This window comes from Pseudodesulfovibrio sp. (assembly GCF_028692895.1).
Taxonomy (GTDB): domain Bacteria; phylum Desulfobacterota; class Desulfovibrionia; order Desulfovibrionales; family Desulfovibrionaceae; genus Pseudodesulfovibrio.
Genome location: NZ_JAQUWN010000001.1, coordinates 57,542 through 101,143, shown reverse-complemented (window position 1 = coordinate 101,143; position 43,602 = coordinate 57,542). Strand labels below are relative to the sequence as shown.

At 66.7% G+C, this 43,602-nt stretch carries 44 protein-coding genes (1 of these 44 running past the window's edge); 20 read left to right on the top strand and 24 right to left on the bottom strand.

Features of this window, described 5'->3' with window-relative positions:
* Positions 1–567, bottom strand: a 567-nt coding sequence (locus tag PHP91_RS00465; protein ID WP_300135470.1) for a PilZ domain-containing protein, incomplete at its 3' end; no start/stop codon positions are given.
* 317 nt (positions 568–884) lie between these two features.
* Here PHP91_RS00465 and corA point away from each other — a divergent pair.
* On the top strand, positions 885–1,934 hold the full coding sequence (corA, locus tag PHP91_RS00460; RefSeq protein WP_300135468.1) for a magnesium/cobalt transporter CorA: 1,050 nt from the start codon (positions 885–887) through the stop codon (positions 1,932–1,934).
* Between the two features lie 74 nt (positions 1,935–2,008).
* Here corA and PHP91_RS00455 read toward each other — a convergent pair whose 3' ends face one another.
* The 5 genes from PHP91_RS00455 to PHP91_RS00435 form a co-directional block, all read right to left on the bottom strand.
* Positions 2,009–3,067: an HD domain-containing phosphohydrolase gene (locus tag PHP91_RS00455; RefSeq protein WP_300135466.1), complete on the bottom strand. Its 1,059-nt coding sequence runs from the start codon at positions 3,065–3,067 to the stop codon at positions 2,009–2,011.
* Positions 3,067–5,496, bottom strand: coding sequence for a PAS domain S-box protein (locus PHP91_RS00450; RefSeq protein WP_300135464.1), 2,430 nt, complete (start codon positions 5,494–5,496; stop codon positions 3,067–3,069). The genes PHP91_RS00455 and PHP91_RS00450 overlap by 1 nt, the downstream gene beginning before the upstream one ends.
* 293 nt (positions 5,497–5,789) lie before the next feature.
* A complete protein-coding gene (locus tag PHP91_RS00445; protein ID WP_300135462.1) occupies positions 5,790–8,000 on the bottom strand; it encodes a tetrathionate reductase family octaheme c-type cytochrome in 2,211 nt (736 codons plus the stop codon).
* Positions 7,997–9,160 (bottom strand): NrfD/PsrC family molybdoenzyme membrane anchor subunit, encoded by a 1,164-nt coding sequence (gene nrfD, locus PHP91_RS00440; RefSeq protein WP_300135460.1) that lies wholly within the window; start codon positions 9,158–9,160, stop codon positions 7,997–7,999. The genes PHP91_RS00445 and nrfD overlap by 4 nt, the downstream gene beginning before the upstream one ends.
* The gene (locus PHP91_RS00435) at positions 9,150–10,064 is read right to left on the bottom strand and encodes a 4Fe-4S dicluster domain-containing protein (RefSeq protein ID WP_300135458.1); all 915 of its coding nucleotides are present in this window, start codon (positions 10,062–10,064) and stop codon (positions 9,150–9,152) included. The genes nrfD and PHP91_RS00435 overlap by 11 nt, the downstream gene beginning before the upstream one ends.
* A 111-nt stretch (positions 10,065–10,175) precedes the next feature.
* Here PHP91_RS00435 and PHP91_RS00430 point away from each other — a divergent pair, with 111 nt between their 5' ends.
* Positions 10,176–10,847, top strand: a complete 672-nt coding sequence (locus PHP91_RS00430; protein ID WP_300135456.1) for a Crp/Fnr family transcriptional regulator — start codon at positions 10,176–10,178, stop codon at positions 10,845–10,847.
* A 46-nt stretch (positions 10,848–10,893) separates the two neighbouring features.
* Here the strand turns inward: PHP91_RS00430 and PHP91_RS00425 are convergent, their stop codons facing one another.
* Positions 10,894–11,553 carry a Crp/Fnr family transcriptional regulator gene (locus PHP91_RS00425; protein ID WP_300135454.1) on the bottom strand — a complete coding sequence of 220 codons (660 nt, stop codon included), beginning with the start codon at positions 11,551–11,553 and terminating at the stop codon, positions 10,894–10,896.
* A gap of 101 nt (positions 11,554–11,654) precedes the next feature.
* On the opposite strand from PHP91_RS00425, the gene PHP91_RS00420 reads away from it, so the two are divergent.
* Positions 11,655–11,876, top strand: a complete 222-nt coding sequence (locus PHP91_RS00420) for a hypothetical protein (RefSeq protein ID WP_300135452.1) — start codon at positions 11,655–11,657, stop codon at positions 11,874–11,876.
* Between the two features lie 21 nt (positions 11,877–11,897).
* Positions 11,898–12,881, top strand: a complete 984-nt coding sequence (locus PHP91_RS00415) for a bile acid:sodium symporter (protein ID WP_300135451.1) — start codon at positions 11,898–11,900, stop codon at positions 12,879–12,881.
* A 76-nt stretch (positions 12,882–12,957) separates the two neighbouring features.
* Here the strand turns inward: PHP91_RS00415 and PHP91_RS00410 are convergent, their stop codons facing one another.
* Entirely contained in the window at positions 12,958–13,548 is a 591-nt protein-coding gene (locus PHP91_RS00410; RefSeq protein ID WP_300135449.1) for a LysE family transporter, read from the bottom strand.
* A 125-nt stretch (positions 13,549–13,673) separates the two neighbouring features.
* Between PHP91_RS00410 and PHP91_RS00405 the strand changes: the two genes are divergently transcribed.
* From PHP91_RS00405 to PHP91_RS00370, 8 genes are all read left to right on the top strand, one after another.
* Positions 13,674–15,038, top strand: a complete 1,365-nt coding sequence (locus PHP91_RS00405) for a PLP-dependent aminotransferase family protein (protein WP_300135447.1) — start codon at positions 13,674–13,676, stop codon at positions 15,036–15,038.
* Positions 15,039–15,104: 66 nt separating this feature from the next.
* On the top strand, positions 15,105–16,211 hold the full coding sequence (locus PHP91_RS00400; protein ID WP_300135446.1) for a PLP-dependent aminotransferase family protein: 1,107 nt from the start codon (positions 15,105–15,107) through the stop codon (positions 16,209–16,211).
* Between the two features lie 140 nt (positions 16,212–16,351).
* Complete coding sequence (gene ilvN, locus PHP91_RS00395; protein ID WP_300135444.1) at positions 16,352–16,831, top strand: acetolactate synthase small subunit; 480 nt, start codon at positions 16,352–16,354, stop codon at positions 16,829–16,831.
* A 1-nt stretch (position 16,832) separates the two neighbouring features.
* Positions 16,833–17,771: a phosphate acyltransferase gene (locus tag PHP91_RS00390; protein WP_300135442.1), complete on the top strand. Its 939-nt coding sequence runs from the start codon at positions 16,833–16,835 to the stop codon at positions 17,769–17,771.
* On the top strand, positions 17,768–18,868 hold the full coding sequence (buk, locus tag PHP91_RS00385) for a butyrate kinase (RefSeq protein WP_300135440.1): 1,101 nt from the start codon (positions 17,768–17,770) through the stop codon (positions 18,866–18,868). The genes PHP91_RS00390 and buk overlap by 4 nt, the downstream gene beginning before the upstream one ends.
* A gap of 123 nt (positions 18,869–18,991) precedes the next feature.
* Positions 18,992–19,870, top strand: a complete 879-nt coding sequence (locus tag PHP91_RS00380; protein ID WP_300135438.1) for a protein-glutamate O-methyltransferase CheR — start codon at positions 18,992–18,994, stop codon at positions 19,868–19,870.
* Between the two features lie 108 nt (positions 19,871–19,978).
* A complete protein-coding gene (locus PHP91_RS00375; protein WP_300135436.1) occupies positions 19,979–21,157 on the top strand; it encodes an HDOD domain-containing protein in 1,179 nt (392 codons plus the stop codon).
* 65 nt (positions 21,158–21,222) lie between these two features.
* Positions 21,223–21,933 (top strand): hypothetical protein, encoded by a 711-nt coding sequence (locus PHP91_RS00370; protein ID WP_300135434.1) that lies wholly within the window; start codon positions 21,223–21,225, stop codon positions 21,931–21,933.
* A gap of 162 nt (positions 21,934–22,095) precedes the next feature.
* Here the strand turns inward: PHP91_RS00370 and PHP91_RS00365 are convergent, their stop codons facing one another.
* From PHP91_RS00365 to PHP91_RS00315, 11 genes are all read right to left on the bottom strand, one after another.
* Positions 22,096–23,067, bottom strand: coding sequence for a bile acid:sodium symporter (locus PHP91_RS00365; protein WP_300135432.1), 972 nt, complete (start codon positions 23,065–23,067; stop codon positions 22,096–22,098).
* A gap of 194 nt (positions 23,068–23,261) precedes the next feature.
* The gene (locus PHP91_RS00360; RefSeq protein ID WP_300135430.1) at positions 23,262–23,600 is read right to left on the bottom strand and encodes a P-II family nitrogen regulator; all 339 of its coding nucleotides are present in this window, start codon (positions 23,598–23,600) and stop codon (positions 23,262–23,264) included.
* A 9-nt stretch (positions 23,601–23,609) separates the two neighbouring features.
* Positions 23,610–23,966: a hypothetical protein gene (locus PHP91_RS00355; protein ID WP_300135428.1), complete on the bottom strand. Its 357-nt coding sequence runs from the start codon at positions 23,964–23,966 to the stop codon at positions 23,610–23,612.
* Positions 23,967–24,257: 291 nt separating this feature from the next.
* On the bottom strand, positions 24,258–24,470 hold the full coding sequence (locus PHP91_RS00350) for a hypothetical protein (protein WP_300135426.1): 213 nt from the start codon (positions 24,468–24,470) through the stop codon (positions 24,258–24,260).
* 101 nt (positions 24,471–24,571) lie between these two features.
* Positions 24,572–25,219, bottom strand: coding sequence for a hypothetical protein (locus PHP91_RS00345; protein WP_300135424.1), 648 nt, complete (start codon positions 25,217–25,219; stop codon positions 24,572–24,574).
* Positions 25,220–25,237: 18 nt separating this feature from the next.
* On the bottom strand, positions 25,238–26,044 hold the full coding sequence (locus PHP91_RS00340) for a YgcG family protein (protein ID WP_300135422.1): 807 nt from the start codon (positions 26,042–26,044) through the stop codon (positions 25,238–25,240).
* 1 nt (position 26,045) lies between these two features.
* Positions 26,046–26,642 carry a LemA family protein gene (locus PHP91_RS00335; RefSeq protein ID WP_300135420.1) on the bottom strand — a complete coding sequence of 199 codons (597 nt, stop codon included), beginning with the start codon at positions 26,640–26,642 and terminating at the stop codon, positions 26,046–26,048.
* 94 nt (positions 26,643–26,736) lie between these two features.
* Positions 26,737–27,198, bottom strand: coding sequence for a hypothetical protein (locus PHP91_RS00330; protein WP_300135419.1), 462 nt, complete (start codon positions 27,196–27,198; stop codon positions 26,737–26,739).
* 160 nt (positions 27,199–27,358) lie between these two features.
* Positions 27,359–27,976 (bottom strand): YigZ family protein, encoded by a 618-nt coding sequence (locus tag PHP91_RS00325; RefSeq protein WP_300135417.1) that lies wholly within the window; start codon positions 27,974–27,976, stop codon positions 27,359–27,361.
* A gap of 46 nt (positions 27,977–28,022) precedes the next feature.
* Entirely contained in the window at positions 28,023–28,838 is an 816-nt protein-coding gene (locus PHP91_RS00320; protein ID WP_300135415.1) for an HD domain-containing protein, read from the bottom strand.
* A gap of 15 nt (positions 28,839–28,853) precedes the next feature.
* Positions 28,854–29,288, bottom strand: a complete 435-nt coding sequence (locus tag PHP91_RS00315) for a cereblon family protein (protein ID WP_300135413.1) — start codon at positions 29,286–29,288, stop codon at positions 28,854–28,856.
* Positions 29,289–29,374: 86 nt separating this feature from the next.
* On the opposite strand from PHP91_RS00315, the gene PHP91_RS00310 reads away from it, so the two are divergent.
* On the top strand, positions 29,375–29,674 hold the full coding sequence (locus PHP91_RS00310) for a hypothetical protein (RefSeq protein ID WP_300135411.1): 300 nt from the start codon (positions 29,375–29,377) through the stop codon (positions 29,672–29,674).
* Positions 29,675–29,795: 121 nt separating this feature from the next.
* On the opposite strand, the gene PHP91_RS00305 is transcribed toward PHP91_RS00310, so the two are convergent.
* Positions 29,796–30,407 (bottom strand): LysE/ArgO family amino acid transporter, encoded by a 612-nt coding sequence (locus PHP91_RS00305; protein WP_300135409.1) that lies wholly within the window; start codon positions 30,405–30,407, stop codon positions 29,796–29,798.
* 301 nt (positions 30,408–30,708) lie between these two features.
* Here PHP91_RS00305 and PHP91_RS00300 point away from each other — a divergent pair, with 301 nt between their 5' ends.
* The 7 genes from PHP91_RS00300 (at position 30,709) to PHP91_RS00270 (ending at position 37,696) form a co-directional block, all read left to right on the top strand.
* Complete coding sequence (locus tag PHP91_RS00300; protein WP_300135407.1) at positions 30,709–31,596, top strand: LysR family transcriptional regulator ArgP; 888 nt, start codon at positions 30,709–30,711, stop codon at positions 31,594–31,596.
* 73 nt (positions 31,597–31,669) lie between these two features.
* The gene (locus tag PHP91_RS00295; RefSeq protein ID WP_300135405.1) at positions 31,670–32,311 is read left to right on the top strand and encodes a DUF2959 domain-containing protein; all 642 of its coding nucleotides are present in this window, start codon (positions 31,670–31,672) and stop codon (positions 32,309–32,311) included.
* A 771-nt stretch (positions 32,312–33,082) separates the two neighbouring features.
* The gene (locus PHP91_RS00290) at positions 33,083–34,507 is read left to right on the top strand and encodes a DASS family sodium-coupled anion symporter (RefSeq protein WP_300135403.1); all 1,425 of its coding nucleotides are present in this window, start codon (positions 33,083–33,085) and stop codon (positions 34,505–34,507) included.
* 9 nt (positions 34,508–34,516) lie between these two features.
* Positions 34,517–35,452, top strand: a complete 936-nt coding sequence (locus tag PHP91_RS00285; protein WP_300135401.1) for a universal stress protein — start codon at positions 34,517–34,519, stop codon at positions 35,450–35,452.
* 262 nt (positions 35,453–35,714) lie between these two features.
* Positions 35,715–37,139: a DNA integrity scanning protein DisA nucleotide-binding domain protein gene (locus PHP91_RS00280; protein WP_300135399.1), complete on the top strand. Its 1,425-nt coding sequence runs from the start codon at positions 35,715–35,717 to the stop codon at positions 37,137–37,139.
* Positions 37,140–37,162: 23 nt separating this feature from the next.
* Positions 37,163–37,387, top strand: a complete 225-nt coding sequence (locus tag PHP91_RS00275) for a competence protein ComEC (RefSeq protein ID WP_300135397.1) — start codon at positions 37,163–37,165, stop codon at positions 37,385–37,387.
* A gap of 174 nt (positions 37,388–37,561) precedes the next feature.
* A complete protein-coding gene (locus PHP91_RS00270; protein ID WP_300135395.1) occupies positions 37,562–37,696 on the top strand; it encodes a hypothetical protein in 135 nt (44 codons plus the stop codon).
* Here the strand turns inward: PHP91_RS00270 and PHP91_RS00265 are convergent.
* The 4 genes from PHP91_RS00265 to PHP91_RS00250 form a co-directional block, all read right to left on the bottom strand.
* Complete coding sequence (locus tag PHP91_RS00265; protein ID WP_300135393.1) at positions 37,673–38,767, bottom strand: hypothetical protein; 1,095 nt, start codon at positions 38,765–38,767, stop codon at positions 37,673–37,675. The two genes, PHP91_RS00270 and PHP91_RS00265, sit on opposite strands and share 24 nt — an antisense overlap.
* A 64-nt stretch (positions 38,768–38,831) precedes the next feature.
* Positions 38,832–39,893: a GGDEF domain-containing protein gene (locus PHP91_RS00260; protein ID WP_300135391.1), complete on the bottom strand. Its 1,062-nt coding sequence runs from the start codon at positions 39,891–39,893 to the stop codon at positions 38,832–38,834.
* 76 nt (positions 39,894–39,969) lie between these two features.
* On the bottom strand, positions 39,970–40,893 hold the full coding sequence (locus PHP91_RS00255; RefSeq protein ID WP_300135517.1) for an HD domain-containing phosphohydrolase: 924 nt from the start codon (positions 40,891–40,893) through the stop codon (positions 39,970–39,972).
* 213 nt (positions 40,894–41,106) lie between these two features.
* Positions 41,107–43,602 carry the 3' portion of a PAS domain S-box protein gene (locus PHP91_RS00250; RefSeq protein WP_300135389.1) on the bottom strand. The gene runs 1,173 nt beyond the window's last position, so only the last 2,496 of its 3,669 coding nucleotides appear in the window; its start codon lies off the right edge, out of view; it ends in the stop codon at positions 41,107–41,109.

The following is a 43,602-nucleotide window of genomic DNA, read 5'->3' as shown; positions in this document are numbered from 1 at the left end:
GGCCACGTCCACCAGCCCGCCCGAGACCACGGCCCGCGTGCTCCGCGCCCTGGCGAAGTTGTTGAACAGGATGAACCCGAAGACCGAGAAGATGACGCAGCCGACCAGCAGGTAGATCAGGGCCCGGCCCAGAAAGGAGCACTTGAACTGGCGGCGCTCGCTCAGGCTCAGGGGCACGTCGGTCTCCACCGGCGTGGTGGAGGCCTCCACCCGGGCGATCATGCCGTCGATGTCGTCCAGCTTCCCCTCGATGCTCGCCTTGATGTAGGTGGAGAGCAGGGCCTTGCTTCGGTCCGGCAGAGAGTCGAAGGAAAAACCGACGCTCTCCTCGCCCTGGCGGCGCACCCGGGCCACGGCGTCAAAGGAGATTTCCATCTCCTGCAGGGGCAGGATGAAGGTGACCCGGCCGGACCACCCCTCCGGGATCATCCCCTTGGGAATGGCCGCCTTGAACCCCTGCATGGACCAGTCGAGCACGCCGAAGAGGCGGCCCTTGACGTTGACCTTGGCGGGCAGGGAGATGCGGGGCGACTTGCGTTGCGATTTTTCTTCGAGGCGTATGGGCATATGGTCAAAGAATACCGCAGGCAAAGGCGAAAGACAATGATTACCAGTGCCGTGTACCCCCTCGCGAAACAAGGGCTGGCGCTCGGCCAGGCTCACGCCCGACTCGGGCGGCCGGTCCACGGACCGGGGTGACGATGCCGCCCCGGCGGGTCACGGCCAGGGCCGGGGCGCTCTCCAGGCCTTGCGCATACAGGGGTTGGACAGCCGCTCGATCACGAGGTTCTCCGGCGCTTGCATGGACAGGGAGCCTGTCACCGGTGTAGGAAGGTGGCGATGGCGAACCTTTTTTTGCATCCGACACGACCGAGGAGGCGGGCATGTTCGACTTTCTGCGCTGGAACCTGCTGAAGCTGGACGCCGCCCCCGGCACCCTGATCTATGCGGGGGAGGCGCGCGACTTCGCGCCCTCCATCACCCACTGCGCCTACGACGCGAAGTCGCTGGACGAGCACCGGGAGACAAGCGCAGGGTTCGCGCCCGATCCCGCCCGCATGAACCTGCTGGTGGTCACCGGCGTGCACCAGCCGGAGCTCATCAAGGAACTGGCCGCCAACCTGGACCTGCCGCTCCTCTACACCGAGGACGTGCTCAACACCGGCCAGCGCCCCACCCTGGCCTGGGCCGACCAGCACACCGGGTTCGTGGTCATGCGCCACCTGATGGTTGTGGACGGCCAGGTGGTCAACGAGCAGGTCTCCATGCTCTGGCGCGAGGGGCTGGTGGCGGTCTTCCTGGAGCGGGAGAGCGGGCTGCTGGACGGCGTGCTCGAACGCATCCGCCAGGGACGGGGCCGCATCCGCAAGGCCGACGCCACCTACCTGATGGCCGCCGTCCTGGACGCCCTCGTGGACAGCCACACCCTGGCCCTGGCCGCCATCGGTGATCTGGCCCAGGACCTGGAGAACCGGCTGACCGCAACCCTCTCCGACGCGCTCCTGGGCGAGCTCTACGAGCTCAAGCGCGAGACCATCCTGGCCCGCAACGCCCTGATGCCCGAACGCGACATCTTCAAGGGGCTGCTGCGCGACGACGCCGAGGTGCCGGACGACGTCCTGCCCTACATCCAGGACACGGCGGGCCACCACGAGCAGACCCTGGAGGGCGTGGTCTCCCTGCACGACATCCTCAAGTCCATGATCGACTACCAGATCTCGCTCATCGGCATCCGGACCAACAAGGTCATGCAACTGCTCACCGTGACAGCCACCATCTTCATTCCCCTGACCTTCATCGCCGGGGTCTACGGCATGAACTTCCGGCACATGCCCGAGCTTGGCTGGCGCTACGGCTACCACGCCGTCCTGGGCCTGATGCTCGCGGTGGGCGTGGGCATGTTGTTGTATTTCAAGCGCAAGAAGTATCTGTAATACGCGCCGTATGCAAAAAAAGACGCCCCCGGCCGCCGGCGGCCGGGGGCGTCCGTTCGTCCGGGACAGGGAAATCAGTCCGAGTACTGGCTCCGGATCGCCAGGATCTCGTCCAGGCGCTTCAGGAACACGTCGTAGACGGCGGGGTCGAAATGGGTGCCCCGGCCCTCGGCCATGATGCCCAGGGACTTCTCCACGGAGAAGGCCTCCTTGTACGGCCGCTTGCTGGTCAGGGCGTCGAAGACGTCGGCCACGGCGCAAATGCGGCCCGCCAGGGGAATGTCCTCCCCGCTAAGGCCCGAGGGATAGCCGGTGCCGTCCCACTTCTCGTGGTGGCACAGGGCGATGATCGCGCCCATGTTCACGTAGTCGGAGTCGCCCGCGCCCAGGATTTCCGCGCCGATCTCGGTGTGGGTCTTCATGATCTCCCACTCGTCCGGGTCGAGCTTGCCGGGCTTGAGCAGGATGTGGTCCGGGATGCCGATCTTGCCGAGATCGTGCATGGGGCTGCTCTTGAGGAGGAGCTCCACCTCGTCATCGTCCAGCCCGAGGCCCTGGGCGATGACCGCACAGTAATTGCTCATGCGCTGGATGTGCGCCCCGGTCTCCTCGTCCTTGTACTCGGCCGCGGCGGCCAGGTAGACGATGGTGTCCTGGTGGGACTTCTTCATCCGCTTGAGGGCCAGGCGCAGCTCCTGGGTCCGCTGCTCCACCATCTGGTTCAGCTCGGACTCGAAGCGCAGGATTTCGTCCTGCTTGGCCTTGAGCCGGAGCATGGAGCCGACGCGCACCTGGAGCTCCAGGGCGTCCACGGGCTTGGTGATGAAGTCGTTGGCCCCGGCCTCCACGGCCCGCAGGCGGTCGTTTTTCTCGGAAAGGGTAGTGACCATTATCACGGGGATGTTCTGGGTCTCGGCGTTTCGCCGGATGGCCCGGACGAACTCGAAGCCGTCCATCTCGGGCATCATCACGTCCGAGAGGACCAGGTCGATGGTCCGGTCGAGCATCTCAAGGGCGAGGACCGCGTTCTCCGCGCTGATAACCTCGTGGCCCATGAGGTTCAGGTGGCGCTTCAGCAGCAGGAGGTTATACGGCTCGTCGTCGACAATCAGTATCTTGGCTGGATCGCTCATCATTTCTCCGGACCGACGCAACTGTCGCTGGGGATGACGACGTGGAGGACCGTGGCGTTCTCCGCGTCCGATGTCTCCATGCGCACGGAGTAGCCCATGGCGTCGGCCAGCATCTTGGCGGAATAGGTTCCCAGGCCGGTGCCCGACTTCTTGCCGTAGGTCTTGTATTTCTGGAAGAAGCTCTTGCGGATGGGAGGGGGCACCACGCCGGTGTTGCGGATGGATATATGACATCCGTCGGCGCAGTCAACCTTGACGGAGATGTCCCCGCCCGGAGGCGAGGCCTCGATGGCGTTGGAGAGCAGGTTGGAGAGCAGGGAGTAGATCAGGCTGTCCTCGGACTGGATCCAGTAGGTCTGGTCCTCGCGCACGGGTTCGCCGTCAAAGGTCACGATCAGCCGCTGCCGCTTGGCGCTGAGCTTGGACTGGAACTCCACCATCAGCTCCAGCAGGCAGGCGGCCAGGTCCACCCTGCGGGGATAGTATTCGTACTGGCCGGTCTCCATCTTGAAGAAGTCCAGGGAGAGGTCGATCAGGCGCAGCATCTTCCGGGCCGCGCGGGTGATGGCCCGGGTAAGCTCCAACTGGTCCTCGGTCAGGTTGCCCTCCATCTCGATGAGGACGGGGAAGCCGATGATGGCGTTGAGCGGCGTCTTGAGGTCGTGGCGCATGATCCGGTCCACGTCCCCCTTGAGCTGCTCCAGCTCCTTCTTCTCGGTGATGTCGTTCTGCACGCCGACATAGTGGGTGATCTCGCCGTGCCGGTCGTAGACCGGCGAGATGCGGGCGGCCATCCAGAACCGGGTGCCGTCCTTGCGCCGGTTGAGGATCTCGCCGGACCAGGACATGCCCCCGGCGATGGTCTTCCACAGCTCCGCGTAGAAGACGGGCTCATGCAGCCCGGACTTGAGGATGCGCGGGTTACGGCCCACGGCGTCCTCGTAGGAATAGCCCGTGAGCTGGGTGAAGCTCGGATTGACGTAGATGATGTCGCCGTCCTTGTCGGTGACGATGACCGACGAGGAGGCGTTCTTGATGGCCTTGGACAGGACGAGCAGCTCCTGCTCGCGCTTGCGGCGCTGGGTCACGTCCTCGGTCACGGCCACGAAATGGGTGGGGTTGCCCTCGGCGTCGAGCAGCGGCGAGATGGACGCCCGCTCCCAGTACTCGGACCCGTCCTTGCGCCGGTTGCAGATCTCGCCGCGCCAGATCTTGCCCCGCAGCAGCCGCTGCCACATGCCCCGGTAGAAATTGACGCCGTGCCTGCCGGACTTGAGAATCCGGGGATTCCTGCCCAGCACCTCGCCGCGCAGGTAGCCGGTGAGGTTGGAGAAATACGGGTTCACGTACTCGATCGCGCCGTTCACGTCCGTAATCATGATGGAGATGGAGGCGCGCTCGATGGCGTTGGAGAGCTTGGCCAACTCGCGGGTCCGCTCCTCCACCTGGGCCTCCAGCTCTTCGGAGTGGCGCCGGACCCGCTGATGCAGCCGGGCGTTGGCCAGTCCCGTGGCCACCACAGAGGCCACCGAGCAGAGGAAGGATTCGCTCTCGGCGTATTCCCGGTCCTCGCGGGAGCCGACGCCGATGACCCCAAGGACCTCCTCGCCCGCCACCAGGGGAATGGCCGCGTGGGAGCGGATGCCGGCCTCGCGCCACTCGCTGCGCAGGTAGCTGCGGTCCGCGTCCCGCTCGCGCGAGAAGACCGGGGAGCGGGTCTTGACGGCCAGGCCGCAAAGGCTCTCCCCCAGGTCGGACCGCATCTCGTGGAATGCCGGGGCCAGCGGGATGCTGGAGCGCAACCCCATGTTGACGATGGACTCGCCCTCCAGGGTGAAGAGCTGCACCAGGTCGCACTCGACGATGCGCCGGAGGTTGTCCAGGGCCGCGTCCACCGTGGCCTCCATGGAGAGGCTCGCGGCAACGGCCCGGCCGAGGTGGTTCAGGACCGTGAGCTCCTCGTTCCTGGTCCGCAGCCGCTCGGACAGGAGCACCTGCTCGTGGATGTCCACGTGCGTGCCGACCAGCCTGACGGGCTTTTCCTCGGCGTCGCGCTCGACGATGCGGCCCCGGGAGAGTATCCAGCGCCATTCGCCCTTGCCGTCGCGCACGCGGTACTTGATATTGAACGGTTCGCCGCGTTCCAGATGGGCGCGCACCATGTCCAGGGCACGCTCCAGGTCGTCCGGGTGGATCAGGGATTTCCAGGCCTCGGCGCGGGGTTCGAATTCCTCCGGGGCGTGACCGATCATGGTGAAATTGCGCGGGGAATAACGGGCTTCGTCGGTGCGGACATCCCATTCCCACACCCCGTCGTTGGAGGCCTCGATGGCGAGTTCGTACCGGCCGTCGCACTCGCCGACGCGTTCCCGGTACATCTCGAGCTCGCTGACCAGTTCCTCCCTGGACATACTTTGCAAAGATTTCATCTTTCCCGCCTGAATCCTAATCGTGCAGGAGCCTTGGTCCGAAAGCTCCCCCCGGCGAAATGCCTCCGTGCCGGGCCTCAATTCGTCCTTGGCCGATCTTCCCCCCAATGACCTTCCGCGCAGGCGCACTTCGCTCACTACGTCTCCACGATCGTGATACCTGCTCATATAAGCAACTGCACTATCTGGTCTTCACTGTCAACAATCCTATTTTCACATTAATTCCGCCGAACACGCAAAACCGCCCCCGGACGGGCGTCCGGGGGCGGCGGTTTGCGCATGTGGAGAGGCGGTCAGCGGGAGGACGCCTCGCCGCGAAGGGGCAGGACCTTGAACCGGCCGCCCCGGACGACGGGATCGCCCTCATAGCCGAGCTTCTTGAAGTCGAGGTAGTCCGTGACGCCGATCAGCTCGTCCACGTCGCGGCCCATGACCTTGAGCAGCCCGAAGTCCGCGCCCTGTTCGGCCAGGACCCGGAACTTGGCGTCGCGCCCGTCCTGATGGCAGCGGTCGCAGGTCCGGTCGCCCTTCAGGCTCTCGTGGCACTGCGCGCAGGAGAGCGCGTGCTCCCTGGGCATGACCTCGTGCTCGATGCGCCAGTACATGTGCGTGGCCACCCACATGTACTCTCCGCTATACGGCAGCTTCGCCTTTTCCATCCCCTCCTTGAAGGCCGCCTGCCAGTCCAGGTTCTTCCAGTAGGCGGACTTGTCGTCCTTGCCGTAGGGGAAGAGGTGCGGCACCAGCAGATAGCGGTACTTGGCGTCCGCGGGCTGGATGCCGGCCATGATCTTGAACGGCGTGATCTTGGAGTGCGGGTCGCGGATGGAGCCCACGGGCTCGGTGATGTTGGTCACCACCATGGCCGCCTTCTGCCCGGGCGTGAGCTTCTCGCCGGGCAGGAAGCCCTTGGCCTCGGGGTTGATGGGATCGCCCAGCAGGCGGCGCTCCATGAACCCGTTGTACCAGGCGTAGGAGGGCTTGGCCGCCTCCTTCCAGCGGAAGTCGCCCTTCATCCAGTTGTAGTCGGGCTTGCCGTATTTGTCCTTGTGGACCTGGCGCTGCTTGTCGCCCGCCGTGGACCAGTCCCACCACGTCTTGGTGGCGGCGCACTTGGAGTAGATGGGCGAGTGGCAGGTGTTGCAGGCCACGGTGGCGCAGTGCTTGTTCAGGTGGGGATCAAGCAGGGGGTTGTCGTGATGCGGCTTCGAGGTATGGCAGTCCTCGCAGGAGCGGGACCCCTCGGCCACGGGCACGGAGGTGGACCGGCCCGATATCTTGTGGTTGCGGGTCTTGTGGCATTCCACGCACTGGAAGTCGTAGCCGCCCATGTGCACGTCGCAGTTGCGGTCCGGCCAGTTGAGTTGCGCGCTCATGTCCGCATGCTTGACCGCGTCGCCGCCGCCGCCGCTGAAGTGGCACACGCCGCAGGTCTTGCGGCTCGTGGGCCCCACGTTTTGCGCCACGTAGACCATGTCCACCCCGGGATCGGGCATGCCCGCCTTGGGCGGGGCCTTCCTGTAGCTGCCCGTGGAGTCGTGGCAGACCAGGCAGTCCATGTTCTCGGTCCTGGTGAAGTCGAAGGTGTCGTCCTTCCACCCGTATCCCGCGTGGCAGGAGGTGCAGCGCGACAGGTTGCTGATGGCCGAAAGGCAGAAGTTGTTCAGCGTGGTCGTGCCCTTGCCGGACATGACGCTCCTGCGGTGCTCCACGGTGAACGGCGACGGGCCGCGCCACAGCCAGTGGGCCGAGGTCAGCATGTCCTGGCCCGCGTCCTCGTGGCAGCGCAGGCATTCCTTCGTCACCTGCTGCGGGGTGGGGTTGTCCGGCAGCTTGACCAGGTCCTTGTGGTCCACGGGCATCTTGCCGTGGCAGCCCTCGCAGCTCACCGGGCCCTTCTTCATCCGCTCGTGGCAGTTCATGCACTGGAGGTGGTAGGCCGCCTTGAGGCCCACGCGCCCCTGCTCCCGCTCGGCGAACGCCTCCTGATGGCAAGCGCGGCAGGCCACGGTCTCCGAGGCCTCGGGATCGGCCGGGCGGTAGTGGTGGCAGGCCGCGCAGTCGCCGTCCAGCACGGCCGCGTGCTTGGCGTGCATGAAGCGCACGGGCCCGTACTTGGACCCGAAGGTGTCCACCATCGGGCTGTCCAGCAGCAGGTAGCCGTGCTTGAGGTCCTTGAGCCCGACGCCCAGGTTCCGCAGCCGCTGCTGCCGAAGCGGCAGGTCCTCCCGCAGCACGTCCTTGACGTAGGGGTATTGCTTGCGCGCCAGTTCCATGGCCTTGACCTGGTCCGGCGCGGTCCAGCCCTCGGGCATGGGGATCAGGTCCTTGCGCGACTTCTCCACGGGCTTGTCCGCAGCCTTCGCCGCCGGAGCGGAAGCCGAGGCGGTCTGGGCCGGAGCCGTGGTTGCCGGAGCCGGCGTCGTGGCGGCCGGGGCCAGCACGGCCAGGCCAAGGACCACAACGGCCGCAAACGCGAGCCATCCCAGCGTATTGCTCTTCATCGGGACACCTCCTCACGTTGGGCGGAAAGGACCGGGAACCACGTCACCGCGACCCGGTACAGGAAGAAGATGGTCGCCACGGCGCCCACGGTGACCAGGATTTCGCCGATGGCCGGATAGTACGGCTCGGTGGCGTAAGGCGCCTTGAACGAGACCACGAACACGTTGAACCGGTTGAGCAGCACGCCCGACACGATCAGCAGCGAGGCCGTGAACAACAACCGCCGCGACGCGCGCACCGCCCTGAAGAGCAGCATGCACCACGGCAGGGCCACGCCCAGCCCGACCTCGGTCAGGAAACTGTTTGACTGGGCCGAGCCGTCCAGCAGCGTCCGCCACGCGTCGCGATAGACCAGGTCGCCGACCTTGATGGCCATGTACACGCCCAGCAGCAGGATCGTGATCCGGGAGAGCGGGGCCAGCACGTTCATCTCGGACTCCAGCTTCAGCGAGCTGGTGGCGATGGTCGTCTCCACGATGACCATGGGATAACCGACCGCGAAGGCCGAGGTCAGGAACAGCAGCGGCAAAAGCTGCGTGTACCACAGCGGCGACATCTTGGTGGGCGCGATGACCAGCAGCGTGCCCAGGCTCGACTGGTGCATGCAGGAGAGCACCACCCCGAGGATGATGAAGAACCACATGGTTTTGTCCAGCATCCGGTTCAAAATGGCCAGGGGCGCGAAACGGCTCCCCCATCGCTCGGCCAGCACCGGGATGAACTCGATCCACAGCACCGTCACGTAGGTCATGACGCACATGGCCACCTCGAACAGCGCGGAATTGTGGTTCTGGTAGACCACCGGCTTCCAGATGGCCCAGGACCGGCCGATGTCGAAACACACGGCCAGGGCCACAAAGGTGTAGCCCAGCGCCGCCGAGAGCAGCGCGGGCCGGGTCACGGCCTCGTAATAGCGGCGGCCCATGATGTGGGCCAGAAACGCCGTGGTGAACCCGCCCGCGGCCAGGGCGACGCCCGAGGCCACGTCCAGGCCGATCCAGATGCCCCACGGATAATGGTTGTTCAGGTTGGTCACCGCGCCGAGCCCGAAGGTGTAGCGGAAAACCAGGGTCACGAACATGGCGAACATCAGCGCCGCCATGACCAGCGTGCCGGGCGTCCAGAAGGGACGCGCCACGGGATACGGCTTATGACTCATGTCCGCCCTCCTCGCCTTCCCCGCCCTTGCGGGAGGTGACGCGCATGACCGCCCCCAGGGCCCCGAACAGGACCAGCGGCGACCACAAATAGCTGAACAGCGAATGCTGGATCGTCTCCGTGGCCTTCGGCATGGGCGCCTCGGGCAACGTCTGGAACCCCGCGCGCTCAAACGGCACGCCGGATACGTACATCCAGCTCGTGCCGCCCACCTCGCGCTCGCCGTACACATGATCCACATACCGCGACGGGTTGCCCCCGATCCGCTCGTGCGCCTGCTTCACCAGCTCCGAACGCCTGCCGAAGGTGATCGCCTCCACCGGACAGATGGACGCGCACCCGGGCTTGCCGCCCTCCTTCTCGATGCGCTCGAAACAGAACGTGCACTTGCGCACCCTCGGCGTGATCGGGTCGTGATACTCGTAAGCCGGGATCTCGAACGGACACGCGGCCATGCAATACCGGCAGCCGATGCACTTGTTCACGTCGTAATGCACCGCCCCGTTCGCCTTCTTGGTCAACGCCCCGGTGATGCAGGCCGACGCGCACGCCGGGTCCTGGCAGTGCATGCACTGCACCTTCACATAGACCGGCACCGGTCTGTCGCGGTCATCCATCTTGCCGGGATAATAGCGGTTCACCACAGTGAACGCCTTGTCGTCCGGCCGACGCTTGCCGTCCAGAACCGTCAGGTCGTCAAACCTCGCCTCCGGCTCGGGCAAATGATTCACCTCGTTGCAGGCCTGCTCGCACTTGCGGCACCCCACGCAACGGGTCATATCCACCAGGCACCCGTAGGGATCGGGCGGAGCCTTGGATTCCCAGGCCTCCGCATTCCCCGGCGCGACCGCGGCCGCCCCCGCAGCCCCCAGCGCACCCAAAAAAGTTCGGCGTGATACTGTCATTTTTCCTCCTCCTGAATTATCAGGCGCTTACATGCCATTTTCGCATCAAGCCTAAAAGAAAAACGAAAACGCCGCATTGATGGCCGTCAATTTTTGTGAAACTTCTTGCCCATGGACAACTTCAAATTGCTGCGCCAGATCCCCCTCTTCGCCGACCTCGACGACGACGCCGTGCGCGCCCTGGCCGTGCGCGCCCGCATCCGCGCCTTCGAAACCGATCAACGCATCGTCAACCAGTCCGATTCCATCCAGGCCTTCTACATCATCCTCTCCGGCCGCGTGAAAATCTTCCGCTCCAACTCCGAAGGCAAGGAACAAATCCTCTACCTCATCGAGGCCGGACAACCCTTCTGCTTCTGCACGGCCTTCACCGACAAGCCCTACCCCGTCAGCGTCACCGCCCTGGAGGAGAGCATCGTCGCCGATATCCCGGCCCCGGCCATGGAAGACCTCGCCCAACAACACCCCCTGCTCATGCTCAAGATCATGCAGACCCTCGCCGGACGACTCCTCGAAGCCATGAACCTCGTGGAATCCCTCTCCCTGCGCTGCATCCCCCAACGCGTCGCTTCCTTCCTCCTGCACGAGGAACACGCCGCCCCCTCCCCACCCGGCCAACCCTTCACCCTCTCCATCTCCCACCGCGAAATGGCCAAAATCCTCGGCACTACACCCGAAACCCTCTCCCGTACCCTCCAAAAACTCAAAAAAGACCGCCTCCTCGAATCCTCCGGCCGCACCATCCGCATCCTCGACCGCGACGGAATGCTGCGCGTGGATTAGGCGGGGCGCGGGAGGCATTCTTCCTTCCTTCCCCCCTTCTTCCGCCTCAATAGGCGGCCAGCCCCTTTTCATCGAGGATGCGCACCATGTTGCCATCGACTTCGAGGACGCCGTCTTCGTTCATTTTGCGCAGGGCCCGGGACAGGGCTTCGGGAGTGACGCCGATGATCTTGGCGAGCTCGCGGTGGGAGATGTCGAGGGTGACGGTGCCGCCCGTGTGTCGGCCGAGGAAGTAGGCGGCCAGTCGGGAGGGGATCTGCTTGAGGGAGAGGGAGTCGATCATGTCCATGGCTTCTTTGAGGCGTCGGGCCATGACGCGCATCATGTTGAGCAGGATGGAGGGGTCTTCGCGGACCATGGATTCGAACTGTGCGGGGTGGACGAAGAGGATCTGGCTGTCTTCGAGGGCGGAGAGGTTGGCGGGCAGCCGGCCGTCGGAGAAGGAGGAGCAGAGGCAGAAGGGTTCGCCGGGGCCGAAGACGAAGATGGTCTGTTCCCTGCCTTCTTCGGAGACCTTGAAGAGTTTGACCTTTCCGGAGAGGAGGACGTGCAGTCCTCGGGCGGCGTGATCTTCGGAGAAGAAAAGGGCCTTTTTGGCGATGCGGGTGACGGTGGCGTGTTCGGCCAGCCGGTCGAGCTGTGCCGGATTCAGGGAGGCGAAAAGGGGGAAGTCGCGGATTGCGTCCCGCAGGGTGGTCTTGTCCATGCCGTCTCGCTTGTTTTGAAAAAACGGGGCCCTGTTGATCGAGATCAATGCGGGCCGTGACGTTTGGGGCCAGAGTGGGGTCGAATCAAAGGAGGTACGCCATGTCGAGCGTCAACGTACACTGCCCGTATTGTTCCACTGGTCAGGCCGTGGATACCCACGGCGACTTCCGGCCCTTTTACGTCAATTGCGCGGATTGTTCCAGGCGGTTCATCGTCGAGCCGGTGGAAAGCGGGGTGGTCGTGTATCGCGACGGGGAAGCGCCCTGCTGTTCCGACCCGGAGTGCCGCGCCACCGAGATGGGCGCGTCGGGCAACGAGTAGCCGCGTCCGGGGAGGAATGCCATGAACATTTTGCGAAAAATATCGTCCAACCTGATTGTCGCCATCCCGGTGATGATGGCGGCGGGCTTTGCCTATGGATTCCTGGCGAACGCGGCATGGCTCAAGCATCTGATCGTGCCGTTCACCTTTCTGATGGTGTATCCGATGATGGTGACGCTCAAGGTGCGCAAGGTTTTCGAGGGCGGGGACGGCAAGGCCCAGGTCCTGACGCAGCTCATCAACTTCGGGGTGATCCCGTTTTTGGCGCTGGGGGCGGGCATGGCGTTCTTTGCGGACCGGCCGTACATGGCGCTGGGGCTGTTGCTGGCCGGGCTGGTGCCCACCAGCGGCATGACCATCTCGTGGACCGGGTTCGCCAGGGGCAACATGTCGGCGGCGGTGAAGATGACGGTCATCGGCCTGGTCATCGGCTCGCTGGCCACGCCGTTTTACGTCAAGGCGCTCTTGGGCGCGACCATCGAGATCAACCTGGCGGCGGTGTTCAGGCAGATTCTGTTCATCGTCTTTTTGCCCATGGCGCTGGGCTACGCGACCCAGCGGCTGCTGGTGAGGAAGTACGGGCAGGCGGATTTCCAGAAATACATCGGGCCCCGGTTCCCGCCGCTCTCGACGTTGGGCGTGCTGGGCATCGTTTTCGTGGCCCTGGCGCTCAAGGCCCGGACCATCGCGGCCGCACCCGAGGTGCTGCTGGACATCCTGGTTCCGCTGCTGTTGCTCTACGGCATGAACTACCTGCTCAGCACGGTGACGGGCAGGCTGCTCCTGCCGCGCGGCGACGCCATCGCCCTGGTCTACGGCTCGGTGATGCGCAACCTGTCCATCGCCCTGGCCATCGCCATCAACGCCTTTGGCGCGCACGGGTCCGACGCGGCCCTGGTCATCGCCATGGCCTACATCGTCCAGGTCCAGTCGGCGGCCTGGTACGTGCGTTTCACGCCCCGTATCTTCGGCCCGGAGCGGGAGGCCGAACCGGCCGGGGCATGAGCCCGCCGTTTTTCCCTGCCGATCAACAACATCCTCACCCCCTGAAAAGCCTCCGCCCGGCGGGGGCTTTTCCCTTCTACAGGAACAGCGCACAGGCCGTGGCCCCGACCATGGACGCGGCCAGGACGCCGGTCACGGCCCGGCTCGCCCGGGACGAGGAAAAGGCGCGCGTCAGCGACGCCCCGGCCAGGCCCCACAGGCTGTGGGCCGAGACCTGGAAGAAGAGAAAGGTCAGCACGAACACGGCCACGCGCACGGAAAAGGGCCAGCCCGCGCCCGCCAACTGGCTGAACCCGACCACGGACATGGCCCAGCTCTTGGGATTGGTCGGGTGCAGCAACGCCCCGTGGACGAAGGTCAGCCGGTCCGCGCTCCCGGCCGGGCCCACGCGCATGGTCACGATCTTCCAGGCCAGGTAGAGGATATAGGCCATGCCCGCCGCGCGCAGCCCCCAGGCCGCCTGGGGCGAGGCCAGGAGCAGCCCGCCCAGCCCGAACCCCACCAGCAGGTTCAGCGACACCGCGCCCACCGTGGTCCCGGCCAGAAACGGCAGCGCCGCCCGGAACCCCCGGCTCTGGCCGATGGCCATCATGGACAGGTTCCCCGCGCCAGGCGTCCCGGTCATGACGATGACAAACAACACGAAGGCCACATACCCGTCCGGCATCTTCCCGCCCTCCCTCTTCGCTGCCCGGCCAGCGCCGCCGGGGCCGATCCCCGGCCCGCGCCGGGACCCGTCATCCCAGCCGTGTACGGTTGACATTGTGTGGCGTCAATGAAAGTATTGTTTGCATGACAATGTATGTGCCGACCTTGGGTGGGGGCGACCGGCCGCTCTACCTGGCCCTGGCCGACGCCATCGAACGCGACGTGGCCTCGGGCGCGCTGCCGCCCGGCGCGCGGCTGCCCACCCACCGCGAACTGGCCGACGGCCTGGGGCTCAACGTCTCCACCGTGACGCGCGGCTACCGCGAGGCCGAGAAGCGCGGCCTGGTCTCGGCCACCGTGGGGCGCGGCACCTTCGTGGCGTCGGACGCCACCGCCGCCACGGCCATGGTCGCCTTCGAGCCCGCCGCGCCGGGCACCATCGACATGGGCCTGGCCTCGCCGCTCCACCACCTGGACCCGGACCTGGCCGGCGGGTTCCGCCGCATCGCCCGGCGCAAGTCGCCCGAGTCGCTCCTGCGCTACACCGACCCGCGCGGCCTGCCCGAACACCGCGAGGCCGGGGCCGCCTGGGCCGCCCGATACGGCGTGAAGACCAACGCCGCCAACGTCGTGGTCTGCGCCGGGTCCCAGCACGCCCTGACCTGCTGCCTGACCGGCCTCTTCCGCCCCGGCGACCGCATCGCGGCCGACGCCCTGACCTACCCCGGCATCAAGACCCTGGCCTCCATGCTCGGCATCCGCCTGGCGCCCATCGCCATGGACGACCAGGGCATGCTGCCCGACAGCCTGGACGCCGCCTGCCGCCGCGACCCCATCAAGGGCGTCTACCTCATGCCCGGCGTGCAAAACCCCACAACGCTGACCATGCCCCCCGCCCGGCGCGAGGCCGTGGCCGGCCTGGCCCGCAAGCACGACCTCATCCTCATCGAGGACGACGCCTACGCCCTGACCGCGCCAGAACGCCTGCCTCCCGTGGCCTCCCTGGCCCCGGAACGCACCGCCTTCGTGGCCGGGCTCTCCAAATCCGTGGCCGCCGGACTGCGCATCGCCTTCCTCGCCGCGCCCCGCCCCTTCCTCAAGCCCCTGGCCCAAAGCGTGCTCAACACCATCTGGATGGCCCCGCCCCTCAGCGCCGAGCTCGCCGCCGCCTGGATCAACGACCGGACCGCCGACCAGATCATCGAAACCAAACGCGCCGAGGCCGCCCGGCGCTACATGCTCGCCTGCAACGCCTTTGAGAACCTGCGCTTCCGGGGCAAGAGCGGCTCCTTCTTCCTCTGGCTCGACCTGCCCGAACCCTGGACCGGCCAGGCCTTCGAAAACCGCGCCCGCCAACGCGGCGTCAACACCTTCGGGGCCCAGAAATTCGCCGTGGGCGAGACCCCGCCCCCCCGGGCCGCCCGCATCTCGCTCACCGGCGAAAACGACCTCGAACGCTTCAAGACCGGCCTCGCCATCCTCGCCGACATCCTGCGCGAAACCCCCTGACCGGCCGCCCTCCTCTTTCCCCTTCCCGCGCCTTGACATCGCGCGACGCCGATGAAACGGTTGTCCATGGAAAACGAAAAGCCAGCTTCCCCCGACGGCGGCAATGTGGAACTCGGCAGCGTCTCGCCACTGCCCCACCTGGACCCGGATCCGACCACGGCCTTCGCCCGCATCGCCGAACGCGGCAACGCCGCCGGGCTGCTCCGTTGCGCTGACCCGCGCGGCCTGCCCGAACACCGCCGGGCCGGCGCCGAATGGGCCGCCCGCTTCCTGCTCGACGCCAAACCCGGCGAGGTCGTCATCTGCGCCGGGGCCCAACACGCCCTGGCCTGCTGCCTGGCCGCCCTCTCCCAACCCGGCCACCGCATCGCCGTCGACCCGCTGACATATCCCGGCCTCATCGCCCTGGCCGCCACCTTCGGCCTGCACCTCATCCCCGTGCCCATGGACGACCAGGGAATGCTCCCCGACCGGCTCGACGCCCTGTGCCGCAACCATACCATCCACGGCCTCTACCTCATGCCCGGCGCGCACAACCCCACCGGCGTCCGCATGCCGCCCGGCCGACGCGAAGCCCTGGCCAGCCTGGCCCGCAAGCACGACCTCCTCGTCATCGAGGACGACGCATACGCCCTGACCGACCCGGACCGCACCCCGCCCGTGGCCGCCCTCGCCCGCGAACGCGCCTTCTTCATCGCCGGACTCTCCAAAACCCTCGCCCCCGGCCTGCGCATCGCCTACCTCGTCACCCCGCCGCACCAGAGCAAAACCCTCGGCCGGTCCGTGGAGAACTCCCTGCGCATGACCCCGCCCCTCACCGCCGAGATCGCCGCCGCCTGGATCATGGACCATACCGCCGACCAGGTCCTCCAGGCCAAACTCGCCGAAACCGCCCGGCGAAACGACCTCGCCCGCGACACCCTCGGGCTCCTCCCCGCCCGCTACCGCCCGCACCAGTTCTTCCTCTGGCTGCCCCTGCCCGACCCCTGGACCGCCCGCTCCTTCGAACAGGCCGCCCGCGAACGCGGCGTCAACCTCCTCGGCGCGCACCACTTCGCCCCCAACCCCGACGCCGCACCGGCCGCCATCCGACTCTCCCTCACCGCCGAAACCAACCCCGACCGACTCAAAACCGGTCTGGAAACCGTGGCCGGACTGCTGCGCGGAGAATAGCGCGGGAGATGCCTCCGGCGGAGCCATTCTTCTCCCCGTCATGTTCCCGCATCGTCCGCCATTCTCCCGCCGCTTGCCCGGTGGGGGGGCTTGGGCTATGGGAGGGAGAGTCGGAAAGCAACGTCAACGAGGAGCGAGTCTTGAAGCGCACGTTATCGGCCTTGTGCAAGAACAAGCCGGGCGTCTTGGCCCGGATGGCGCAGGAGTGTGGCAGGTATGACGCGAACATCTTGTCATTGGCGGCCGGGGAGACGGAGAATCCCGAGGTTTCGCGCATCGTGCTGCGAGTGGACGGCGACGATGCGGCCATTGACGAGGTCGGGCGGTATCTGGACGGGTTGGAGGAGGTCATCCAACTGGACGACTTGTCGCGCAAGGACTTTGTGGACCGCGAGCTGGTGCTGGTCAAGGTGGTCATGACGGCGGAGAGCACGGGCCAGTTGATGCAGGTTTTCGAGGTGTTCCGGGCCAACGTCGTGGGCATGGGCCAGGAGACGATCACGGTGGAGATGGCGGGCGACCAGGAGCGCGTGGAGGGACTGATCCAGATGCTCAAGCCGTACGGGATCAAGTCGATGTGCCGGTCGGGCATGATCGCGCTCAAGCGCGGGGACGAATAGGGTGTCCGGCTTCGAGCCCATCGAGAATCTGGAAGGGCTGGTCCGGGCGGCGCTTGCTGGCGTGGACCGGCCGCCGAGGGTGGCCATCGCCCGCTCGGCGGAAGGACACGTGTTGCGGGCGGGGGTGCAGGCCTTTGAGCGCGGCATGGCCGAGCCTGTGCTGATCGGCGACCAGGAGGGCACGGCGCGGGTGGCGGCCGGGTGCGGACTGGATATTTCGCGTTTCAGGGCCGTGGAGATGCCGGACGACCAGGGGGCGGTGGCCGAGGCGGTCCGGCTGTTCCGCGAGGGCGAGGTCCGGTTCATCATGAAGGGCATGGTGTCCACGGCCACGTTGCTCAAGGCGGTGCTGAACAAGGAGACGGGTGTGCCGCACCCGTCGCGGGTTCTCAGCCTGGTGGCGGCGTTCGAGTCGCCGGTGGACGGACGCCTGATGCTGATGACGGACGCCGGGGTGAACATCCGGCCCACGCTGCAGCGCAAGGCGGACATCCTGCGCAACGTGCTGGACGTGGCCCGGGCGCTGGGCATGGAGCGGCCGAGGGTGGCGGTTCTGGCGGCCACGGAAAAGATCAATTATCCGGCCATGCCTTCCACGCTGGACGCGGACATCCTGACCAAGATGGCCCGCAAGGGAGAGTTCGGCGAGGCGGACATCCAGGGGCCGTTGTCGCTGGACCTGGCGATGTCGCCCCAGGTTGCGGCCAGCAAGCGGTGCGGCGGGCCGGTGGCCGGGCGGGCGGACATCCTGCTCACCCCGGACATCGAGTCCGGCAACATTCTGTACAAGTCGCTGTCCACGTTGTGCGGCTGCGTCATGGCCTCGGTGGTGGTGGGCAGCCAGGCCCCGGTGGTGGTGCCCTCGCGCGGGGACTCGGACGCGAGCAAATTTCACTCCATAGCCCTGGCCAGCCTGCTGGCCCAAAGGACCGGCGCATGAACGTACTGGTGATCAATCCCGGCTCCACCTCGACCAAGACCGCGGTCTATGACGAGCGCGGCGCGGTGACCTCTCGCGAGTTCCGGCACGAGCGGGCGGACCTGTCCGCGTTCCCCTCGGTCATGGCCCAGGCGGACTTCCGGCTGAACCTGCTGCGCGAAATCCTGGCGGACTACCCGGCCGACAAGGGCGGCCTGGCGGGCGTGGCCGGGCGCGGCGGGCTGCTGCATCCCCTGCCGGGCGGCGTTTACGAAGTGTCGGACGACATGATCGACGATTTGCAGGCGTCCCGGTATGGCGAGCACCCGTGCAACCTGGGCGCGGTGCTGGCCCGGCGGGTGGCGGCGGAGTATGGCGTGGGCGCGTACATCGTGGACCCCGTCATCACGGACGAGCTGGACGACGTGGTGCGCATGACCGGGATACCGGGATTGCAGCGGCGCAGCATCTTCCACGCTCTGAGCCACCGGGGCGCGGCGCGCACGGCGGCGGCCCGGCTCGGGGTGGAGTACGAGGACGCGGATTTCATCGTCTGCCACATGGGCGGCGGCATTTCCATCGGCGCCCACCGGCACGGGCGGGTGGTGGACGTGGTCAACGCCCTGGACGGAGAGGGGCCGTTCTCGCCCGAGCGCACGGGCGGCGTGCCACTGGCGCCGCTGCTCGACATGCTGGAGCGCGGCGAGCGCACCCCGGCGGAGCTCAGGGAGATCATCCAGCGCAGGGGCGGCATGTACGCCCACCTGGGCACCAACGACCTGCGCGAGGTGCTGCGCCGCATGGAGGCGGGCGACGACAGGGCCGAGGCGGTGTTCAAGGCCATGACCTATTCGGTGGCCAAGTACATGGCCTCGCTGGTCCCGGCCCTGGCGGACGGGCGCGGCCGGGTGGACCTGGCGGGCGTGGTCCTGACCGGCGGGCTGGTCCGCAGCGGCCGTCTGGTGGCCGAGGTCTCGCGAATGACGCGCTACCTCGGGCCCATCGAGGTGGTGGAGGGCGACGAGGAGATGGCCACCCTGGCGAACGGGGTGCTGCGCGTGCTCTCGGGCCGGGAGTCGGCCCGGACCTATCGGCGGGAGGGCCGCCCCCCGGTTTAGGGCCGGCCGTTTTCCATAATAATAATTGAAATCAACAAGAAATCTGCGTAAATTGCATAATCGCCGGAACGGTTGTCCGGCCGTCGCCCCTCGGGGCAGATCGAGAGCCAAGGAAGAAACCACGTGGGATCGCTGTTTTCGGACTCCATCACCCTGCGCAAGAGCATCGGCATTTCGGATGACGAGTTCGTTCAACTGCGGGATTTCATCTATGACAAGACCGGCATCTTCGTTGACGGGAAGCGCAAGTACCTGTTCGAGAGCCGACTGACCAAGCGGCTCACCGCCCTCGGGCTGCCCAGTTTCTCCGACTACATCAAGTTCCTGAAGTTCGACCCGCGCCGGGCCGCCGAGCTGAACAAGCTCTACGAACTGGTCACCACCAACGAAACCAGCCTGTTCCGGGACCTCAAGCAGTTGGAGGCCTTCCAGAACAACGTCCTGAAGGAAAAGCTCGAGGAGCAGCGGGCCGCCGGGCGACGGGAGCTCAACATCTGGTCCGCGGGCTGTTCGTCGGGCGAGGAGCCCTACACCCTGTCCATCCTCCTGCACGAGACCCTGCGCATGGAGCTGGCGCGCTGGCGGATCACCATCACGGCCGTGGACCTCTCCCCGGCCATGATCGCGAGAGCCAAGGAGGGCGTCTACGGCGACTACGCCTTCAAGACCACGCCCGACGCCATGAAGTCCCGCTATTTCACCAAGGAGGGCGACGGCTGGAAGATCAAGCCCGCCGTGGCCCGGCTGGTCAACTTCCAGGAGATGAACCTCAACGATCCACTGGCCCTGAAGCGGGTGCCCCGCTCGCACATCGTCTTTTGCCGCAACGTCATCATCTATTTCGACCAGGAGATGAAGCGGCGGGTCGTCAGCGCCTTTTACGACAACCTGCTGCCCGGCGGCTACATGATGCTCGGGCACTCGGAGACGCTGCACAAGATTTCCAGTTCGTTCAAGCCGGTCTTCCATCCCGGAACCATCGCCTACAGGAAGGAGGGATAGGGAAGATGCGGAGGAGCGACGGACGAAACGGACGCGGACGCGAAGCCGCGGCCGAGCGCGGGGGGAACGGCCTTGGCTATTAAACGGTTGGATGAGCTTGCCGAAGGCATGGTCCTTGCGACGGACCTGAAGGGGCCGGACGGGCGGTTGCTGTTCAAGTCGGGCACGCCGCTTTCGAGCCGCCACGCGACCCTGCTGGCCCGCGTGGGCGTCGAGGAGGTTGACGTCCGCGAGGACACGGCCCTGACCGCCGAGCAACTGCGCGAGATCGAGGACTACGTCCGCGATTTCTTCCTCTACGCCAATCCGGACTTCGAGCCGACCATCGCGATGTTCCACATCGCCCTGGACCAGGTGGCCGAGGCCGTGGCCGAAGGCTGGGTCCTGCCCGACCTCTCCAGGCGGCGGGCCGTAAGCGTGGAGCACCTGGAGGACATCTTCCTCACCGGCATGGGCACGCCCGAAACCATCGTCAAGCACGAGTCCGAGCTGGCCAGCTTCCCGGACATCTATTTCCGCATCCGCGAGGTCCTGGCGGACGAGCGAGCCTCGGCCGACGCCATCGCCAGGGTCGTGGGCACGGACGTCAGCCTGGCCGCCAAGCTGCTCAAGCTGGTGAACAGCCCGTTCTACGGCTTCCCGCAGGAGATCGACTCCGTGAGCCGGGCCGTGGCCCTGGTCGGCCACCGCGAGCTCTCCACCCTGGCGCTCGGCATCTCGGCAATCAACTATTTCCGCGACATACCGCCCGAGCTGGTGGACATGCGCGGCTTCTGGCGGCACTCCATCACCTGCGGCGTCATCGCCAAGATCCTGGCCGAAACCCAGACCGGCCTCTCGTCCGAGCGCTTCTTCACCGCCGGGCTGCTGCACGACGTGGGCCGCCTCATCCTGTTCAAGAAGCTGCCCTACGCCAGCACCGAGGCCATGCTCTTCGCCCGGGAGAACGCCATCCCCCTGGTGGAGGCCGAGCGCGAGATCATGGGCTTCTGCCACACCGACATCAGCAAGCCCCTGCTCGCGTCCTGGAAGTTCCCGGAGACCCTGTCCAACATGGTCAACCACCACCACGACCCCATGACCTTCCCCAACCCGCTGGGGCCCTCCGTCATCCATGTGGCCGACACCCTGACCAACGTGGTGGAGCTTGCCCAGGGCGGCATGTACGCCGTGCCCCCCCTGGACGAGGCGGCCTGGGAACAGTTGGGGCTGGACCCCTCGATCCTGCGCGGCGTGGCCGAGTCCTGCCGGAAGCAGATCGAGGCCATCATGGAGGCCTTCTTCTGATTCCCCGGCGGCGGCCCTCCCCCCAGCGGCTCCTCCCGGCCCCGCTGGCGATCCTCCTGACGGCGTTGAGCCTTTTCGCCGCCGCCTCGGCCAGCGCCTTTTCCGTGGGAATATTCATCCTGGAGCCGCACGCCATGGTGGAGAACGGCCGGGTCACGGGCGCGGCGGTGGAATACCTGCGCGACCACATCGCCCCGGAGATGGGCGAGCCCGTCGAGTTCGTGGGCCCGCGGCCCTTCCCCCGCCTGCTCGAAGAATTCGAGGAGGGGCAATACGACGCCCTGCTCCTGATCTCCCGGTCCCCGGAGCGGGCCAGCCGCTTCGTCTACCCCAGGGACCCGTACGCCATGCTGGTCTCCGGCCTGCTGGTCCCGGCCGGAAGCCTGCCCGACCCCGTCACCTCCGCGACCCAACTGCGCGGCCTGCGCATCGGCTACACCGCCGCCATGCGCCCCGGCTTCATGCGCGACCCCTCCCTGACCTACGACCTGGTCAACGCGCCCTCGGCCACGCTCATCAATTTCCGAAAATACCGGGAGGGGCGCATCGACGCCGTGTTCAATCCGGACCGCAACGCCCTGCTCTACCGCCTGCACCGGACCAAGGGCCTCAAGCCGAGCGCCGTGGTCACCATCGCCGGGACCGGCGAGGGCATGTACACGGTCTTTCACCCCAAGCTGCCCCGCCGCTACGTGGAAAGCTACGAAAAGGCCCTGGACAAGGTGCGGCGGGAACTGCCCTACCAGACCCTGCTGCAGCGGTACATGAACCGCTAGGTCCGCAGCAGTCCGCAATGCGGAACTACCTGTATTCCGGGCTGTTGCGGTCGGCATACCGGGCAACCGCAAACAATCGCAAGTCCAACGTACGGCCTTTTTCCCGATAGGCGCGCCCTCCGCCGGCCCCGGCTCATTCGGGCGGCGTAAAGGGGCGGTCCTCTACCCGGCCGAATCCCCGACCATCATGCGCGAGACCACGATGGAGTCGAAGATGACCTGGCCGACGTAGAAGACCAGGATCGGGAATATGGCCAGCGGATGGTGGTGGGCGTAGGTCATGGACCACAGGGCCACGGACAGGGACATGGGCTTTTCCGAGATGACGAACAGGAAGGACCGGGCCGGGCCGTCCGCCATGCGCAGCGCCCGGCGGCCCACCAGCCAGGTCAGGCCGAGCATGGAGACGTGCAGCGTCAGGCAGGGCGCGATGACCTGCATCAGGTCGATGAGCCGCAGCTCGTGCAGCAGCGCCGCCTCGCGCGAGCAGGAGAAATAGACCAGGAGCGAGATGCAGAGCATGGGCGCATAGCGCGTCACCGGCCCGACGCGCTCCGGCAGCCTCGGGAAGAACCGCCGCAGCGCCTGCCCGCCCAGGGCCGGGAGGACCAGGTAGAGCAGCAGCTTCTGCATGACCAGGAAGCCGCTTACCGGCGTGCTCGACCCCATCCACAGGGCCAGGTCCGCCGGGATGGTGACGATGCCAACCAGGCTCATGGCGATGAGCAGGAGCATGGCCGTGAACGGGTCGCCCCCGGCGCTGGCCGCCATGGCCATGGACGCGGACGAGCCCGGCAGGCAGGCCAGGAGCAGGAATCCGATGCGCGCGTCCGACTCCACCCCGAAGGCCTGGGCCAGGAGGAACGCCGCCGCCGGGTAGAGCACCGCCGTAATCAGCGCCGCCCAGCCCAGCTCCTTGAAATACCTACGGAAGTTCTCCGCGCCCGCCAACGACATGTGCAGCCCCTCCACCAGGAAGATGGCCGCCACCAGCGGCGCGTTCACGTCGAAGGCCCCCAATGCGGCCGCCGGGACCGGGTGCTCCATGCTCAGCCAGATGGCGCAGAGAATCCCGAGGAGCAGGATGTTGCGGCGCACCATGTGCGTGAGGGCGAAGAGAACGCGTTCGGTCATGGCGTCAGGGGGTTGCGGACGCTCCCCTCATACACCGGATCGGGCGCGATGCAAACCGCGCCTATCGCCCGGGCAGCCGCACCGCCCTGTAGAACCCCGCCTCACGGAGTCGTCCTGGCCGGGACCCGCCAGTGCGGGAATGAGAGGGGGGAGCCGGGGAGGGGGAGGCCCCCTCCCCCGGCCTCCCGAGGCGCCTACAGGGCGTCGGGGCCGGATTCGCCGGTGCGGATGCGCACCACGTCGTCCACGGGAGAGATGAAGATCTTGCCGTCGCCGACCTGGCCGGTGCGGGCCGCCTCGGTCACGGCCGCGACCGCGTCGGCGACCAGCGCGTCGTCCAGGACGACCTCGATCTTGATCTTGGGCACGAAGTCCACGCGGTACTCCGCGCCGCGGTAGACCTCCTTGTGTCCGCCCTGGCGGCCGAAGCCGCGCACCTCGGTGACGGTCATGCCCTTGACGCCGAGGTCGGCGAAAACTTCCTTGATGTCTTCGAGCTTGAAGCCGCGGGTGACGATTTCAATCTTTTTCATGAGTTGCTCCTAGGCTTGGTAGGCGGTTTTGCCGTGTTCGCTGGTATCCACGCCTCGTTCCTCGTCCCGGTCGGCCATGCGCAGGGGCGAAATGGCGTTGACGGTTTTGAGGATAATCCAGGAAGGAACAAGAGTATAGCCTCCCGCCACTGCGATGCCCGTGAGCCGGGTGGGAAAAAGACGGGGTTTGCGGCCGTGGATGCCGACCATGTCCAGGGGCCGCCCCGGCCCAGGCGGTTCCCTGCCGGCCAGGCGGCGGGCGAGCCCGCGCACGGGGCCGATGGCCATGTCCGGCCCGAAGCACAGGGTGTAGCCGATGTAGATCCATTCAAGCGCAATGGGCGAAATCACGACGACGGACCGCATGATGGCGCCGAGCTCGCTCCCCCCTGCGCGCCATGCCCGCTGTCGATCATCCCCCCCTGCAACGGGCCTGGGCGCCGCACGCGCAGAGGCGATTTCGTCAGCCAGCGTATCCCGGATTGACCGGATGTGTTCAGAAAGGCCGTGAATCAACTGGGACGATATCGCCAATATGCGATATCACCCTTTGGGGAGGGAGGGGCGCTGGCTGGAAATGACGTGTTGTTGCAATTGGTTGCATGTTGACCGATTGCGCGGCGGCATGTCGGAAGGAGGGGACGCCGGAGGGCCGGGTCAGAAAGGCGCGGACCGGCCCTCGCCGTCCGTCCAGTCGGCGGGCGAGGCGTCCCTTCCCCCTTCCCGCCGGGACGCGGCGTAATGGTCCAGCATCTCGTCCAGCAGGACGGCCAGCATCTCGGCATTGGGGCTTGGAGCGGACGCGCGCAACACGGTCAGCGCTCCCACAATGACGACCAGGGCCACGGCGACAAGGATGGCGGTGCACATGGATTTTCTCCTTATGCGCCACTCAACCACGCCCAGGTTACGGCAATACGGCGAACCGGTGACAGGCCGGTTAAATCGCGGGCGGGGACGGCCCTCCGGCCCTACCGCCGGGCTTCGCCCTCGATGATGAGGTTCGGGAGCTCGTCGGTGTCGTCGGCCTTGAGGGGGAAGTGCCGGGCGATGAGCTCGCCGCAGCGCTCCACGCCCCGGCACAGGGAGCGGCCGGGGCTGCCGGAGCGGATGCCCTCGGCGACCATGGCCACCACCTCCTGCCAGACCTCGGGGTTGACCTTGTCGTTGATCCCCTTGTCGGCCAGGACCTGGACCATCCGCTCGTAGACCGAGACGTAGATGATGATGCCGGTCATGTCGCGGGTGCGGTGCAGGCCGTTGGCGTGAAAGGCCGTGATGGCGGCCTCCTCCACCTCCTCGCGCATTTCGGCCCGGGTGATGAACGGCCGCCGCAGGCGCGGGTACATCATGAACAGCCGGGAGATGAGGACGTAGAACGGCAGGAACAGGGCCAGGAAGACCCAGAGGTCGTTGCGGCCCAGGAGCAGCGAGAGGACGAGGGCGGCCACGATGCCCAGGATCAGCCCGCCCAGGTGGGCGGCGCGCGGGTAGTCGTAGCTGATGGAGGCGATAACCGGGACGATCTCGCCCGAGGTGCGCGACTCAACGTCCTGGACGCACTTGATGAGCCGGTCCTGTTCGTTGCGGGTCAGAAATTGCTGTGCGGGTGTGCTCATGGTCGTTTCCGTTGGGGGTTACCAGTCGCCGGAGGCCCCGCCTCCGCCGAAACCGCCGCCGCCGAAGCCGCCGAAGCCGCCCCCGCCAAAGCCGCCCCCGCCGAAACCGCCGCCGCGCGGGCCGCCGAGAAGGCTGAGGAAGAACAGGGTGGCGGCCGCGGAGCCGGGCCGGTGGATGGTCCGGCCCTGAATGGCCTCGCCGCTGGACAGCGGGCTGTAGCGCCGCCTGCGGCCGAAGAGCTCGGTCAGGCCGATGATGAGGATCATGGGCACCACGATGAAGGGCAGGATGCCGCTGCGGGAGCGACGCCGCTCGGCCGCGGGCGGGGCCGAGTATTCGCCGCGCACCGCCCCGGCGATGGCCGCCACGCCGTCGATGAAGCCGGCGTCGTAGTCCCCGGCGCGGAAGTGCGGGCCGATGATGTTCTTGATGATCTGACCGGCCAGGATGTCGGTGAGCACGCCCTCAAGGCCGTAGCCGACCTCGATGCGGATCTTGTGGTCGCCCTTGCTGACGATGAGCAGGACGCCGTTGTCCGATCCCTTGTGCCCCACCTTCCACGCCTCGGCCACGCGGATGGAGAAGTCCTCCAGCGAGTCTCCCTCCAGCGAAGGGATGGTCAGCACCGCCACCTGGGTGGAGTCGGTGCGGTCCAGCTCCGCCAGCCGGTCCTCCATGGCCGCCTTGGCCTCGGCCGAGATCATGTGCGCCCGGTCGGTGACGTAGCCGGAAAAGGACGGCGCCTCCAGCGCACGGGCCGGAACGGCCGCCAGCAGGAGGACCGCGCAGAGCGCGGCCGGAAGCAGGACGCGGAGAGCGCGCATACTAGGAGGACGCTCCGAAGTTGACCTTGGGCGCGGTCTGCGCGCCGGGATCGGCCTGGAAGAACTGCTTGCGCTCCAGGTGGAGCAGCACGGAGTTGGTCAGCGAGTTCGGGAACTTGCGGATAGCGAAGTTGAAGTCCTTCACCGCGTCGTTGTAGCGCTTGCGGGCCACGGTGATGCGGTTCTCCGTGCCTTCGAGCTGGGTCTGCAGCCCCAGGAAATTCTGGTTGGCCCGAATCTCCGGATAGCGCTCCACCACCACCATCAGCCGCGACAGGGCCGAGGACAGCTCGCCCTGGGCCGCCTGGAACTTGGCCAGCGCCTGCTGGTCGCCCAGCATGTCGGGAGAAATCTTGGTCTGCGTCGCCTTGGCGCGGGCCTCGACAACGGCCTGCAAGGTGTCCTTTTCATGGGCGGCCGCCGCCTTGACCGTCTCCACCAGGTTGGGGATCAGGTCCGCCCGGCGCTGCAACGCGGCCTCCAGGTTGCCCCAGGCCGCAAAGACTTCCTCCTCCTGCTGCTGCATGGAGTTGTATCCGCATCCGGCCAGGGAAAGGACGGCCAGGAGCGTGAAAATCGTCAGGACGATGCGTTTCATGATTGTTCCACCGTGGTTTGTTGAAGGTTGGCGCATGTGCTTAAAGATGAGGCCCGCCAAGAAAATGTCAAGGCGGGCCCACCGGAATATCGCTCTACTTGCCGTTCTTCACGGCCGGTTTCTTCCTCGGCCGCTTGAGCCGCTTGCCCGCCGCCAGCAGCTTGCGCAGCTCCGCCGCCGCCGCCACCGGATCGTCCTCGTGCAGCAAGAACCGCTCCTTTGCCGTCTGGAAATGCCAGCCCGCAGGCCGCGTCAACAACTTGGCCCCGCGCGACTCCAGATAGTCCAGCGCCTCGGTCTCGGCCGCCACCTCCTCCAACTCCGCCAGGATCTCCCGCCGCTTGCGAATCTCCCGCATCTGGCTGGCTATCTCGTACGCCGAACGCAACACGTCGTCCGGCTGGATGTCCGTGTCCTTCTTCCGGCCGGAGAAATGCCGTTGCAGTTCGTTGAGGTCATCCTTGAGCTCCTTGATTTCGAAAAGAGCTGATTCCTTCGCTTCCTCAATCTTGTCGGACAGTTGCTTGTAGATGGCGCGGAGCTTCTGGTTGGACATGGCACCTGCTGTCGAGTTGCGGTTATCGTATTTGCCGTAAGGCTAGCCCATTTCCGCAACCCCTGGCAACCGTCCGGCCAATCAATTTTCGCCGGCAGAGGCAGGAGTCGAGGAGGAAAGGGTGCGGGGGAATGCCTCCGAAGACGTTCCCTCCCCCGCCTCACTCTCCCGTCGCCGCCACCATCGCCTTGCCGTCGGTGATCTCGGCCAGCCGTTCGGCGAAGGCCTCGGCGTGTTCCTCGGGCAGCTCCACGGTGAAGGCGGCGGATTCGGCGTAGGTTTCGCTTATGATGGCGGCTTCGAAATCGGGGAGCAGCCGCTTGAAGGGGGTGACGGCGGGGTATGGCAGGACCGTGACGAGGGTGGCGAGGTCGATTTTTTCTCGGGTTTCCAGGGTTTCCAGGGCGGCGTTGACCAGTTGGGTATAGGCGCGGACCAGGCCGCCGGTGCCGAGCTTGACGCCGCCGAAATAGCGGGTGACGACCACGGCGATTTCGCCGACGGGTCCGTGCAGGAGGGCGGCGAGCATGGGCTTGCCCGCAGTGCCGTGGGGCTCTCCGTCGTCGCTGAGGCCCACGGCTGCGGTGTCGCCGGGCGGCCCGGCGGCATAGGCCCAGCAGTTGTGGGTGGCGTCGGGGAACTCGGCGCGGACGGCGTCGATGAAGGCGCGGGCCGCGTCGGCGTCCGGGGCGTGGGCGGCGGTGGCGATGAACCGGCTGCGCTTGATGGACTGCTCCACGCGGCGGACGGCGGCGGGTATGGGGTATCGGCCGTGCATGGGTCTGGGTAGCCGCCGGGACAGGGCCGGGTCAAGGGCGGGGGGGCTATTTGGCGGATCGGCCGATGCCGGGGCGGCTGGTCGCGGCGATGAAGGCGAGATCGTCGCGCAATTGGGCCTTGATCGGGGCCATGGCGTCGTTGTCCGGCAGCTTGGCGAGCAGGGCCTCGTAATTGCCCGAGCGCTGCAACTCGTTGAAACTGTAATGATAATGCAGGTCGTAAATCCAGCAGCAGAGGAAGAGGACGAAATCGTTGGACCACTGGATGGCCGGGAACGGGATCAGGCGGCGCTCACGGGCGAGCTGGAGGGCCTGGTCGGACGCTCCTTCGGGGTCCCATTTGACGCCGAGCTTGAGCGCCTTGCCATGCGGGGCTTCGGGATTGAGGTATTTCAAGTTGTTGCGGATGGCGTCCAGCTTGTCGGCGTCGCGCACCACCTCCAGGACGAGGAGGGTGTCCGGGGCCAGGCCGTGGGGCGGGACGGCTGCGTTGTGGTGGCGAATGACGGCCAGGACCAGGGCGCGCTCGGCTTCGGGCAGAGGCGCGAGCAGGCCGGATTCGGCCACGATGTCGGCCCCGGCGGCGGCGTGGTTGTAGCCGGTGCGGTCGTCGTAGGTCTTTTGGCGCACGAGCTGGGGGAAGCGGCCCGCGTCGTGAAGCACGGCGGCCAGCTCGGCCAGGCGCGCCAGATCCGGCCGGTTGGGCAGTTCGCGGACGATGCCGCGCACGTGGCCGAGCACGCGCATGGTGTGGCGCAACTTGCGGTCGATGAGCGGCGCGTCGTCGCCCGCCTGGGCGCGGTGGGCGTCGGCATGGGCGCTCAGCCAGTTCAGGGCTTGGGTGAACAGTTCGTCGGGCATGGTTTCCTTTGCCGGTCAGGGCCGGTCCTCCTCGATGAGCGCGGCCAGGATCAGGCCGAAGAACCCGCCCCGGTCCGAGGTGTAGCGCCAGCCGAGCTGGGAGGCGCAACCCGCGCAGGTCACCACCTCCCAGGCGTAGCCCGGGAACCAGGTGAACTCCCCGGTCTTCGGCCCCCTGGGCAGGACGTTGCGCGCCGAGGCGAAGCAGCCGAGCTCGAAGACCATGCCGTGCGGGTTGACGAAGACATGTCGGTGCGCGCCGTTCACCGACATGGCCAGGTCCGGCCGGGTGATGGCGGTCCGGCAGGCGCGGCAGACCAGCGCGCGCCGGCCCTCGCCCTCCATGGGCCCGGGCCGCGAGCCGCCCTCCGGCAGGCCCTCCCGCCGGTCAAATCCGTTGCCGCCCCCCTTGCGCAGGGCCACGGGCTCCAACATTTCCACTGTCGCCATGGCTCGCTCCCCGGCACCACCCTACCCGAGGCGGGCGCGAAAGAGAAGCGCCGGGGCTTGACCCGCTCCCGCGCCGGGAATATTTTATGAAGATGCGACACCTCGCCACCGACCCCGGCTACCTGCGCCTGTGCGACGCCTGCTGCGACCTCTCGGGCACGGCCAAGGAAATGGTCAAGACCGGCGGCTGCACCTGCGACATCTGCGGCTTTTCCTGCAAATGCTGCGGCGACGACGGCAAGCAGTTCGTCAACCGCATCCCGGTCCGGGTCATCCCGGACGACGGCTGGCCCGAACTCCAGCGGCGCAACGCCAAAAGCCTCCTCCCCCTGGACTGGCAGGCCCTCTTCACCCTCGGCCGGGCCGACGAAATACCCGCGAAATAGCCCCGCCGCCCCCCTTTTCACGCCCAACGCGGATGGGATTTCATCTATACAATAAAATCAAATAGTCAGCGTAAACATAGTCAGCTATTTAGCTTTGAACCAGACAACATATAGCCAGCTATCAAGCGGTAGTGGAGCGGATCAGGGCGGCCGCTATGGTCCACATGGTCAGCCCGACCGCCACGTCGAGCACGCGCCAGGTGACCGGGCGGCTGAAGACCGGCGCGAGCAGCCTGCCGCCCAAACCGAGCCCCAGGAACCAGATGGTCGAGGCCGTGGCCGCGCCCAGCCCGAACCCGTACCGGTCCGGGACCGGGAACCGCCCGCTCACCGATCCCATCAGCACCACCGTGTCCAGGTACACGTGCGGATTGAGCAACGTCACCGCCAACGTCAACAACAGCGTGCGTCGCAAGCTCCCGCCCGACTCCGCGTCCGCCTCCATCAGCCCGCCCCGCCAGGCCGACCGGAACGCGCCCAGCCCATACCACCCCAGAAAAGCCGCCCCGCCCCAGGCCGCCGCCAGGGTCAGCACCGGGTTCGACGCCACCACCGCCCCCACCCCCGTCACCCCGAAGGCGATGAGCACCATGTCGCAGGCGATGCACACCAGCGCCACCGCCAGGGCGTGATTGCGCCGCACCCCCTGCGTCAGGACAAACGCGTTCTGCGCCCCGATGGCTATAATCAGCCCGCCGCCCATGCTCAGGCCTTGAATGTATGCTGCGGTCATATGGTATGTTCCTTGATGGTTATGCTGTGGGAAACACCTTCGGCGGCCCCGCCAAAGGCGATCCTTGTCGCTGCTGTCTTCATCCGTAAGGCTCGAAGACTCGCCAACGGCTGAAGCTCGAATCCATTCGCCGCTTTCGCGGGGGCGTAGCTTGGCAGAACGACGCATGCGCGGGTACGGACTGCTTGCTCGCCCCTGCCGCTTATCGAACGCCGGAGCGACGGGGCTCTTCTAGCCTGATGTCCAGGTGTGAGTACAACTAATAGTTTTCATGTTGGATTAGAACTGCTAATGATGAGGCATGTTGGATTACCGGTTGGTGGAGGCGTTTGCGGCGGTGGTGGCCGAGGGCGGGTTCGAGCGGGCGGCCGGGGTGCTGCACGTCACGCAGTCGGCGGTTTCGCAGCGGGTGAAGATGCTGGAGGAGCGGACCGGGTGCGTGCTGCTGGTCCGGTCGTCACCGCCGGAACCCACGGCGGCGGGGCGGGAGCTGCTGCGCCACTACCGGCAGGTTCGCTGGCTGGAGGCGGACCTCTCCATGGCCGGGGATGACGGCGAGTACGCAACGCTGCCGGTCGGCGTGAACGCGGACAGCCTGGCGACCTGGTTCTTCCCGGCAGTGCGGGATTACCTGGCGCGCGAACGGATGCTGCTCGACCTCCGGGTCGACGACCAGGCCGAAACACACCGGCTGCTCCGGGGCGGCGACGTCCTGGGTTGCGTGTCCGCCCGCGACGAGCCGTTCCAGGGCTGCCGGGCGGAATACCTGGGCGACATGGTTTACCGGCTGTATTGCACGCCCGAATACAAACATCGCTGGTTCCCGGACGGCGTGACGCTCGCGGGCATGGAGCGCGCGCCCATGCTGATCTTCAACCGCAAGGACGTCATGCACGGCGAGCTGCTGGCCGAGGCCCTGGGTGCGGCTCCGCCCGCCTACCAGGCGTTCTACCTGCCGTCGTCCGAACGGTTCGCCCCCACCATCGCCTCCGGCCTGGTCTGCGGAATGCTCCCGAACCAGCAGGCGGCCGAATTCGCGGCTCGGCGCGAACTGGTGGACCTGCTGCCCGGACACGCCGTGACCGTCCGCCTGCACTGGCATTGCTGGAACCTCGCCTCCCGGCGGCTCACGGGCTTCACCAATGCCCTGGCCGCGGGGGCCAGCCGGGAACTCGGCCGCGCGCCCTGACGTTGCCTGCCGCGGCCCTTTGTTGTATCCCTGTCCGGTTCCCGTATCATTGCGACCCCGAAGGAGTTTCCCCATGTCCCGTCTCACCGCCCTGGCCCTTTCCCTCTGCCTCCTCCTCGCCCTCGGCTGCCAGAAGGCCTATTACTCGGGCATGGAAAAACTCGGCTACGACAAGCGCGAAATCCTCTCCGACCGCGTCGAAAAAGCCCGCGAGTCCCAACAGGACGCCAAGGAGCAGTTCGCCAGCGCCCTCGAACGCTACAAAAGCGTCATCAACTTCGACGGCGGCCAACTCGAAGAAAAATACGAGACGCTCAAAGACGAATACGACGACTGCGAAGCCCGAGCCGAAAAAGTCCGCGACCGCATCGACTCGGTCGAAGACGTCGCCGACGCCCTCTTCACCGAATGGAACGAGGAAATAGGCCAGTACACCAACGCCAGACTCAAGGCCGACAGCCAAAAGAAACTCGCCGGCACCAAACGCAGCTACGCCAAGCTCATCAAGGCCATGAAACGCGCGTCCGCCAAAATGGACCCCGTCCTCGCCGCCTTCAAAGACCAGGTCCTCTACCTCAAGCATAACCTCAACGCCAAAGCCATCGCCTCCCTCGAAGGCGAATTGACCTCCATCCGCTCCAACGTCGACCGGCTCATCAAGGAAATGGAATCCTCCATCGCCGAAGCCGATTCGTTCATTAAGACGCTGCAATAGAAGAATGCCTCCGGCGGCCCTCCGGGGGCCCCTGGATTCGCCCCGTCCTGGGGCTCACCGCTTCGCGGCGCCGGCAAAGCCAGCGTCCAAATCCGCTGTCCTGCGGATTTGTCGGGGAGACCAGGGCGCTGCCCTGGACCCGCCAAAGGCGAGCCTTTGGAATCCACTCTCCGCTTTCGCGGGGGCGTAGCTTGGCAGAACGACTCATGTCCGCGGGGACGGACTGCTCGCTCGCCCCCGCCGTGCCGGGTAACGGCTGGGGCCGAGAAAAACGGGCGGGACTACGTGCTGCTTACCAAAACACCACCCGCCGCTTTTCTCGGCCCCAGCCGGGGTGTTTTTTGAAGACAAAGAAACAGGTCAATTTTCAAATCAAGAACCCGCCCCTGCCAATGTCTCAGACGCCGTAACGACAGGCCTTTCAAATCTTCACCAAGCAGTCCACACGGCGTGGGCTAGTGTCCGCGGAGATTCGAACGGTCCGTTTTCGTCCCGGAGGGCGAAAGCGGACCGTTCGGGTCTTCGCGGACGCCGCTTAGCCGCCGCCCGCCAATCCCCCCGCCACCAACTCCCAAACCCCCGCGCTACTCGCCCGCGCAGCGGAGAGTGGGGTGCAGGGGCTTCGTCCCTGCCGGGTCCAGGGCAGCGCCCTGGTCGCGCCGAAGGCGGCCCCGCTGGCAAGCGCCGCCGGAGGCCTCCCCTGCTCATGCCCGGCAACTTATCACATCAGGCGGGTTGGCGAGGTGGGGGCGGGTAGTGTAGGTTGGCGGCATGGTCCATTATTTGCGCGAGAAACGGTGGTTCATCATCACGTTGTTGCTTCAGGCGGCGATGTTGCTTGGGCCTGTGCCGGACGGCGTGACGCCCGAGGGATGGCGTGTGCTGGTGATGACGGTGGGCGCGACCATCTTGTTCATCACGGAGCCCATCCCATTGCCTGCGGTGGCGTTGCTGATCGTCTTGGGCCAGGTCTTTTTGCTGGGCATGGACTCGTCGGACGTGGCCCGTTCGCTGATGAAGGATTCGGTCCTGTTCATCATGGGCTCGCTGATGCTGGCGGTGGCGCTGGTCAAGCAGAAGTTGGACAAGCGGCTGGCGTTGCTGATCGTCCGGGTGACGGGTTCGAGCACGTATCGTATTGCGTTTGGTATTTCGATTTTTTCCGGAGTGCTGGCCTCGTTCATCGGCGAGCATACGGTGGCGGCCATGATGTTGCCGGTGGCGCTTTCGCTGCTGCAGTTGGGATCGGGCGACCCGGAGAAGCAGCGCGGGCTGGCTGTGCTGTTGCTGTTTTCCATTTCCTACGCCTGCGCCATGGCGGGCATCGGCACGCCGTCGGGCGGGGCGCGCAACGCGATCATGATCGACTACCTGCGCGACTTTTTCTATGCGCCGGACGACCCGGCCACGTGGGAGTATGGCGTCAGCTATTTGAAGTGGATGATCTATGCCTATCCGGTTTTTCTGGTGCAGTTGCCGTTGATGCACCTGATCCTGCGCCGGACGTTCCGGACGGACGTGCTGGACCTCGGCCCGGCGGTGGAGCGGCTCAAGGAGCAGGTGGGCGATGAAGGAGCCCTGACCGGGCGGCATTATGTGGCCATCGGGTTGTTTTTGTTCACGCTGGCGGGGTGGGTGCTGTTTTCGTCCAGGGTGGGGATGGGGACCATCGCCATTTTGGGCGCGGTGTTGTTCCTGGTGGCCGGGCTGGTGCGTTGGCAGGATTTGAATTCGGGCGTGAACTGGGGCGTGGTCTGGCTGTATGCGGCGGCGATTTCGCTGGGCGCGCAGATGCGCGAGACCGGGGCGGCGGCCTGGGTGGCCGGGCTGTTCATGGACGGGCTGGAGCCGGTGGGGCTCGGGTCGGGCATCGGGTTGCTGGGCGCGGTGATGGTCCTGACCACGCTGATAACGAACACCATGAGCAACGGCGCGGCCGTGGCTGTGCTCGGGCCGGTGGTGCTGTCCATCGCCGTGGGCGCGGACACCAACCCGCTGGCCGTGGGCATGATAACGGCCATGTCGAGCGCCTTCGCCTATTTCACGGTCATCGGAACCCCGGCCTCGACCATCGTCCATTCGTCCGGCTATCTGACGGCGGGCGATTTCCTGCGGGTGGGCTGGCGCATGGCGCTGATGTCCTTTATCGTGCTGTTGGCGGCGTCCAAGATCTACTGGCCCCTGGTGGGGCTGTAAGGAGCGGGCATGACCACGGAGGCGCGGAATTTCCGCATACTCATCAGCATCGGCGGCGGGCCCGAGGCGTATGCCGGGCTGCGTTTCGCCGCGCGGCTGGGCGGCCGCACCTGCGCGGACGTGGCCCTGCTCTATGTCCGGCCGCTGGACAGCGGGCTCCGGACCGGCGGACTGGAGTTGCGCGTGGCCCGGGAGAACGTGCTGGGCTGGGGTCTGGAGCTGCCGGGTATGCGCCACCTCAAGGCGGCGCGGGACATCCTGCTGGAGCTGGGGCAGATTCGCGAGGGCGGCGGCGACCCGTGGCGCTACCACGAGCTTTCCGGCGACGACGCGGGCGAGTGGGTGCGCGAGTACCGCAACCCCTGCGGCGGGGCCATCTCGTTGCGGCTTCGCACGGCCCCGGACGTGACCACGGCCGTGGTGGACGAGGCCGCCTCCTTTGGCGCGGACGTGGTCATCGTGGGCGGTTCGCCGCCGGTCGCGGGCGGGCTGCGCAAGCTGCTGGCGCGCAAGCCGCTCTCGCTCAGGATCGCGGCCCATGCGCGCTGCCCGGTCATCGTGGCCAGAGGCATGGAGCCCGGCCACGGCCTGCTGGTCTGCGTGGACGACACCGAGTCCAGCCGGGCCGCCCTGGCCGGAGCCGTCCGCTGCGCCGCCAACTGCGAGGGCGCGGTCGCCCTGCTCTCCGTGGCCGAGGACGAGGCCGGGGAACCGGCCGCGCGCCGGGCCGTGGAGCACGCGGCCGAAACCTTTCGCCGGGCTGGCATGGAGCCCGTGACCCAATTGATCGAAACCGGCAGGCCCGTGGAGGTCATCACCCGCCTGGGCGCGGCATACTCGCTCATCGTCCTGGGCGAATCCGAAAAACCCTGGTTCGCCAAGGCGTTCAGCGTGGCCCACGAAGTCGCCGCCCGCGCCGAAAGCTCGGTGCTGATCGTGAAATGAGCGAACCGGGGGAAGGGACCTGTCTGTTTTTCAACCATCTTGGATTGTTGGATTATTGGTGATTGGGGATTATTCCGCAACCATCAGCAATGGTCCGCAACGGGGATGGGAGGAAATGGCGGGAAAAGGTTGGCAGGAGCGGCCTCGGGGTATGAGAGTGAAAATATTCCCTTTCCCGGCAAGGGGTTCTGGACACGCCTGTCATTTTCGTCATACAGGGAAAGGGAGCATGCACACCCGAGACCCGTGAGACGGAGCCGTCATGAGCCAGTCCTCCTTCGAACACTTCTGCATCTTCCACATCCTGGATGGCCTCCGGGACGGGCTCTCCCATTTTTCCCAGCCCTCGCGGGCGGCCGTGATCTACGCCGTCAATCCGGACTCGCCCCCGCGCATCTGCGATCCCCAGGACCTGCTGCGCGGCCATGAACCGAAGCTGCGGGATTATTACCTGTATTCCAGCAAGTGGCGCGGCGCACTCGTGGCGGGCAACGAGCTGCGGCTCATCGAGAACGAGGCGGACGACCCGACGCTTTCCGGCACCATCACCCTGGCGGCCCGCTCCCGGACCATGCACTATCAACGCTGGTTCACCGAGGAGCACCCGGACATGTGCTCCGTGGGGCCCACCAAGCGCTGGCTGGAATACGCCATCGGGCTGGTCTCCCAGAACTTCGCCACCCAGGACGTCCAGAACCTGGACACCGCCGGTTTCGTGCTCCAGCACTGCGCCACCCACGCCGTGCGCGACTTCATCGTGGACGAGCGCAGCCGCATGGGCTGGCTGGACACCCGGGTGCGCATCTATCCCTTCCTGGACGCGGTGCTCGGCATTTCCGGCACCCAGGAGGAGGGCGAGCTGCCGCGCGGCCGCGTGGTGGTAGTTGAGCCGGACCAGTTGGACGAGGTCCGCTTCGTCTGCCGGTTTCCGGACATGGAGCAGCCCATGCTCTCGGACACAAAGCACGTGCGCAAGCTGCTCCAGGCCGTGGAGGACTCCGGCCGGGTCCTGGTGGCCGACGGCAAGCGGGTCCTGGGCATCGCCATCGGCCCCATGCCCGGCGCGTACCTGATAGCGCAGTTCAGCGCCGCGCGCGGCTTCCTGTGGCTCAAGGACCAACTGGTCTGCACATTTTTCGACGGCGGGTTCCACTCCTCCAACCTGCGGGCCAACCTGGTCCAACTGGAGGAGCAGTTGCTGGAAACCGACATGACCATGGAGGACCAGCACACCCTCATGCAGGCTCTCAGCCTGATGGTCAACCGCGTCCGCGACCGCAAGCACGGCTGCACCCTGGTCATCGACACCGGCGAGAAGCTGCTGACCATGTCCGGCCAGCACTTCGAGCGCCCGCTCGACCTCAAGGAGAGCAGCGAGCTCAAGCTGGCCTGCTCCCTGGCCAAGCTGGACGGCGCCCTGCACGTGGGCCGCGACCTCAAGCTGCACGGCTTCGGCTGTCTCATGGACGGCCGGTCCGTGCCGGGCGAAAACCGGGCCAGAGGCGCGCGTTTCAATTCCGCCCTGCGCTTCACGGCCGAGCACGATCAGATCATCGTGGTGGTGGTCTCGTCCGACCGGCCGGTCTCCATCATCAAGAACGGCGTGGAGCTCACGGCCCTGTGCCGGTTCGGCCAGATCCACGGCCTGTCCCGCCCGCCCCTGCTGGCCGAGTGGATCATGAGCTGACCCGGCCCCGCCCGGAACGCCCCGTGAACGGTCCCTGGATCACCGACCCCGTCCTCTGGCTCCTGGCCCTGCCCGCCCTGGCGGCCTCCGGCCTGCTCGCCCAGATGGCCCTCAGCCTCTTTTCCTGCTGCGCCACCTTCCGGCTGCGCGGGCGGGCCGTGCGCCTCAAGTGGTGGATGATCCCGGCGGCCTCGGCCGCCGCCGCCCTGCTCTGGGCACTGGCCGCCCTTTACATCTTCCTGCGCTGACACGCGTCACCCAAATTCCGTTCGCGCGTAACCATCGCGACATGGAGGCGTCACCAATGCGGCGGCGCATTCCCCGCGCGCGGCATAGTGTCTGGGCTTCAACCAACGTCCTGTCCACGAGGGAGGCCCCGCATGGTCCTTTGGTACAACCACCCGAAATATACGACGGAATATATGTCAGGCCAACTGGCCGACATCTGCGACAAGGTCGGGCGCGAAACACGGCGCATGATCCTGGTGGCCATGGCCGCCACGGCCCTGATGGTCGTGGTCCAGGGCGCGTATCTACTTGAGCTGCTTGGCGCGTAGCCGCCGGATCAGCAGCCAGGCGGGCAGCGCCAGGAAGAGCGCGGGCAGCCACATGCCCGCCGCCCCCAGGGCGGAGGCGGGTTCTGGCGGGTCCACGGGATTGATCCCCGCGCACACAGCGGGCAGCCGGTCGGCCGGAATGCCGAACCGGGCCAGCACCGTCAGGTCCACCACGGCGCGAGGTTTCACGCCCTGCGACGCCGCCTCCCCGGCCCCTTCCCGGAGCCGGGCGGCCAGGTTCGCGGCCTCGCGCGCCTGGTCCTCGCCCACCGCCACCACCCCGCCGAGCACGCCGTCGCCCAGGAAACGGTCGGTCAGGACGTAGACCGGGGCCTGACTGCGCCTCGCCACCATGCGCGCGCAGCCGTCCTCGTCCACGGGGTTGCCCGCCTTGTCCAGGGCGAAACGCAGGAACAGGACCGCCCCGCCCACGGGCACGCTCCCGGCCACCGAGGCCAGGTCGGACTCGTCCAGCCCGCCGTCGTCGCCGGGCTCGTGGCCGGGAAAGATCAGCCGGGCGCGGTCCAGGTGCGGCTCCATGGCCGCCTCCACCCGGGCTCGCAACGGCTGGTTCGCCACGTCGTCGTCCATGAGCGCCACCACGATGGAAGTCTCGGGCCGCAGCCTGAAGATGAGGTCCACCGTCCACTCCACCCCGAGCCGGAGCGGCACGCCCGAGCAGCGGCCGCACTGCTCCGCGATCCCGGCCTCGGGCCTGGACATGCCCAGGTAGATCACGGGCGCGTCGCCGAACAGCTCGCCCCGGTACTTGCGGGCGAAGGCGAAGGCCACCTCGCCGTCGGCCACCACCGCGTCCGGGGTGCGCGCACACCAGTCCGGGCAGAGCCGGTCGTGCAGCGTCTCGAAGAACTCCTCGCCCTCCTCGGCGTCTCCCAAAAAGATCTCGGACACCCGGCAGGCCGGGTCGTCCCCGGCGCACAGGCCGCGCGCCACGGACCGGGTCCAGCCGTCCGCCGATCCGGCGGAATGCAGGAGCGCCACATCCCCGGCCAGGCACGAGAGGGCCAGACACGGACAGGTCATGGCCGCCAGCGCAACGCCAAGGATCACCAGCCATCGGAAAGTCTGTTTATGCAACATTTCGTGCCGATAACGACCGGCGCTTGCCGGTAAGCTATTTGTCGCCCACGCCGTGGGCCGCCACGTTGTTTCGGCCGCTGTTCTTGGCCCGGTACAGGGCCGCGTCCGCCGTGCTGACCAGCTTGCCCGCGTCCCAGCCGGGCTGCCACTGGGCCACGCCCGCCGAGACCGTGAAGCGCACCGGGGTCTCGGAGAGCTGCCCGTCGTTGCGCGGCCGGAAGTCGTAGCGCTCCACCTCGCACCGGATGGACTCGGCGCAGAGCAAGGCGATGTTCTGGGGGATGTTCTTCAGGATCACGACCAGCTCCTCGCCGCCGTAGCGGGCCGCGAAGCCCCGGTACTGGATGGCGTTGGCCGAGACGATGCCCGCCAGGACCCGGAGCACGTCGTCGCCCACCTGATGGCCGTGGGTGTCGTTGACCCGCTTGAAGTGATCCACGTCGAACATGATGAGGGACAGGGGCAGGGAATCGTCCGTCTGGGCCGACACGGTCTCCTGCAGGTAGGCGTCCAGGGCGCGGCGATTGTGCAGCCCGGTGAGCAGGGGGTCGAAGTTGGCGGTGCGCTCCAGCATCCGGGCCCGGTCGTTCAGTTCCCTGGCCTCCTCCCGGAACTCCTGGATGAGCTCCTGGAACATGTCACGCACACGGGAGACGATGGCCGAGCGCTCCTCGGAGGACTCGATGACGCCCACGGTCCGGTCCCGGAAGTCGTCGAGCTTTCGGGTCTGGCGTTCGCTGTTGCCCCGGATGGAGTCGATGACCGCGTCCATCTCCTTGAGCAGGGCCACGGCCGACCGCCTCTCCAGGGCCAGCGACTCCTCCAGCTCCAGGGCGCCGATGGTCTGCATCAGGTACATGTCGAGCATGGCGACGACCGCGTCGAACCGCTCGTGCGAGAAGTCCTTGCGCGCCAGTTCGCGGAAGACCTCCTGCTGTATCTCCCGCTTCTTCTCGTCGGAATAGACCGTGAGGTGCCGCAGCAGGTTGCGCACAAAGAGGACGACGGCCAGCCAGTCCGGATCGTCGCCGATGCCGAACCGCTTGAGGATGTCGGGGAAACAGAGTCCAACGTCTTTTTTTCGAGTCGATGCCATGGGGATGCTCCTGATTTCGCTATACCTTGCGCGCGGGGACAGGCCAAGGGTTTTCCGCTCCGGAGGAATGCGAAAATCAGATCATGTCCGCGCCGCTCAGCACGGCCACGAACCGCTTGAACACGACCATGTCCAAGGCCTGGCGCATGTCGTGGCGCATGAGGGTCAGGGCCTCGTAGGGGGGGATGGCCTCGGCGTAGGGCCGCTCCGTGGTCAGGGCGTCGTAGACGTCGGCCATGGAGATGATGCGCACCGGCAGGGGCAGGTTGTCGCCCTTGAGCCCGGCCGGATACCCGGTGCCGTCCAGCTTTTCGTGGTGGAAGAGGATGCAGTTGATGGTGTTCTGGGTCATGGGCAGGTGGGCGCACATGGACACCCCGTGGACCGGGTGCTCCTTGATGACCGCCCGCTCGGACATGGTCAGAGCCCCCCGCTTGTTCAGGATGCGCCGGGGAATCTTGGCCTTGCCCACGTCGTGGAGCAGCGCACCCAGGGCGCACTCGAAGATCTCGGTGTCGCTCATGCCGTAGGTCTGGAAAACGGCCACCGAATAAATAAAGACGTGCATGCAGTGGGTGTACGTCTTGTAGTCGTGGGAGATGAAGGGGGCCACGGTGGACAGGGTGTTGTCCGAGGCCAGGAACTTGATGGAGCTCTTGACGATCTCCGCGATGCGCTCGAAGTGCCGGGCCCTGAGCGCGGTGGGCAGCCGGTTGTCGAAGACGTCCTGCATGACCACGGCGGACGCCTCGTAGAAGACGCGGGACCTGAGCTTGATGGGCAGGGACTCGTCCAGCAGGATGGACCCCAGGTTGCGCTCGATGTACTGCTCGTACTGCGCCTTTTCCGAACTGCGGACGTAGACCTCATTGACCCCGTTGCTGTGCAGCGACTGGCGGTGGCGAAGCGTGAACTTCTGCCCGGAACGGGTATAGAGGACGAAGTCCCCTCCCTGCCAGAGGTAGACGGAGAAATCCCCCAAAGCCTCCGGGAACAGCATCACCGGAGACACCGGGAAATAGGAGACCGGACGGGCGGCTCGGGACAACACAGCCATCCGGTCAGCAATAGTGCAGATCGACAACAAAATCTAGTTAAAATCGTGAATTTTGCTAGACCATCCGCCGTCACGCCCCCTTGTCCGTCCGAGTTATCCACACCCCTTTCCGGGCGGCGCGGCGGACCGGGAGTCCTCCCTGACGGCGCTCGCGGGTCATTCCCGGCGAAAGAACAGCCGGGCCAGGGTATCCTCCAGCCCCTTCATGTCCACCGGCTTGGCGATGTAGCCGGTCATGCCGTTCTTCATGAACATCTCCCGGTCCCCGATCATGGCGTGGGCGGTCATGGCGATGACGGGGATGTCCGGATCGATGCCGGAGCCGGGCCCGGCCGAGCGGATCAGCCCGGTGGCCTCCAGCCCGTCCATGCCCGGCATCTGGATGTCCATGAACACCCCGTCGAAGGCGTGCCTGCGCAGCATCTCGATGGCCTCCTCGCCGTTCTGCGCGGTCCGGACAGCGTGGCCCAGCTTGGCCAGCATGCGCTCGGCCATGAGCCGGTTGACCCGGTTGTCCTCCACCAGGAGCAGGGAGAGCCGCCGGGGCGGAGGAGGAGGCGCCAGGCGGGCGGCGCTTTCCTCGGCCCTGCTCGACGGCTCGTAGCCCAGGCTGAAGGCCATGTGCACGGTGGTGCCCCGGCCCTCCTCGGTGTCGATGGACAGAACGCCGCCCATGAGGCTGACCAGCCGCTTGACGATGCCCAGGCCCAGCCCCGTGCCCTGGTGGCGGCGCATGTAGGAGCCGTCCACCTGGGTGAAGGGCTCGAAGATGCTGCGGATGGCGTCGTCCGGGATGCCGATGCCCGTGTCGCGCACCGAGAAGAGCAGGCGCAACCGGTGGACGGAGGGGTCCAGGTGGAGCAGGGAGACCTCGAGGGCCACCTCGCCCCGCTCGGTGAACTTGACGCCGTTTCCCACCACGTTGAACAGGATCTGCCGCAGGCGGCTCTTGGCCCCCACCAAGGTGTCCGGGAAGTCGCCGTAGATGCGGCTGTAGAGGGCCAGCCCCCGCTCCACCACCTGCCCCCGGAAGGTCGAGACCACGTCCTGGACCAGGGTGGCGAGCGAAAAGCGCTCGGCCACCACCTCCAGCTTGCCCGCCTCCATCTTGGAAAAATCCAGGATGTCGTTGAGGATGGAGAGGAGGCTGCGGCCCGAGGTCAGGGCGGTGTCCACGTAGTCCCGCTGCTCCTCGGTGAGCCGGGTGGTCTGGGCCAGTTGAAGCATACCGAGCACGCCGTTGAGCGGGGTGCGCAGCTCGTGGCTCATGTTGGCCAGGAATTCATTCTTGGAATGGTTGGCGGCCTCGGCCAGGTCGCGGGCCATGCGCAGGTCCTGCTCGATGCCCTTGCGCTCGATGGCCAGGGCCACCTGCTCGGAGACCGAGACCAGCAGGTTCACATCCCGGTCCGAATACTGAAAGGGGTTAGAGTAGGACTGCACTGCCATGACCCCGACCACCTCGCCCTTGACCCGGAGCGGCACGCCCAGCCAGGCCTCGGACCGGGTGCCGAGCATGGACGCGTCGTCCGCTCCCCGCTCGCGCAGGAAGGCTTCGCGCACCATGCAGACCGCGCCAGCGCCGCCCGCGGACCGGGGCCGGTCGCGCTCGGGCAGCTCGCGGGTGGTGACCAGCAGAGGGCGGCCCGTGCGGATGACCTCCACGGACAGGCTGGTGGCGCTGGCCTCGTGGATGAGGAAGACCGCCCCCCGGAAATCGTCGTGCGCGTCCTCGAAGTAGGTGAACTCCAGCCGGGTCCGCCGCCGGTCCAGCAGGGCGATGAAGAAGTTGGCCGCCTCGATGGCCTCGTCCAGCACGGCGTGGATGTGCTCATAGAGCTCGCCCAGGTCCGAGGTCGTGGTCACGGCGTTGGAGATCTGGTAGAGCATCCGGGTCACGGTCTCGTTGAAGCGCCGCTCCGTGATGTCCAGGATGGTCCAGATGACGCCCTGGGACAGGTCGGCCCGGTCCATGGCCTGGGCCGAAAGCTGGGTCCAGATGAGCGCGCCGTCGGCGCGGCGGAACTGCTGTTCGGTCTGGTACGCGCCGGCGGTGACCAGGCCGTGGATGCAGCGGCGGCGAAAGCTCCGGTACTGCCGCTCGGAGGGGAAATAGCGCGAGGGATGGTCCCCCGCCAGGCTCTCCGGGGTGCGGCCGAAGATATCCGCCCCCCGCTGGTTGATGCGGACGATGGTGTCGTCGTCGAACAGGCCCACGCCGAAGATGGCGTTGTCCTGGATGGCCTCCACCTGCTCCAGGGCCTCGCGCAGCCGGTCCTCGGCCAGCTTGCGCTCCGTGATGTCGCGCGAGACCGTGGCCACATGGCTGACCCGGCCGTCCGCCCCGGAATAGGGATACATGAACACTTCGTAATCCCGCTCCCCGCTCCCGGGGAACGAGAACCGGGCCTGGTAGGAAACCGTGTGCCCTTCGAGGCAACTACTGAAATGGGGCTGGATGTATTCCCGGAACGACTCCTCGCCCCAGACCTCGGCCACGGAACGGCCCACCACCGCCTCACGGGGGCGGCCCAACTGTTCGAGGTAGGCCCGGTTGGCCGCCTCGTAGACGTGGTCCCGGCTGGAGAGGGTCATCAGATCGTGGGAGGCGTTGGCGATGAACTCGTATTTCTCCAGCGCCGCCTCCAGGTC

Coding starts and splice junctions, on each gene's coding strand:
- corA (WP_300135468.1), top strand. CDS start 885: ATGTTCGACTTTCTGCGCTGGAACCTGCTGAAGCTGGACGCCGCCCCC.
- PHP91_RS00455 (WP_300135466.1), bottom strand. CDS start 3,067: ATGAGCGATCCAGCCAAGATACTGATTGTCGACGACGAGCCGTATAAC.
- PHP91_RS00450 (WP_300135464.1), bottom strand. CDS start 5,496: ATGAAATCTTTGCAAAGTATGTCCAGGGAGGAACTGGTCAGCGAGCTC.
- PHP91_RS00445 (WP_300135462.1), bottom strand. CDS start 8,000: ATGAAGAGCAATACGCTGGGATGGCTCGCGTTTGCGGCCGTTGTGGTC.
- nrfD (WP_300135460.1), bottom strand. CDS start 9,160: ATGAGTCATAAGCCGTATCCCGTGGCGCGTCCCTTCTGGACGCCCGGC.
- PHP91_RS00435 (WP_300135458.1), bottom strand. CDS start 10,064: ATGACAGTATCACGCCGAACTTTTTTGGGTGCGCTGGGGGCTGCGGGG.
- PHP91_RS00430 (WP_300135456.1), top strand. CDS start 10,176: ATGGACAACTTCAAATTGCTGCGCCAGATCCCCCTCTTCGCCGACCTC.
- PHP91_RS00425 (WP_300135454.1), bottom strand. CDS start 11,553: ATGGACAAGACCACCCTGCGGGACGCAATCCGCGACTTCCCCCTTTTC.
- PHP91_RS00420 (WP_300135452.1), top strand. CDS start 11,655: ATGTCGAGCGTCAACGTACACTGCCCGTATTGTTCCACTGGTCAGGCC.
- PHP91_RS00415 (WP_300135451.1), top strand. CDS start 11,898: ATGAACATTTTGCGAAAAATATCGTCCAACCTGATTGTCGCCATCCCG.
- PHP91_RS00410 (WP_300135449.1), bottom strand. CDS start 13,548: ATGCCGGACGGGTATGTGGCCTTCGTGTTGTTTGTCATCGTCATGACC.
- PHP91_RS00405 (WP_300135447.1), top strand. CDS start 13,674: ATGACAATGTATGTGCCGACCTTGGGTGGGGGCGACCGGCCGCTCTAC.
- PHP91_RS00400 (WP_300135446.1), top strand. CDS start 15,105: ATGGAAAACGAAAAGCCAGCTTCCCCCGACGGCGGCAATGTGGAACTC.
- buk (WP_300135440.1), top strand. CDS start 17,768: ATGAACGTACTGGTGATCAATCCCGGCTCCACCTCGACCAAGACCGCG.
- PHP91_RS00375 (WP_300135436.1), top strand. CDS start 19,979: ATGGTCCTTGCGACGGACCTGAAGGGGCCGGACGGGCGGTTGCTGTTC.
- PHP91_RS00365 (WP_300135432.1), bottom strand. CDS start 23,067: ATGACCGAACGCGTTCTCTTCGCCCTCACGCACATGGTGCGCCGCAAC.
- PHP91_RS00360 (WP_300135430.1), bottom strand. CDS start 23,600: ATGAAAAAGATTGAAATCGTCACCCGCGGCTTCAAGCTCGAAGACATC.
- PHP91_RS00355 (WP_300135428.1), bottom strand. CDS start 23,966: ATGCGGTCCGTCGTCGTGATTTCGCCCATTGCGCTTGAATGGATCTAC.
- PHP91_RS00350 (WP_300135426.1), bottom strand. CDS start 24,470: ATGTGCACCGCCATCCTTGTCGCCGTGGCCCTGGTCGTCATTGTGGGA.
- PHP91_RS00345 (WP_300135424.1), bottom strand. CDS start 25,219: ATGAGCACACCCGCACAGCAATTTCTGACCCGCAACGAACAGGACCGG.
- PHP91_RS00340 (WP_300135422.1), bottom strand. CDS start 26,044: ATGCGCGCTCTCCGCGTCCTGCTTCCGGCCGCGCTCTGCGCGGTCCTC.
- PHP91_RS00335 (WP_300135420.1), bottom strand. CDS start 26,642: ATGAAACGCATCGTCCTGACGATTTTCACGCTCCTGGCCGTCCTTTCC.
- PHP91_RS00330 (WP_300135419.1), bottom strand. CDS start 27,198: ATGTCCAACCAGAAGCTCCGCGCCATCTACAAGCAACTGTCCGACAAG.
- PHP91_RS00325 (WP_300135417.1), bottom strand. CDS start 27,976: ATGCACGGCCGATACCCCATACCCGCCGCCGTCCGCCGCGTGGAGCAG.
- PHP91_RS00320 (WP_300135415.1), bottom strand. CDS start 28,838: ATGCCCGACGAACTGTTCACCCAAGCCCTGAACTGGCTGAGCGCCCAT.
- PHP91_RS00315 (WP_300135413.1), bottom strand. CDS start 29,288: ATGGCGACAGTGGAAATGTTGGAGCCCGTGGCCCTGCGCAAGGGGGGC.
- PHP91_RS00310 (WP_300135411.1), top strand. CDS start 29,375: ATGAAGATGCGACACCTCGCCACCGACCCCGGCTACCTGCGCCTGTGC.
- PHP91_RS00305 (WP_300135409.1), bottom strand. CDS start 30,407: ATGACCGCAGCATACATTCAAGGCCTGAGCATGGGCGGCGGGCTGATT.
- PHP91_RS00300 (WP_300135407.1), top strand. CDS start 30,709: ATGTTGGATTACCGGTTGGTGGAGGCGTTTGCGGCGGTGGTGGCCGAG.
- PHP91_RS00295 (WP_300135405.1), top strand. CDS start 31,670: ATGTCCCGTCTCACCGCCCTGGCCCTTTCCCTCTGCCTCCTCCTCGCC.
- PHP91_RS00290 (WP_300135403.1), top strand. CDS start 33,083: ATGGTCCATTATTTGCGCGAGAAACGGTGGTTCATCATCACGTTGTTG.
- PHP91_RS00285 (WP_300135401.1), top strand. CDS start 34,517: ATGACCACGGAGGCGCGGAATTTCCGCATACTCATCAGCATCGGCGGC.
- PHP91_RS00280 (WP_300135399.1), top strand. CDS start 35,715: ATGAGCCAGTCCTCCTTCGAACACTTCTGCATCTTCCACATCCTGGAT.
- PHP91_RS00270 (WP_300135395.1), top strand. CDS start 37,562: ATGTCAGGCCAACTGGCCGACATCTGCGACAAGGTCGGGCGCGAAACA.
- PHP91_RS00260 (WP_300135391.1), bottom strand. CDS start 39,893: ATGGCATCGACTCGAAAAAAAGACGTTGGACTCTGTTTCCCCGACATC.
- PHP91_RS00255 (WP_300135517.1), bottom strand. CDS start 40,893: ATGCTGTTCCCGGAGGCTTTGGGGGATTTCTCCGTCTACCTCTGGCAG.